The organism is Bradyrhizobium sp. dw_411, assembly GCF_018449695.1.
In the GTDB taxonomy this organism is placed as follows: Bacteria; Pseudomonadota; Alphaproteobacteria; order Rhizobiales; family Xanthobacteraceae; genus Bradyrhizobium.
Map to the genome: position 1 here is coordinate 1 of NZ_JAAVUY010000031.1, position 43,209 is coordinate 43,209.

At 62.0% G+C, this 43,209-nt stretch carries 41 protein-coding genes; 11 read left to right on the forward strand and 30 right to left on the reverse strand.

What is annotated here, in order from left to right; translation table 11 throughout:
• The first annotated feature begins 306 nt into the window (after positions 1 to 306).
• Positions 307 to 558: a hypothetical protein gene (locus HB676_RS32430; RefSeq protein WP_213742586.1), complete on the forward strand. Its 252-nt coding sequence runs from the start codon at positions 307 to 309 to the stop codon at positions 556 to 558.
• A 29-nt stretch (positions 559 to 587) separates the two neighbouring features.
• On the opposite strand, the gene HB676_RS32435 is transcribed toward HB676_RS32430, so the two are convergent.
• On the reverse strand, positions 588 to 1,286 hold the full coding sequence (locus tag HB676_RS32435; protein ID WP_213742587.1) for a GGDEF domain-containing protein: 699 nt from the start codon (positions 1,284 to 1,286) through the stop codon (positions 588 to 590).
• A 180-nt stretch (positions 1,287 to 1,466) separates the two neighbouring features.
• On the opposite strand from HB676_RS32435, the gene purE reads away from it, so the two are divergent.
• The 4 genes from purE (at position 1,467) to HB676_RS32455 (ending at position 4,767) form a co-directional block, all read left to right on the forward strand.
• Positions 1,467 to 1,955, forward strand: coding sequence for a 5-(carboxyamino)imidazole ribonucleotide mutase (gene purE / locus HB676_RS32440; RefSeq protein ID WP_213742588.1), 489 nt, complete (start codon positions 1,467 to 1,469; stop codon positions 1,953 to 1,955).
• The gene (locus HB676_RS32445; protein WP_213742589.1) at positions 1,952 to 3,064 is read left to right on the forward strand and encodes a 5-(carboxyamino)imidazole ribonucleotide synthase; all 1,113 of its coding nucleotides are present in this window, start codon (positions 1,952 to 1,954) and stop codon (positions 3,062 to 3,064) included. Before purE ends, HB676_RS32445 begins: the two co-directional genes overlap by 4 nt.
• A 210-nt stretch (positions 3,065 to 3,274) precedes the next feature.
• A complete protein-coding gene (gene rpsU, locus HB676_RS32450) occupies positions 3,275 to 3,586 on the forward strand; it encodes a 30S ribosomal protein S21 (protein WP_213742590.1) in 312 nt (103 codons plus the stop codon).
• A 287-nt stretch (positions 3,587 to 3,873) separates the two neighbouring features.
• Entirely contained in the window at positions 3,874 to 4,767 is an 894-nt protein-coding gene (locus HB676_RS32455; protein WP_213742591.1) for a tetratricopeptide repeat protein, read from the forward strand.
• A gap of 136 nt (positions 4,768 to 4,903) precedes the next feature.
• On the opposite strand, the gene HB676_RS32460 is transcribed toward HB676_RS32455, so the two are convergent.
• The 10 genes from HB676_RS32460 to HB676_RS32505 all read right to left on the reverse strand — a co-directional run bounded on the left by HB676_RS32460 (position 4,904) and on the right by HB676_RS32505 (position 13,994).
• Positions 4,904 to 5,827, reverse strand: a complete 924-nt coding sequence (locus HB676_RS32460; protein ID WP_213742592.1) for a hypothetical protein — start codon at positions 5,825 to 5,827, stop codon at positions 4,904 to 4,906.
• A 73-nt stretch (positions 5,828 to 5,900) separates the two neighbouring features.
• A complete protein-coding gene (locus tag HB676_RS32465; protein WP_213742593.1) occupies positions 5,901 to 6,185 on the reverse strand; it encodes a cupin domain-containing protein in 285 nt (94 codons plus the stop codon).
• A 36-nt stretch (positions 6,186 to 6,221) separates the two neighbouring features.
• A complete protein-coding gene (locus HB676_RS32470; protein WP_213742594.1) occupies positions 6,222 to 7,319 on the reverse strand; it encodes an ionic transporter y4hA in 1,098 nt (365 codons plus the stop codon).
• Between the two features lie 66 nt (positions 7,320 to 7,385).
• Positions 7,386 to 8,192: an alpha/beta hydrolase gene (locus tag HB676_RS32475; RefSeq protein ID WP_213742595.1), complete on the reverse strand. Its 807-nt coding sequence runs from the start codon at positions 8,190 to 8,192 to the stop codon at positions 7,386 to 7,388.
• Between the two features lie 29 nt (positions 8,193 to 8,221).
• Complete coding sequence (locus tag HB676_RS32480; RefSeq protein ID WP_213742596.1) at positions 8,222 to 9,622, reverse strand: NAD(P)(+) transhydrogenase (Re/Si-specific) subunit beta; 1,401 nt, start codon at positions 9,620 to 9,622, stop codon at positions 8,222 to 8,224.
• A 97-nt stretch (positions 9,623 to 9,719) separates the two neighbouring features.
• The gene (locus HB676_RS32485) at positions 9,720 to 10,037 is read right to left on the reverse strand and encodes a proton-translocating transhydrogenase family protein (RefSeq protein ID WP_213742597.1); all 318 of its coding nucleotides are present in this window, start codon (positions 10,035 to 10,037) and stop codon (positions 9,720 to 9,722) included.
• An 11-nt stretch (positions 10,038 to 10,048) separates the two neighbouring features.
• The gene (locus HB676_RS32490; protein ID WP_213742598.1) at positions 10,049 to 11,176 is read right to left on the reverse strand and encodes a Re/Si-specific NAD(P)(+) transhydrogenase subunit alpha; all 1,128 of its coding nucleotides are present in this window, start codon (positions 11,174 to 11,176) and stop codon (positions 10,049 to 10,051) included.
• Positions 11,177 to 11,313: 137 nt separating this feature from the next.
• Positions 11,314 to 11,466 carry an aa3-type cytochrome c oxidase subunit IV gene (locus tag HB676_RS32495; RefSeq protein ID WP_213742599.1) on the reverse strand — a complete coding sequence of 51 codons (153 nt, stop codon included), beginning with the start codon at positions 11,464 to 11,466 and terminating at the stop codon, positions 11,314 to 11,316.
• 151 nt (positions 11,467 to 11,617) lie between these two features.
• Positions 11,618 to 12,010 carry a hypothetical protein gene (locus HB676_RS32500; RefSeq protein ID WP_213742600.1) on the reverse strand — a complete coding sequence of 131 codons (393 nt, stop codon included), beginning with the start codon at positions 12,008 to 12,010 and terminating at the stop codon, positions 11,618 to 11,620.
• Positions 12,011 to 12,074: 64 nt separating this feature from the next.
• On the reverse strand, positions 12,075 to 13,994 hold the full coding sequence (locus tag HB676_RS32505) for a M3 family oligoendopeptidase (RefSeq protein WP_213742601.1): 1,920 nt from the start codon (positions 13,992 to 13,994) through the stop codon (positions 12,075 to 12,077).
• 146 nt (positions 13,995 to 14,140) lie between these two features.
• Here HB676_RS32505 and HB676_RS32510 point away from each other — a divergent pair, with 146 nt between their 5' ends.
• From HB676_RS32510 to HB676_RS32520, 3 genes are all read left to right on the forward strand, one after another.
• On the forward strand, positions 14,141 to 15,646 hold the full coding sequence (locus HB676_RS32510) for a sigma-54 dependent transcriptional regulator (RefSeq protein ID WP_213742602.1): 1,506 nt from the start codon (positions 14,141 to 14,143) through the stop codon (positions 15,644 to 15,646).
• Positions 15,647 to 16,001: 355 nt separating this feature from the next.
• Positions 16,002 to 18,134, forward strand: a complete 2,133-nt coding sequence (locus tag HB676_RS32515) for a L,D-transpeptidase family protein (protein WP_213742603.1) — start codon at positions 16,002 to 16,004, stop codon at positions 18,132 to 18,134.
• Between the two features lie 267 nt (positions 18,135 to 18,401).
• Positions 18,402 to 20,012 (forward strand): DUF882 domain-containing protein, encoded by a 1,611-nt coding sequence (locus HB676_RS32520; RefSeq protein WP_346347475.1) that lies wholly within the window; start codon positions 18,402 to 18,404, stop codon positions 20,010 to 20,012.
• A 165-nt stretch (positions 20,013 to 20,177) separates the two neighbouring features.
• On the opposite strand, the gene HB676_RS32525 is transcribed toward HB676_RS32520, so the two are convergent.
• The gene (locus tag HB676_RS32525; RefSeq protein ID WP_213742604.1) at positions 20,178 to 20,450 is read right to left on the reverse strand and encodes a DUF2312 domain-containing protein; all 273 of its coding nucleotides are present in this window, start codon (positions 20,448 to 20,450) and stop codon (positions 20,178 to 20,180) included.
• A gap of 217 nt (positions 20,451 to 20,667) precedes the next feature.
• A complete protein-coding gene (locus tag HB676_RS32530) occupies positions 20,668 to 20,964 on the reverse strand; it encodes a DUF1244 domain-containing protein (RefSeq protein WP_213742605.1) in 297 nt (98 codons plus the stop codon).
• Positions 20,965 to 21,205: 241 nt separating this feature from the next.
• Between HB676_RS32530 and HB676_RS32535 the strand changes: the two genes are divergently transcribed.
• Together HB676_RS32535 and pyk are read left to right on the forward strand one after the other, a co-directional pair.
• Positions 21,206 to 21,763, forward strand: coding sequence for a DUF1036 domain-containing protein (locus HB676_RS32535; protein WP_213742606.1), 558 nt, complete (start codon positions 21,206 to 21,208; stop codon positions 21,761 to 21,763).
• Entirely contained in the window at positions 21,760 to 23,196 is a 1,437-nt protein-coding gene (pyk, locus tag HB676_RS32540; protein ID WP_213742607.1) for a pyruvate kinase, read from the forward strand. Before HB676_RS32535 ends, pyk begins: the two co-directional genes overlap by 4 nt.
• Positions 23,197 to 23,294: 98 nt before the next feature.
• Here the strand turns inward: pyk and HB676_RS32545 are convergent, their stop codons facing one another.
• Positions 23,295 to 23,720, reverse strand: coding sequence for an OsmC family protein (locus HB676_RS32545; RefSeq protein ID WP_213742608.1), 426 nt, complete (start codon positions 23,718 to 23,720; stop codon positions 23,295 to 23,297).
• A 126-nt stretch (positions 23,721 to 23,846) separates the two neighbouring features.
• A complete protein-coding gene (locus HB676_RS32550) occupies positions 23,847 to 24,521 on the reverse strand; it encodes a TetR/AcrR family transcriptional regulator (protein ID WP_213742609.1) in 675 nt (224 codons plus the stop codon).
• Positions 24,522 to 24,827: 306 nt separating this feature from the next.
• Here HB676_RS32550 and HB676_RS32555 point away from each other — a divergent pair, with 306 nt between their 5' ends.
• Entirely contained in the window at positions 24,828 to 25,835 is a 1,008-nt protein-coding gene (locus HB676_RS32555; protein WP_213742610.1) for a TRAP transporter substrate-binding protein, read from the forward strand.
• Positions 25,836 to 25,893: 58 nt separating this feature from the next.
• On the opposite strand, the gene HB676_RS32560 is transcribed toward HB676_RS32555, so the two are convergent.
• The 15 genes from HB676_RS32560 to HB676_RS32630 form a co-directional block, all read right to left on the reverse strand.
• A complete protein-coding gene (locus HB676_RS32560; protein WP_213742611.1) occupies positions 25,894 to 27,372 on the reverse strand; it encodes an NCS1 family nucleobase:cation symporter-1 in 1,479 nt (492 codons plus the stop codon).
• A gap of 259 nt (positions 27,373 to 27,631) precedes the next feature.
• Positions 27,632 to 29,554, reverse strand: coding sequence for an ATP-dependent zinc metalloprotease FtsH (ftsH, locus tag HB676_RS32565; RefSeq protein ID WP_213742612.1), 1,923 nt, complete (start codon positions 29,552 to 29,554; stop codon positions 27,632 to 27,634).
• A 262-nt stretch (positions 29,555 to 29,816) separates the two neighbouring features.
• Complete coding sequence (gene tilS / locus HB676_RS32570; protein ID WP_213742613.1) at positions 29,817 to 30,908, reverse strand: tRNA lysidine(34) synthetase TilS; 1,092 nt, start codon at positions 30,906 to 30,908, stop codon at positions 29,817 to 29,819.
• A 97-nt stretch (positions 30,909 to 31,005) separates the two neighbouring features.
• Entirely contained in the window at positions 31,006 to 32,067 is a 1,062-nt protein-coding gene (gene ybgF / locus HB676_RS32575) for a tol-pal system protein YbgF (RefSeq protein ID WP_213742614.1), read from the reverse strand.
• A gap of 202 nt (positions 32,068 to 32,269) precedes the next feature.
• Entirely contained in the window at positions 32,270 to 32,761 is a 492-nt protein-coding gene (gene pal / locus HB676_RS32580) for a peptidoglycan-associated lipoprotein Pal (RefSeq protein WP_213742615.1), read from the reverse strand.
• A 313-nt stretch (positions 32,762 to 33,074) separates the two neighbouring features.
• The gene (locus tag HB676_RS32585; RefSeq protein ID WP_218625921.1) at positions 33,075 to 33,824 is read right to left on the reverse strand and encodes a hypothetical protein; all 750 of its coding nucleotides are present in this window, start codon (positions 33,822 to 33,824) and stop codon (positions 33,075 to 33,077) included.
• Positions 33,825 to 34,014: 190 nt separating this feature from the next.
• On the reverse strand, positions 34,015 to 36,345 hold the full coding sequence (locus tag HB676_RS32590; RefSeq protein WP_213742625.1) for an EAL domain-containing protein: 2,331 nt from the start codon (positions 36,343 to 36,345) through the stop codon (positions 34,015 to 34,017).
• 193 nt (positions 36,346 to 36,538) lie between these two features.
• On the reverse strand, positions 36,539 to 37,876 hold the full coding sequence (tolB, locus tag HB676_RS32595; RefSeq protein WP_213742616.1) for a Tol-Pal system beta propeller repeat protein TolB: 1,338 nt from the start codon (positions 37,874 to 37,876) through the stop codon (positions 36,539 to 36,541).
• Positions 37,877 to 37,960: 84 nt separating this feature from the next.
• Complete coding sequence (locus HB676_RS32600; RefSeq protein WP_213742626.1) at positions 37,961 to 38,893, reverse strand: protein TolA; 933 nt, start codon at positions 38,891 to 38,893, stop codon at positions 37,961 to 37,963.
• A 10-nt stretch (positions 38,894 to 38,903) separates the two neighbouring features.
• Positions 38,904 to 39,353 carry a protein TolR gene (tolR, locus tag HB676_RS32605; protein WP_213742617.1) on the reverse strand — a complete coding sequence of 150 codons (450 nt, stop codon included), beginning with the start codon at positions 39,351 to 39,353 and terminating at the stop codon, positions 38,904 to 38,906.
• 97 nt (positions 39,354 to 39,450) lie between these two features.
• The gene (tolQ, locus tag HB676_RS32610; protein WP_213742618.1) at positions 39,451 to 40,164 is read right to left on the reverse strand and encodes a protein TolQ; all 714 of its coding nucleotides are present in this window, start codon (positions 40,162 to 40,164) and stop codon (positions 39,451 to 39,453) included.
• 406 nt (positions 40,165 to 40,570) lie between these two features.
• Entirely contained in the window at positions 40,571 to 41,044 is a 474-nt protein-coding gene (locus HB676_RS32615; protein WP_213742619.1) for a DUF2852 domain-containing protein, read from the reverse strand.
• A gap of 105 nt (positions 41,045 to 41,149) precedes the next feature.
• Complete coding sequence (locus tag HB676_RS32620; RefSeq protein WP_213742620.1) at positions 41,150 to 41,902, reverse strand: TetR/AcrR family transcriptional regulator; 753 nt, start codon at positions 41,900 to 41,902, stop codon at positions 41,150 to 41,152.
• Between the two features lie 57 nt (positions 41,903 to 41,959).
• Complete coding sequence (locus HB676_RS32625) at positions 41,960 to 42,376, reverse strand: YciI family protein (protein ID WP_213742621.1); 417 nt, start codon at positions 42,374 to 42,376, stop codon at positions 41,960 to 41,962.
• 120 nt (positions 42,377 to 42,496) lie between these two features.
• Positions 42,497 to 42,913 (reverse strand): YciI family protein, encoded by a 417-nt coding sequence (locus tag HB676_RS32630; RefSeq protein WP_213742622.1) that lies wholly within the window; start codon positions 42,911 to 42,913, stop codon positions 42,497 to 42,499.
• Positions 42,914 to 43,209 lie beyond the last annotated feature (296 nt).

Below are 43,209 nucleotides of genomic sequence, written 5' to 3' on the forward strand. Positions count from 1 at the left end.
AATGTGCGACGGCAACATGCGCAGCACGATCAAGGCGCTGATCATGGCGAACGAATATCTGGAAGCCGAATTGGAGCAATTGCAGGCGGCCTCCACCCACCACAGGCCGGCAAAGCGGCTGCGGGCCAAGGATGACGCGGCCTGATCGAGACCACAGAGCCTTATCGATTCTGATTGAATCAGAACCGGGCTCCAGTCTTTTGTTTTGACGCGTTTTCTTCACGCGAACCGGCAGCCACGGAGCCTGTCATCGGGCGCGCATTCGCGCGACCCGTTGGCTCGAAAACGCTCTAAGGGAGCAAAACCATGGCCGATGTCACTTATTACGTCGCGCTGCCATTTCTGCAGGACGATGCCGGCTCGCCGGTCGCGGGAACCGGGGAAGAGTGCCAGAGTTCGTCGGCGGCCTTGCGGCGCGCGGAAATTCTGTCAAAGGCGGAAGGCAGTATCGGTGCGGTCGCCTTCAGCCGCACCGGAGATCCCATGATCGGCGAATTCAGCGACGCGCAATTGCTGAGAAAATTCGGCAACGTGCCGGACGATCTGAGCGGGCTGTAAGCTTCAATCACTGGCGATCGCAGATCCCGTCACGTTTCATGCCGGCGTTGCGCCTTGCGCACATACATGGCGCTGTCGGCCTGTTCCAGCGCCCGGCCGGCTTCGGCGTGCGGGCCGAGAACGGCAATGCCGGCGGAAGCGCCCGCGCTGACACTGCGGCCATTGAACACGAAGCCAAGCGCATCGATGGTTTGTTCCAGTGAGGCCGCTTTGGCGCGGGCATCGGTTTCGCTGAGATTCCACAACAGCAGCGCGAATTCGTCGCCGCCGAGCCGTCCGATCACGTCGGACGCGCGCACATGGCGCAAAAGCACGGCCACAACGGCCTTGAGAACCTCGTCGCCCGCCGCATGCCCGAAAGCGTCGTTGATCGGCTTGAGGCGATCGACGTCGAGCACAATGATCGCGCCGCTGGCATGATAGCGCTTGATGTAGGCGACCGCGCGATGGAGCTCGCGCTCGAAGCCGCGCCGGTTAAGGATCCCCAACAGGAAATCGGTATCCGCCGACGCTTCCAGTTGGCCGATACGCGCCTGCGCCTGCGCTAACTGGGCCCTAAGCTTGCGAATCGCTGTTTTGGCGTCATTGGGTGCGGCCGGCGGCTTATGTGCTGCCGCCAGCTTGAGGGCTGCCGCCGGCTTGGACGGGGCGCGTTGTGGCGCAGCTTTGCGTTTGGAAGCCGTCTTGGACGCCTTTTTGGACGCCCTCGCCTTGGTTTTCTTCTTCATCGGCATTTTTAATTAAGGGACTTTCTCAGGAAGACTTTTCGTCAAGAAGGCTTGCCGGTCTTCACCAAGACAGGATAGTCCATTCCGTACCCCTTGCCACGCCTAGCCGGAAACTTGCCGAACCCTGGGTCGATCTTATAATCCGGCTATGTTTTTGGATTCCCGAAAAGAATTGAACGCATGAGCGCCCCGATAGCCATCATCATGGGAAGCCAGTCGGACTGGGAAACCATGCGTCACGCCGCCGAAACCCTGACTGCGCTTGGCGTGGACAGCGAGAAGCGCATTGTCTCGGCCCACCGCACCCCGGACCGGCTGTTCGCCTTTGCCAAGGGCGCCAAGGCGGCTGGCTTCAAGATCATCATCGCCGGCGCCGGGGGCGCCGCACACCTGCCGGGTATGACCGCATCGCTGACGGAGCTTCCGGTGTTCGGCGTCCCGATTGAATCGAAGGCGCTGTCCGGCGTCGATTCGCTCTATTCCATCGTCCAGATGCCGGCCGGAATCCCGGTCGGAACGCTGGCGATCGGCAAGCCCGGCGCCATCAACGCCGCACTGCTCGCGGCCAGCGTATTGGCGCTGAACGATCCGGCGCTGTCGGCCAGGCTTGCCGCCTGGCGCAAGCAGCAGACCGATGCGGTCGCCGAGCGCCCGGAGGGATCTGCGTGACGGCGCCCACTCAGGTGAAACTGAAGCCCGGCGACACCATCGGAATTCTCGGCGGCGGACAATTGGGCCGGATGCTGGCGATGGCCGCATCGCGGCTCGGTTTGCGATGCCAGGTGTTTTCACCAGACCCGGATTCGCCGGCCTTCGATGTCGTGCTCAATGCGACCTGCGCGGAATATGCCGATGTCGAGGCGCTGGAACTGTTCGCCAACGACGTCGACGTCATCACCTACGAATTCGAAAATGTGCCGGCGGCCTCCGCGATGATCCTGGCGGCGCGCCGTCCGGTGTTGCCGGACCGCAAGATCCTGGAGACCACCCAGGATCGCCTGGTCGAAAAGGATTTTGTCACACGCCTGGGCATCGGCACGGCCGATTACGCCGAGGTGTCGTCCGGGGCCGGGCTGCGAGCGGCGATTGCCAGGATCGGCCTTCCCGCCGTGCTCAAAACCCGTCGCTTCGGCTACGATGGCAAGGGCCAGGCCATCATCCGCGCCGGCGACGACCCGGATCGAATCTGGAAGGAACTCGGCACCAAATCCGCGATCCTCGAGGCCTTCGTCCCCTTTGCCTGCGAGATCTCGGTGATCGCCGCGCGCTCGGCCGATGGCCAGGTCGAATGCTTCGACGTCACCGAAAACGAGCATAGCGACCACATCCTGAAAATTTCCCGTGCCCCGGCTGCGATTCCCGAAGCACTGGCGGAACAGGCCCGCGCCATCGCGCAGAAGATCGCCAACGCGCTGAATTATGTCGGCGTGCTCGCAGTCGAGATGTTTGTGGTGCCGCAGGCCGACGGCGAGGCCAAGGTTCTGGTCAACGAGATTGCGCCGCGCGTGCACAATTCCGGGCACTGGACGCTGGACGGCGCCTCGATCTCGCAGTTCGAGCAGCACATCCGCGCCATCGCGGGCTGGCCGCTCGGCAAGCCGGTTCGCCACGGCCCGGTTACCATGACCAACCTGATCGGGAACGAGGTCGACAGCTATGCGGAGTGGCTGACTGTCCCGGGCGCGACCGTTCATCTGTACGGCAAGGGTCCAGCGCGGCCGGGCCGCAAGATGGGGCATGTGACGCAGGTCGGCGCATTGCCGCCCAAAACGGCCTGATCGGGCCCCCGAAGACCCCTCGGAAGCGCCAAATCGGACCCCGAATAAGGACTCGATTTGGCCGATTCTGCCGCACCTATTTGCGGGCTCGCCGGTAGACATTGCCACCTTTGTCTGATACATCCGCGCGCTCAGGGTTAAGGGCATGGCGTTTTGCCGGCTCTTTGGCTCTACCAGAATCCAATCCGATCAATTGAAAGAGGATGCCGCGTGCAGGTTCTCGTTCGCGATAACAATGTCGATCAAGCCCTCAAGGCGCTGAAAAAGAAGATGCAGCGCGAGGGTATTTTCCGCGAGATGAAGCTCCGCGGTCACTACGAAAAGCCCTCCGAGAAGAAGGCCCGTGAAAAGGCCGAAGCCGTGCGCCGCGCGCGCAAGCTCGCCCGCAAGAAGCTGCAGCGCGAAGGCCTGCTGCCGATGAAGCCGAAGCCGGTGTTCGGCGCCGGTCCGGGTGCCGATCGCGGCGGTCCCGGTGGTGGCGGACGTGGCGGTCCGGGCGCTGGACCTCGCGGTCCCCGCTGATCGGAATTTTACAGATTTGATTTCGATGACGCGGGCCCTGTGCCCGCGTTGTTGTTTTGCGCGGTAAACTGTTTTGTGCGGGCGCATATTTTACGCAGCGTATTCTCCGGCTCTGCAAATCCGCGGACGTAATCCGGGCGCGCAAATCGTTTTGCAGCGCGAAATGTTATAGTTTGGTAATCTGGCTATTTTGATCGCAGATTTCCCTGCGTATACGACCGCAGATTTTGCGGAATGCGCGCCAGCGGGTTACCAATAACGGGTTAGCGGCGCGAGTATTCTGCGGTATGCCCATTCCGGTTCCCTATGATTTTTCCGGAGCTTCGCGCCTCGGGCGCTGCGCATGTGCGCCGATCGCGCTGGTTGCGGTCGCGCTGTGCGGCTGTTCGATCACGCTCGGATCGTTGTCGCCCTCGTCCGAGCCGCGGGAAGAGCCGCCGCAACTGACTTCTTCGAGCAACATCGCCTCGCTCAGCGAGACCATCAAGAACAATCCCAACGATCCCCAGGCCTACAATATGCGCGGCTCGGTGCTGGCGCAGGCCGGCAAGACCGAAGACGCGCTGGCCGATTTCAACAAGGCAATCGCACTCGATCCCAATTACGGCCAGGCGTTCGCCAATCGCGGCCTGATTTACCGCAAGACCAAGCGGCTCGATCAGGCGATGTCCGATTATGAACGCGCGCTCGCGCTCGATCCCGGCTACGCGCCGGCCTGGCTCGGCCGCGGCATGGTCTACAAGGCGCGAAACCAGGGGCCGCAAGCGCTTGAGGATTTCAACAAGGCGATCAGCCTTCGTCCCGATAACGCCGAGGCCTATTACAATCGTGGCCTGCTCTATCAGGGCGAAAAGCAGCACGAGTTCGCAATCGCCGATTTCACGACCGCGAACAGTCTCTCCCCGCAACTGGCCGAACCGCTCGTGGCCCGCGCGCTGAGCTACCTCGCTTCCGACAAGGCCAAGGAAGCCGCCGCCGATCTCGACGACGCCGTCCAATCCGACCCGCAGAATGTACAGGCTTGGATTACCCGCGGCCTCGCCTATGAACGCCTCGGCGACAAGACCAAGGCCGCCGGCTCCTACGGCCGCGCCATCAATTTGCGTCCCAAGGATGAAGCCGCGCGCACAGGCTTTGCCCGTGTCGGCGGCAAGGCCGGCCAGACTTATGAGACGTTTTGAAAGCCAGGTTTTGTTGAAAGCCAAGTTTTGTTGAAACCAAGTTTTGCCAAAACAAACCCCACAGAAAGCAAAAAGCCCCGATTCTGATCCGATCAGAACCGGGGCTCAAAGCTGTCTTGGTCAGATTGCTTGCAGATTACTTGGTTGAATTGTTCGGCAACACCGAGTGGAACATCGACTTCGCCGCCGATAGCACGTCTTCGGCGACGTTGGTGTGTTCGCGCGGCGGCTGATCGGGTACGGCGTCGGCGCGCAGATCGAGCGGCCGGGGATCGGGAATATCGGCCGGCGGCGTCGGTCGGCGCGGATCGTCACGCCCGGCAGAGGATTGTCGCGGCTGGGCTGATTCGAGCGACGGGGTCGAAACCAGAATCGGCGGCGGCAGTGGCTGAAGCGACTGCGGAGCGACGGGTACGGACGCAGTTGGCGCCGCGGGTGCTGTTGCAACACGCGGCGGGTCCGGGAGCCGAACGGAGGCAGAAGATTCTTGAGCGCGAGATTCCTGAGCGCGAGATTCCTGGGCGCGTGAACTGTCAGACGTGGCGCGCAGGCGCTCGATCGCCGCACGCGCCAGGTCGTTGGCATCGCGGTCCGGCGCGATCGCAGCCTCGACCGCCGGGGCGGTCGTCGGTGCGGCCACGACCGGCTCGACCACGGGAACGACGGGCTTCTCCGGAGCGGCCTTGTCAGGGTTGGCCTTGGCGGCGGTCTTTTCGCGCGAAGTAGGCGGATGACGGCGGGTATCCGGGGGAATGCTCGCGGTTTCCGCCGGCTTGTCGGCGGTCTTCTCGGCCGGCTTTTCCACCGGCTTTTCGAAGGTTGCCCGGTCGGTATTCGATTTATCGATCACCGACTTCTCGGAAATGCCCTTTGCCCTCACGCCCGGTTCGGGGACGTTGGCGACGTCGGCCTTTTTCGGAGTAGCGGGCGTGACCACGGCGGCGGTCGGCGCGTCCGTGGGCTTGGAGACGATATAATGATTGACGATATAGGCCCCGATGATGGTCGCAATCACCGACGGGATAATATCAATCGCAAATTTCGAGGCAATTTTCAGCATTCCGACCACTCCCGCGGGGGTTCTGATGGCGGATATTTGAGGCAGATCGGTGGCATTTCGGTAAACGGCGGAGTTATGGTTTCAACTCCACTTCCAGGAACACGATCTCGGTTGCACTTTCATTAAGCACATCATGCTCGACCCCGGCCTTGCGGAAATAGGACTTACCGGGCCCGAGCTGCGCCTTGGAGCGTTCCCCGTTGGGCGCCACGATGGTCATTTCGCCCGCGGTCACGGGAACAATGACATAATCCATCTCATGAATGTGATGCCCGGTCGCGCTGCCCGGCGCCAGCCGCCATTCGGTGACCCGCACCTCCGGGGTGTCGATCTGAACGTCTGATTTGGCGTTCATCATGGTTGGTCGTCTCCGCCGGATCGGGGCATGAAAGCGTCAGGGCACGAATACGAGAAACATGAATACAGCAAACACCACCAGATGGACCAGCCCGAACAGGATATTGGTGCGTCCGGTGCCGAGGGTGAGCATACCCAGTACGAAGGTCAACGCCAGCAGCACCACGTCCTGGGCCGGAAGACCAAGCACCAATTGCTTGTCCAGCGCGAAGGCCGCCACCGTGACCGCCGGGATCGTCAGCCCGATGGTCGCCAGCGATGAGCCAAGTGCGAGATTGATGCTCTTCTGCAGGTCGTTCTTGCGGGCGGCGCCGATGGCGGCGACGCTTTCCGGCAGCAGGATCAACAGCGCCACCAGAATGCCGGCAAAGGCCGGCGGCGCGCCGATCAGCGCCGCACCGGCGTCGACCACCAGCGAGAACTTCTTGGCCAGCAGCACCACGGCCAGCAATGAGACGAGCAGCAGGACCACGCTCAGGAGCAGCGTCCGGTTCGACGCATGCGCGCCCTCTCCCGCAGCCCCATTGGCGCCGCTGACGAAATAATCCCGGTGGCGGATGGTTTGCGTATAGAGAAACACGCCATACAGAAGAATAGTCACCACACTGACGAAACCAAGCTGGCCGCCCGAATAGATCGGCCCCGGCGTGGTCAGGGTGTAATTGGGCATGATCAGCGTGATGGTCGCCAGCACGATCAACACGCTGAGATAGAGATTGGATCCAGTGATCTGGACGTCCTGCTCGCGGTAACGCAGCCCGCCAATCAGAATGCAGATCCCGACCAGCCCGTTGCAGACGATCATGACAACCGCAAACACCGTATCCCGCGCCAGCGTGGGCACCGCCTTCTCGCCGAGCATGATGGTCGCGATCAGCGCGACCTCGATGATGGTGACCGCGAGCGTCAACAGCAACGTGCCGTAGGGCTCACCGATCCGCTCGGCGATCACCTCGGCATGATGCACGGCCGCGAAGACCGTGCCGAACAGGATCACCAGCAGCACCGCGGCAAACACAAAGCCCGCGGCCGACGGCGTGAAGTTGTAGCCGAGCGCGGTGACGCCAGCAAAAAGCAGGACCGCCAACAGTGGGAAAATCCATGCCGATCGCGGCATCGGGCCGTGTACGCTCATGTGACGATATCCCCGCAGGCTTGATTCTCGCAGGCTTGCGCTAAACCATCCGCCATATAGCTGCCGTCAGCCCTTCGAAGCATGGATGAAGTCTCGCACCGTTTCGATTGCACCATAATTGTCCAGATTGTCATGGCCCCCTTCCGGGAATTTCACAAACTGTTTCGGCTCATGCACAAGCGAGAACAGGCGCACGCCGAGCGTGATCGGCACGGTGCGATCGAGGCCCCCATGCATGATCAGAAGGGGCGCCGTGACCTGCGCGATCCGCTCGTCGGAACGAAACTGGTCCCGCATCAACCGGCGGATCGGCACCAGCGGAAAGCGCAAAGCGGCGACATCCGCGGTCGAGGTATACGGCGCTTCCAAAATCAGCTTCCCGACCGGCTGACCTGCCGCGAGCGCCACGCCGACCCCGGTCCCGAGCGAAAAGCCCCAAACCACGATTCGATCGGCGGTGTATCGCGCCGATGTGAAAGCATAGGCCGCGGCCCCGTCCAGCAGCAGGCCTTGTTCGCTCGGCTCGCCGCTTGAGCCGGCATAACCGCGGTAGGACAAGGCGACGAGGCCCGTACCGTCCGATGTCATGGCCTGAAAGCGACTGACGGCCCCAGCCAGAAAATCTCCATTGCCGGGAAAATACAGGATGACCGCATGGCCCGGTTTGGCCGGGACGTGCCAGACGATGACCTTCTCGCCATCCGCGGTGGTCAGAAAATGCTCTTCAGCCTCGGGGAGGCCGGCCGCATCGGGAGGCGTGCGTGTCTTTTGCGGGATCGGAAACAGGAACGAGCGCTGCATGAAAAACAACGCCGCCAGACCGACGAGATATCCGGTCAACAAGACAGCGATGAGCCATTTCAATACGGTCATGTCAGAACCGCTGGCTCACCGCAATCGCGTCACATCCCCTTGACGATATTCTCGGTCATCTTCTTGGCGTCGCCGAGCAGCATCATGGTGTTGTCGCGATAGAACAAGGGATTGTCGATGCCGGCATAGCCCGACGCCAGCGAGCGCTTGATGAACATCACGGTGCCGGCCTTCCAGACCTGCAGCACCGGCATACCGTAGATCGGCGAGGTCGGATCATCCTCTGCGGCGGGGTTGGTGACGTCGTTGGCGCCGATCACAAAGGCAACGTCGGCCTGCGCGAATTCCGAATTGATGTCCTCGAGTTCGAACACCTCGTCATAGGGCACATTGGCTTCGGCCAGCAGCACGTTCATGTGACCGGGCATACGCCCTGCGACCGGATGAATCGCGTATTTGACCTCGACGCCTTCCTTCTTGAGATTGTCAGCCATTTCACGCAGCGCGTGCTGGGCTTGCGCCACCGCCATGCCGTAGCCGGGCACGATGATGACCTTCTGCGCGTTCTTCATGATGAAGGCGGCATCGTCAGCCGAACCGAGCTTGACCGGCCGCACTTCGCCACCAGCACCTGCGCCCGCCGCCGCGGTCTCGCCGCCGAAACCGCCGAGGATGACCGAGATGAAGGAGCGGTTCATCGCGTGGCACATGATGTAGGACAGGATCGCGCCGGAGGAGCCGACCAGCGCGCCGGTGATGATCAGCGCCGAATTGCCAAGCGTGAAACCGATGCCGGCGGCAGCCCAGCCCGAATACGAATTCAGCATCGAGATCACGACCGGCATGTCGGCGCCGCCGATCGGAATGATCAGGAGCGCGCCAAGCGCCAGCGCGATGATGACGATGAGCCAGAAGTCGAACGCGCTGCCCGACAGCACGAGGCCGACAATGAACACTACCAGCGCAATACCGAGGCCGATATTGATGAGATGACGCGCAGGGAGAATGATCGGCGCGCCGCTCATACGGCCGGACAGTTTGGCGAAGGCGATCACCGAGCCGGTAAAGGTCAGCGCGCCGATGGCGACGCCGAGCGACATTTCGATCAGGCTTTGCGGATGGATGTTGCCGGGCGCGCCGATGTCGAACGCCTCAGGCGCGTAGAACGCCCCGGCCGCGACCAGCACCGCGGCCATGCCGACCAGCGAGTGGAAGGCGGCGACCAGTTCCGGCATCGACGTCATCGGCACCCGGCGCGCGATTACCGCACCGATGCCGCCGCCGATCGCGACACCGAGAATCACCAGCAGCCAGGCGAGGCCGTCGGCCGGCGGATGCGAGGCGAGCGTGGTCGCCACCGCAATGCCCATGCCGATCATGCCGAAGAAATTGCCCTGGCGCGATGACGCCGGGCTCGACAGTCCGCGCAGCGACATGATGAACAGCACGCCGGCGACGAGATATAAAACTGCGGCCAGATTGGCGTTCATGATCCGCGTACTCCGTCATGGGCGGGCTCGACCCGCGCATGCATCAGGGAAAAATGAATTGTGCGAAGTGAACTGACCGTCATCACCTTGACCATCATCACTTGGCTTTCTTCTTGTACATCGCCAGCATGCGCTGGGTGACCAGGAAGCCGCCAAAAATATTCACGCAGGCGAAAATCAGCGCGATGAAGCCGAAGCCCCGCGCCCACCCGCTGCCGCTGGAAATCATGCCGACGCCGACCGCGAGCAGCGCGCCGACCACGATCACCGAGGAGATCGCATTGGTCACCGACATCAGCGGCGTATGCAGCGCGGGGGTCACCGACCACACCACGAAATAGCCGACAAACACGGCGAGCACGAAAATCGAAAGCCGGAACACGAAGGGATCGACGGCCTGTGCGATATGATCCATGGCGGCGCTCCTTACGCTTTCTGCTGGAAGTTCGGATGAATCACGGCGCCGTCTTTGGTCAGCGCGGTGGCCTTGACCAGTTCGTCGTCCCACTTCACCGCCAGCGCCTTGGTCGACTTGTCGACCAGCGTCTCGATGAAGGAGAAAAGATTGCGCGCGTAGAGACTGGACGCCGAGGCCGCGACGCGGCCCGCCACATTGGTGAAGCCGACGATCTTGATGCCGCCGACATCGGCGATTTCGCCAGCCTTGGCGCCCTCGATATTGCCGCCGCGCTCGACGGCGAGATCGACCAGCACCGAACCCGGTTTCATCGATTGCACCATTTCTGCGGTGACGAGGCGCGGCGCGGGCCGGCCCGGGATCAGCGCGGTCGTGATGATGATGTCCTGCTTCTTGATATGCTCGGCGGTAAGCGCGGCCTGCTTGGCCTGGTACTCTTTCGACATTTCCTTGGCATAGCCGCCGGCGGTCTGGGCGTTCTTGAACTCCTCGTCCTCGACCGCGAGGAATTTGGCGCCGAGGCTCTCGACCTGCTCTTTGGTCGCGGGCCGCACGTCGGTCGCGGTAACGACGGCGCCTAGTCTTCGTGCGGTCGCGATCGCCTGCAGGCCGGCGACGCCGACACCCATCACAAATACTTTTGCGGCCGGGATCGTGCCGGCCGCGGTCATCATCATCGGGAAGGCGCGGCCGAAGGCTTCGGCAGCCTCGATCACCGCGCGGTAGCCGGCGAGATTGGCCTGGCTCGACAGCACGTCCATGACCTGGGCGCGGGTGATGCGCGGCATCAACTCCATCGCAAACGCCGAGACACCCGCGTCCGCCATGGTTTTAAGCGCCGCATCATTGCCGTAGGGGTCCATGATCGCGATCACCAGCGCACCGCGCTTGTAGTTCGCAAGCTCGGACGCTTCGGGCCGCTTCACCTTGATAACGATGTCGGCGTCCTTGACCGCATCGGCGCTGACAACAGCGCCGACCGCGGTGAATTCCGAATCCGGCAGCCCCGATTTGAGGCCCGCACCCGGCTCGATGGCGATATCGACACCCAGCGCCTTGTATTTTTTCACCGTATCGGGCGAAACGGCGACCCGCGGTTCGGACGGATCGATTTCCTTGGCAACGGCAATCTTCATGGAGCCTCCGGCGGCGCTTAGGCGCGCGCGCAAGCAAACTAGCGTTATTTCCGCTAAGTTGGATACCGGTTTCGCAACCGGACGACTGGCAATTTTTTAAAGTCGCACCGCTGCGCTGCAATGCGATGAGCGACGGATCAGGTCAGAAAGATCGCCATCATGGCGACGATGAAGATCACGGCGGCAGAGCCATACTTCACCAGCTTGATGAAGCCCTCATAGGTCTGCTCATGCGCCGGATAATCCATGCCGTCAGCGGTCGTATAGGCGACTTCGTTATGCTCTGCCATCGGTGTCCCCAGTCAGTGTTCGCGTTCGGCGTGGAAATACCGCAATCCCGGCGAGAGGGCAACGGCGGCGAGCGTTTGTACCGGCCGTATTGCCCTATTTGAGAAGCTTATCATGGAGGCCCGGGCGGCCAATTGTCCCTGATCCAGCGGGTCAGGATTTCGCGAGCGCTTCAAAGGTCTCGGAATACTTGTTCATCACTTCGTTGGCGATTTTCATCGTATGGCAATCGTCGTTCGGAGCCCACACGGCTCCGAGGGTGAAAACACCACCGGCCTTTGCTGAGCCTCTCGCATTGATGATTTCGTAGCCTTGCTCACGCATGACTTCACCGACGATTGATCCACAATATTGCTTTGCGTCTCGCCGATCGGACTCGGGGATATCTCGAAGAATCGGTGCCATATCCCAAGAAAGCGCAGTAACCGCTGGCATCCCGAGCCGGCTTAAGAGCGCGTACTCAATGAGGCGATGCGGCTGACGAGCCAATGCTTCAATCGTGCGGCCTCTTTCGGTCGTTCGATATGCTTCGAAACGCGGGTGCATGATGACCTCCGTCAAAGAGATCGAGAAATATCATGCATATTTTTTGATATCAATATTATTGATATCAACCCATCTGCTCCAACTCATCGATCATGCCCGCGATAACCGACAGACCACCGTCCCAGAACTTGGGATCGCGGGCGTCCAGACCAAACGGCTTGAGCAGTTCGGAGTAATGCTTGGTGCCACCGGCGGCCAGCATCGCCAGATAGCGCTCGGCGAAACCGTCCTGGGCGTGCTCGTAAACCGCATAGAGCGAATTCACCAGGCAATCGCCGAACGCATAGGCATAGACATAGAACGGCGAATGGATGAAGTGCGGGATGTACATCCAGAAGCTCTCATAGCCCGGCCTGATGTCGATCGCGGGACCAAGGCTCTCGCCCTGCACGCTGAGCCAGATTTCGCCGAGCCGCTCGGCGGTCAATTCACCGTTGCGCCGTTCGGTGTGGACCGCACGTTCGAACGAATAGAACGCGATCTGGCGCACCACGGTGTTGATCATGTCCTCGACCTTGCCGGCGAGCAGCGCCTGGCGCTGCTTGGCGCTGGTGGTTTGCGCCAATAGCCGCTTGAAAGTCAGCATCTCGCCGAACACGCTGGCCGTTTCCGCCAGGGTCAGCGGCGTCGGCGCCATCAGCGCGCCGTTCTTCGCGGCCAGCACCTGATGCACGCCGTGACCGAGTTCATGGGCGAGCGTCATCACGTCGCGCGGCTTGCCCTGATAATTCATCAGCACATAGGGATGCGCCGACGGCGTGGTCGGATGCGAGAAGGCGCCCGGCGACTTGCCCGGCCGCACCGGCGCATCGATCCAGCGATCGGTGAAGAAACGTTCGGCAATTCCTGCCATTTCCGGCGAGAAGCCGCGATAGGCCGTCAGCACCATATTCCTGGCGTCCGGCCAGGCGATGTTGCCGGTCGCGGCGAACGGCAGCGGCGCGTTGCGATCCCAGTGCGCGAGTTTCTTCTTTTTGAACCAGCTCGCCTTGAGCCGGTAATAGCGATGCGAGAGCCGCGGATAGGCTGCACGTACCGAGCCAACCAGCGCATCGACAACCTCGCGCTCGACCCGGTTGGCAAGATGGCGCGAATCCGCGACATCCTGGAAACCGCGCCAGCGATCGGAAATCTCCTTGTCCTTGGCCAGCGTATTGGTGATCAGCGCAAAGGTCCGCTCATTGGCCTTGAACGTCTTCGCCAGCGCCTGCCCCGCCGCCTTGCGCTTTTCGCCGGCGCGGTCCTGCAGCAGGCTTAATGTCGGCTCGATCGCGAGTTCCTGACCGCCGACCTTGAAACGCAAGGCCGAGATGGTTTGATCGAACAGCCGGTTCCAGGCGGAGTAGCTGCTCTGGGATTTCTCGTGGAACAGTTGCTCGACGCGATCTTCAAGCTGATACGGCTTGTCCTTGCGCAGATCCTCGATCCACGGGCGATAATGTCCGACTGCAGGCGTCTGCATCGCGCGGTCGATCACGGCGTCATCGATGCGGTTGAGTTCGAGCGCGAAGAACAACAGATGCACCGAGGCATTGGTCAGCCGTTCGGAAACATCGCCGTAGAATTTGGTGATCGCAGGATCGACGCTGTCGCCGGCATGCACCAGACCGGAATAAGACCCAAGACGTCCGGCGAGATCGTCGATCGCCTCATACCGCCTGATCGCTTCGGCCAGCCACTTGCCGCCATCCTCGGCGGCCGTCCGTTCGGCGAGCTTGCCTTTGTAGTCGGTCTCAAACGCGACGCATTCGCTGTCCATCCTTTGCAGGTCGCGCGTCACTTCCGGCGCGTCGATACCGGAATAAAGGTCGGCCAGGTTCCATTCCGGCAGCTTGCCGGCCTTGTTACCGGTCTTGCTCGCGGTCTTGTTACTGGCCTTGGACTTGGTAACGGATTTGTTGAGAACAGATTTCTTGGCCACGGACTTGACCGTGGATTTTTTGGCGGCCGATTTGCGAAGAGCGGATGAGGAGCGCGATGTCATCTGGTTCGAGCCTGTGTGTGCGTTTTCAACATGAACGGCCGAGACGCCGAGGCGATAGCCTGACGTCAACGTTTAAGAGTGCGTTAATCGGCATCGGCGAGAGTGCCCCGATTCGAGACAGATAGTTGTAACGCGCGGGGAAAGCCATGGCTGCCAGCATTTTGATCGCCGATGACGACGCGGTGGCGCGTCGCCTGGTCGAGAATATGGTACAGAAATGCGGCTATGAAACCATCGTCGTCGATTCCGGCGATGCCGCGATCGCGATGCTGACCGCCCCTGACGCCCCCGTGATCGACGCCATGGTGCTCGATCTCGTCATGCCCGGCCTCGACGGCATGGGCGTGCTGGCCAAAATCCGCGAGGCCGGTCTCAATATCCCCGTCGTGGTACAGACCGCCCATGGCGGCATCGACAATGTGGTGTCGGCGATGCGCGCGGGCGCGCAGGATTTCGTGGTCAAGCCGGTCGGCATGGAGCGGCTGCAGGTCAGCTTGCGCAATGCGCTCAATACCAGTGCGCTGAAGGGCGAATTGCAGCGCATCCGCCACAGCCGCGAAGGCCGCTTGACCTTTGCCGATATCATCACCCGCAGCGAGGCCATGGCCGGCGTGCTGCGGACCGCGCAGAAAGCCGCCAGTTCGACGATTCCGGTGCTGATCGAGGGCGAATCCGGCGTCGGCAAGGAATTGTTCGCCCGCGCCATCCACGGCAGCGGCGAACGAAAGACAAAACCGTTCGTCGCGGTCAATTGCGGCGCGATCCCAGACAATCTCGTCGAGTCGATCCTGTTCGGTCACGAGAAGGGCGCCTTCACCGGCGCCACCGAACGCCACACCGGCAAATTCGTCGAAGCCTCCGGCGGCACGCTGTTTCTCGACGAAGTCTCGGAACTGCCGCTGGCCGCCCAGGTGAAGTTGCTTCGCGCGTTGCAGGAAGGCGCGGTCGAAGCGGTCGGCGGGCGCAAGCCCGTGCGGGTCGATGTCCGGATCGTTTCGGCGACCAACCGCAAATTGCTCGACCACGTCAAAAGCGGACAATTCCGCGAAGACCTGTTCTATCGTCTTCACGTGCTGCCGCTGACCATTCCGTCGCTGCGCGCGCGCCGCGAGGATATCCCGCATCTGCTGCGGCATTTCCTGGCGCGCTTCTGCGCCGAAGAAAATCGCACCATCACCGGCATCAGCAGCGAGGCGATGGCGCTGTTGTCACAGCTCGACTGGCCCGGAAATATCCGCCAGTTGGAAAACGCGGTCTATCGCGCCGTGGTCATGAGCGAGAGCGACCAGCTTGGATCGGCGGATTTTCCGCAAGCCGTAGCGCACGCGCCGGTCTTGCCGGATACACATCATGGCGAACCATTGATCATCGATCCCGCGTCTCATCCGACGGCGCCGGCGATGATCTCGGGTAGCGAAATACCTATCGCGCCACTGCCGTCCACGGGCACCCTCGCGATGCTGACGCGATCCGGTGAGATGCGTCCGCTTGAGGAAATGGAGAACGAGATCATCCGCTTTGCGATCTCGCATTATCGCGGGCAGATGTCCGAAGTCGCGCGCCGGCTGAAAATCGGCCGCTCGACGCTCTACCGCAAGCTCGACGAAGCTGCTGCGAGCGATCCTTCGAACGAAGGAGATCCGGCGAATTGAAGGCCGGCATCTCCCCGAAGACGCTGAATAGATAGGCCATTCCGGAACATTTGAACCGTTGCTCGCCGGTGACAGACAAACCAGGGCGCACGTGGCAAAAGCAGACATCCGCTGCAGGCAACAACGCTTGGCGGTCAGTTTGTCGTGAGTTGCCCCGTGTGGCGCTGGCTGCCTGCGGGGCGCGCGTGTATCGTCAATTTGAATCGTGGCGTGCAGGCGTACCAAGCTTGGAGATTTGCAACACATTATTTGAATGTGCTGCAAAACCAGATCAGGCCGGCGCTTTCGCGAGAACTGTGATGGATCTAACCAGAACTGTTCCATGCTGGAGCAGTTTCACCCAAGGGGTGTGACGATGCGTGACTGCTTGAAGAACCGTGCCGGGTATGACCGCGTATTGATGGCTGTCGCGGCGACCTTCCTCACGGTGTCAGCAACTTCGGCAGTTGCGCAAAACGATCCACCTCGTAACAGCGCAGCGGAACTCGCGATCGATGCCGCGGTGCCGCGTCCCGAGCCCGCGAATGTCCCGCCTCCGACCGCCGCCGATTTCAAAGCAGATACCACCGGCGCGCTGACCACCGATACGAAGGTGACCGCGAAGACCACAGAGACCAATCCCGCTGAAACCAAACCGGCCGATGTCGCTACCGCACCCGTCGCAGAGCCTGCCAAGGCCGAGCCTGCCAGGAGCGATACCGCAACCGTGACGCCGGCGCAGCCGCCGGCCGCTGCGGCCCCTGCCGCTGAGCCGGTCAAGGCCGCGAGCAACGTTCCGGCCGCCGATCAGCCGGTTGCCGATAAACTGCGCGACATGTTCGGCGCAAAATCGGCGCGCTATTTCGACCGCAAGGCCGAGCGCGCTGCAGTCGAAAAGTTTTACACCGCTCATGATTTCGCGCCGCTGTGGACGCAGAGCGGTAGCCTGACCGCGAACGGCAAAGGCGTCGTCGCGCGCCTCCAGGACGCCGCTTCGGATGGCCTCAATCCCGCCGACTATCCGGTGCCGGATTTTGCCGCCGCGACCACGCCGGATGCGCTGGCCGAAGCCGATCTGAAGTTGACCGCCAGCATGCTCGACTATGCCCGGCACGCCCAGAGCGGCCGGATGCACTGGTCGCAGGTCAGCGGTGACATCCAGTATCCGGAACATCCGACCGATCCGACGGAAGTTCTGACCAACATCACCGCCGCCAAGGATGCGTCTGCAGCGCTCGACAGCTACAACCCGCCGCACAAGCTCTATCGCGAATTGAAGGCGAAGCTCGCCGAACTGCGCGGCCAGGGCGATGGACCGGTGATCCAGATTGCCGACGGTCCGGCGCTGAAATTCACCCCGGCCGGCGGCAAGCGCCCGGCGGTGGAGATGGAAGATCCGCGCGTGCCGCAACTGCGCGCCAAGCTCGGCATTACCGAAAACGCCGACGACACCCATTACGACGCCAGGGTTGCCGAGGCGGTGCGCAAATTCCAGTCCGGCGCCGAGCTTAAAGCCACCGGCGTGCTCGACGACAAGACCATCAAGGCGATCAACAGCCCGAAGCGTGACCGCCAGATCGACATCGTGCTCGTCAATATGGAACGCTGGCGCTGGCTGCCGCGCGACCTCGGCGCGCCCGCGATCGGCGACGCCTATGTCATTCTCAACATTCCCGACTACACGCTCAAGGTGATGCAGAACGGCGCGCAGGTCTGGACCACCAGGGTGGTGACCGGCCAGCCGGGTATCCACGCGACACCGCTTTTGACCGAAACGATGAAGTTCATCACGGTCAATCCGACCTGGAATGTGCCGCCGTCGATCATCTACAACGAATATCTGCCGGCGCTGAAGCAGGATCCGACGGTACTGGAACGCATGGGACTGAAGCTCGATCGCAATCGCGACGGCAGCATCCATATCTCGCAGCCGCCCGGTGAGCGTAACGCGCTCGGCCGTATCCGCTTCAATTTCCCGAACAAGTTCCTGGTCTATCAGCACGACACCCCGGACAAGAACCTGTTCGCCCGCGACGATCGTGCGTTCAGCCATGGCTGCATGCGCGTGCAGAATCCGGATCAATACGCCTCGGTCCTGCTCAATATCACCGAACCGAACGCCCACTACACGCCGGACAGAATCCGCAGCATGTATGGCCAGAGCGAGATCGACCTGAAATTCCCGACCCCGATCCCGGTCAACATCACCTACCAGACCGCGTTCGTGGATGACGCAGGCAAGCTGGAATTCCGCAAGGATGTCTACGGCCGCGACGCCAACATGCTGGCGCTGCTGCGCGCCGGCAAAAGCAGGGACCTGGAGAATGTGGTCGCGCACTCCCAGCCGAATTACGTTCGTCCGGCCGATGGCCTGCCGAACGGCGTCAAATTTGCCAGCGACACTTCGTCCGGCCCCTCGTTCTTTGAACGGTTGTTCGGCGGCGCACCGACACCGGCTCCAGCCCCTCAGGTTCGCCGGCCGCAACGCCGAACGGTCGACCGGCAGTAACCATTGCTCCCGCGCAACCCGCGGATAGCTAAGTTAAATCAATGGCCTCGTCCGAAAGGACGGGGCCATTCGCGTTAACCATTGTCCATCCGGAATTAATCGATGGGCTAGTTTTCGCCATACTCGGCAGGTTAGGTTGCAACCTGACTTTGGGGGACGGGTGTAAATTCCGGTTAACCCTCCCGCGTTAAGACTGCATTCACCCTCTTTCGCCACACGGGGTAGCGAAAGAGTTCCTCGATCGGTCGACCTTGGGTGGGCTCATACGTGCTGGCTGGTTTCGCACGCCAATTCAATTCGCTGTCGATGCAAAAGGCCGGATATCGATTCGGTCTGACATCCCTGTTGCTGCTGGCCGGCGCGGGATCCGTCCATGACGCGACCGCTCTGAACGAGACCCGCACCCTTTCATTCCACCACACCCATTCCGATGAAGACCTCACCGTCACCTTCAAGCGCGACGGGCGCTACGATGAAGAAGCGCTGAAGCAGCTCAATCACTATCTCCGCGACTGGCGCAGCCAGGACCAGACCACGATGGATCGTCATTTGTTCGACATCCTCTGGGAAGTCTACCGCGACGTCGACGGCAAGAAGCCGATCCAGATCATCTCCTCCTATCGCTCCCCCGCCACCAACGCGATGCTCCGCCGCCGCTCCTCGGGGGTGGCGCGTTTCAGCCAGCATATGCTGGGCCACGCGATGGACTTCTTCATTCCGGACGTGCCGCTTGAGCAGATCCGCTTCGCCGGCCTTCGGCTGCAGCGCGGCGGCGTCGGCTTCTATCCGACCTCGGGATCGCCGTTCGTTCATCTCGATACCGGCAGCATTCGTCACTGGCCGCGCATGACCCACGACCAACTGGCGCGGGTATTCCCCGATGGCCGCACCGTGCATGTGCCCTCCGATGGCAACCCGCTCAAGGGATATGAACTCGCCCGCGCCGACATCGAGAAACGCGGCGACGGCAGCGAGGAATCCCTGTCAAAGTCCAAGCCGGGCCTGTTCGCCTCGCTGTTCAAGCGCAAGTCGAACGACGAAGAGGATGAAGGCGCCAGCGCGCCCGCCGTGAGCGAGAAGCCGGCCCCTGCTGCGGCTCCGGTTAAATCCGCCGACAAGTCCGCCGAGCCCAAATCTTCCGAGTCCAAATCTTCCGAGCCAGTGCCGATGCCGCGCGCCAAGCCCGGTTCGACGCTTCAATTGGCTTCGGCCGACATGCAGATCGTCCAGGCCGGCAAATCCAGACCGGCGGCGCCTGCCGAAGCGAAACCGGAAAATCCGGCTGATATCATCAATGCCCGCGGCTTCTGGGACGATGCGGCGGCGACGCCGAAACAGGCCACCCCGGCGCAGATCGCCGCCATCAACGCGCGTCAGGCGCTCGCTTCCGCCGATCCGCAATCGACCGCCAGCCTCCAGGCGCTGGCCTACGCCCCGGCCGCTTCTTCACCGGTCGATCGCGCGAACGTCGTCGCAGCCAGTGCGCCCATTCCGCGCAGTGCCCGGGCGGTTCGCAGCGCAATAGCCGCCGCCACAATCGATCAAGTCGTTGCCAAGGGCCAGCAAGGCCAGAACCTGCCAGGCCAAGCCAGCGTGATTTCGACATCGGCGCGGATCTCTGCGGCTAATAATACCAACGACGTCTGGATGCGGGTCATGATGCTGGCGCCGAGTGCCAGCACGTCAATGTCGGCGACGGTACTCGGCGATGCCGATATGAGCCTGATGAGCGCGCATTTCCAAAAACCCGCGACCACGATCGCGATGGGCTTCTCGGACGATCCGCAGATGGGGCTGACCTGCGATCACTTCACCGGATCGGCCACCGCACCGCTGACGACACAGTCGTTCGTGCTGCGGACCGCGTCGCTGCGGTAAGGCGCTTTTTCAATACGCAACTGTTTCAACATTTTCGGTGTCGTCCCGGCGCAGGCCGGGACCCATACGCCGTGCCCTGTCGTTCGAGCACGGCGTCAAAGACCTTTAGCTATTATTTAGGCCGCGGCGTATGGGTCCCTGCTTGCGCAGGGACGACGGAGGCCTTCACAGCATCCCCAGCGCCTGCATATAGGTCTCCAGGATAGTTTCCTGCTCGGCGCGTTCATTCGCATCCTGCTTGCGCAGGCGAATGATGGTGCGCAGCGCCTTGACGTCATAGCCGTTGCCCTTGGCTTCGGCATAGACGTCGCGGATGTCGTCGGAGATGGTCTTCTTCTCTTCTTCAAGCCGCTCGATGCGCTCGATGATGGCCTTGAGCTGGTCCTTGGCGAATTTTGTCGCGGGCTCTTCCGTGACGGCGGCGGCAGCGGTAGCCATCGGGTACTCCTGAATCAACTGACGGTTGGGGATAGAATCAAATAACGCCGTACGCTTACCACGCACCGCATTTCAAAATGACCCTCAAGAGTGCGACGCCTTGCGTCAAGGCGGCATCGCGATCATCCACAGCGCGCCCACAGGAGAAAGGGTTTCTCGCGGCGAGGAATCAGCGGCGGGGCGCAGGTCGGATGATCGTAGGCCGTCTCGGTCCGGCTTAATGCCCGGTCTGGGCCTTCTTCATCGCAGCCAACTGTTCGGGACTGGCGGTGCCCTGATAGGTCGACTTCCAAGTCTCGTAGGGCATGCCATAGACGGCCTCGCGGCTCTCGTCCTTGGTCATCGCCGTGCCCTTGGCGTCGGCCTCTTCCTTGAGCCAGTTGGACAGGCAGTTGCGGCAGAAGCCGGCGAGATTCATCAGATCGATATTCTGGACATCGCTGCGGGTGCGCAGATGTTCGACCAGACGCCGAAAAACCGCTGCTTCCAGTTCCGTTCTGGTAGTGTCATCCATGAATTCGATCCCGCTATTTTGCTCAACAATACCCATCTTAGATGGGTAACTGTCACGATTTTTTCCATATCGCGGTGCAAACAGCGGCTGACGGGCGAGATTTGGGCAGCTCTTGGCCCGAAAACGCCGCTTCGGCCGTTGACAGTCCGGTTCCCCCACGCGAAATCGTCAATAAGTTGATATAGCTTCACCGGAAATGATCCCAGAAGACCTTCATCACCCCAAGCGATTCGCAGCGCGCATGACCGCCGGTTTGACGCCGGCGCTGGCATTCGCTGTGGTGTGCCTGTGGAACAGTTCGGCGGCCGCGGACTTTCGTCTTTGCAACAACACATCGAGCAGGGTGGGCATTGCGCTTGGCTACAAGGATGCCGAGGGCTGGACCACCGAGGGCTGGTGGAACGTTTCCTCGCGGAGTTGCGAAACCCTGCTGCGCGGCACGCTGGTCGCACGGTTCTATTATATCTATGCCCTCGATTACGACCGTGGTGGCGAATGGTCGGGACAGGCCTTCATGTGTTCGCGCGATAAGGAATTCACCATCAAGGGCACCGAGAATTGCCTGGCGCGCGGTTTCGACCGCACCGGCTTTTTCGAGGTCGATACCGGCGAGCAGCGCGCCTGGACCGTGCAGCTCACCGAATCGAACGAACAGCCCGCACAGCGGGTGCCGGGCGTGCCCGGCACCGTCGGTCCCGGCGGCACGCTTCCAGGTATCTCGAATTCGCCGGGCGGAACGCCGCCGTCATCCGGTCTGCCGCCACCCCCACCCGCGGCGGCGCCGGGAAGCAAGCCATGAGGCGTCTGCGCCGTATCAAGATTCTGGCCACGCTCGGCCCGGCCTCTTCCGACAGCGCGATGATCCGCCGCCTGTTCGAGGCAGGCGCCGACGTCTTCCGCATCAATATGAGCCATACGCCGCACGACAAGATGCGCGAACTGGTCAAGACCATTCGCAATGTCGAATCCAGCTATGGCCGGCCGATCGGCATCCTGGTCGATCTGCAGGGGCCGAAGCTGCGGCTGGGATCGTTCGCCGAAGGCGCGGTCCAGCTCAACAATGGCGAAAGCTTCGTGCTCGATTCCGATAAGGCGCCGGGCGACAAGACCCGCGTGCAGCTTCCGCATCCGGAAATCCTGGCAGCGCTAAGGCCGGGCCACGCGCTGTTGCTCGACGACGGCAAGGTGCGCCTGATCGTGGAGGAGGCGTCTCCCGATCGCGCCGTCACCCGGGTCGTGATCGGCGGCAAGATGTCGGATCGCAAGGGCGTCAGCCTGCCCGATACCGATCTGCCGGTGTCGGCAATGACGCCAAAGGACCGTGCCGACCTTGAAGCTGCGCTGGTGACCGGGGTCGACTGGATCGCTTTATCGTTCGTGCAGCGCGCCGAGGATGTGATCGAGGCGAAGAAACTGATTCGTGGACGCGCCGCTGTGATGTCCAAGATCGAAAAGCCGCAAGCGATCGACCGGCTCCCAGAAATCCTGGAGGCGTCAGACGCCTTGATGGTGGCGCGCGGCGATCTCGGCGTCGAATTGCCACTGGAGCGGGTGCCGAGCCTGCAGAAGCAGATGACGCGGCTGGCGCGGCGCGCCGGCAAGCCGGTGGTGGTCGCGACCCAGATGCTGGAATCGATGATCCAGTCGCCGGTGCCGACCCGCGCCGAAGTCTCCGACGTCGCCACCGCGGTCTATGAAGGCGCCGACGCGATCATGCTGTCGGCCGAATCTGCCGCTGGCAAATTTCCGGTCGAGGCGGTCTCGACCATGAATCGCATCGGCGAGGAAGTGGAGCGCGACCCGACCTATCGCGGCGTGCTCAATGCGCAGCGCGCCGAGCCGGAACCAACCGTCGGCGACGCCATTGCCGACGCCGCACGGCAGATCGCCGAAACGCTGGATCTGTCCGCGATCATCTGCTGGACCAGTTCGGGATCGACGGCGCTGCGGGTTGCGCGCGAGCGGCCGAAACCGCCTGTGGTGGCGATCACGCCGAACCTCGCCACCGGCCGCAAACTGTCCGCCGTGTGGGGCGTACATTGCGTCGTCGCGGAAGACGCGCAGGATCTGGACGACATGGTCAACCGCGCCGGCAGCATCGCTTTTCGCGACGGCTTTGCCAGAGCGGGCCAGCGCATCATCATCGTCGCCGGCGTGCCGCTTGGCGCGCCCGGCACCACCAACATGCTGCGTATCGCCTCGGTCGGCCCGAACGGCGACGCGGATATGTAAGCGCTGCACCGTCATTCCGGGGCGCATCGAAGACGCGAACCCGGAATCTCAAGATTCCGGGCTCGATGCTTCGCATCGCCCCGGAATGACGGCAACCGCTAAAGTAACGTCGCTTCCAGCGTGATCTTCGTATTCAGCAGCTTCGACACCGGACAACCTGCCTTGGCCATCCCGGCCAGTTCCTCGAACTTTGCCTTGTCGGCGCCGGGAATTTTCGCCGTCAGGTGAAGATGCACGGAGGTGATGGCAAAACCGTCGCCCTGCTTTTCCAGCGTGACGTCGGCCTTGGTCTCCATATGCTCGGCGGTGAGCTTGGCTTCGCCCAAGATCAGCGACAGCGCCATCGTGAAACAGGCGGAATGCGCGGCGCCGATTAGTTCTTCCGGATTCGAGCCCGGCTTACCCTCAAAGCGGCTGGCGAAGCCGTAGGGGTAATCGTTCAAGGCGCCGCTCTTGGTCGAGATCGCGCCTTTGCCGTCCTTGATACCGCCCTGCCATTTGGCGGATCCGAATGTCGTCGTCATGGGAATGCTCCTTCATCGTCGATTGGAAGTCCAATCTGGCGGAAGGATGCGTCAAAGGCATGTCCTTTGGACAAGTACCTGGGAAATGCCCTGTCCTGACGCGCTTGTGAAATCCTTGCGCCTTTGTTACGCGCCGACCAGCGCTTTGGCCGGCAGCACCGCCTGCACCACCAGGCCGCGGGCGCGGGCGTCCATCACACCGACCGCGCGCAGCGCGAGCAGTGTCACGGTTTGAACCGCGTCGCGCAGCCGCCCGGCATCATCCATATTGTCCGGCGCCAAGGGCCCGACCAGCGCTTCATGCAGCGCACCGAGCAGCGCAGTGGCCGCCAACGCCGTGTCCTGCGCGGGCAGATGACCGGCCCGGACCGCGGCATCGATGCGGGTAGCGATCTCGCCGGCAATTTCGCGGCGGCTCGCCAGCCGCGAGGTGGTGACATCGACATCGACCGGCTCCGCCAGGATGCCCCAGGCGAGCTTGCGCTGCGACAACACATGCACCGCGACCGTGGTGACGGCGGCGGCTAAAGCCGATGACGGCCCGGGAGCGGCATCCGCCGCGCGGCGAATCGCAGCCAATTCATCGCGCGAGACGTCGGCGATCAGTTCGGAAATCAGGTCCGCCTTGGAGGGGAAATAGCGGTAGACCGTGCCGGCGGCGACATTGGCGCGGATCGCGACCGGCGCGATTTGCACCGCGGCCATCCCGCCATCCGCCGCGGCGTCCCGCGCCGCCGCCAGGATCGCGCTGCGGCGGGCCGCAAGCCGCTTCACAACTTGATGGGTTCGCCGATAGACCATGGCGCGTTCTCGTCCCCTGCGCCTGCCCGGCCAAGCGGCCCGGTTCGACGCTTATTCAGTTTTTGGACGATTTGACATAAATCGCCTCGAAGAACTGAACAATAATTCAGACGGCCTGACAAGCTGCAAATATGGGGATGAGAGTTGCCGCCTACCGCGGTCTGCGCGTTTGTGCCGATCACCCAACGTTGTCACGCAGAATCAACCGCCACGTGGAATTTTCGTGGCGAAATGACGCGAGATCGACGACAGTCCCGCCGATAAAAGCATGCCGCCCGGGTGGGTGGACGGATGGAGACGATGACGATGAATTTGACACGACGGTCGGTATTATCTGGCGCCGCGGTGATGGGATCGACCCTGATCATCAGGCCTTTGCAGGCCGCCGAATACAAGTTTTCGCAATATCACAATCAGGCCGACACCGGTCCGCTGCACAAGAATCTCACCGCGATGTGGGCGGCCATCCGCGCCGAGACCAATGGCCGGGTCGAGGCCACGGTCTACGCCGAAAATAACAAACTGCCGGGCGGCGATCCCGAAGCGCTGAAAATGCTGATCGCGGGAGAAATCCAGTTCTTCACCTTGATGGGCGGCATCATCGGCACCGTGGTCCCGGTGGCCGAGTCACAGCAATTGCCATTCGCCTTCAGTTCGCCCGATGTGGCCCACAAGGCGGTCGATGGCCCGCTCGGAAAATATATCGGCGAGGAAATGGCGGCCAAGGGCATGCATCTGTTCCCGGTCGCCGGCTTCGACAATGGCATGCGGCAGGTCGCCATGATCTCGCGCGCGATCACCAGGCCGGAGGATTTCGCCGGCCAGAAAATGCGCGTTCCGCCGGGCCAGATGATGATCGACACCTTCAGCGCGTTCGGCGCCCAGACGGTGACGACGTCGGCCAACAAGATTTACGACGCGCTGAAAGTCGGCACCGTCGACGGGCAGGAAAATCCGCTGGGAATCCTGGAAGGATTCAAGCTCTATGAACTGGTGAAGTATGTCAGCATGACCAATCACATGTGGTCCGGCTTCAACGCGATGGCGCATCGCGGCACCTGGCAGGCGCTGCCCACCGACGTCAAGGAAGTGATCGAGCGCAACGTCAGCAAATATGTCCGCCAGCAACGTCTGGACCAGGCCAAACTCAACGCCGATCTGCGCGACGATTTCGTGCGGCGCGGCCTCGTATTCAACGACGTCGACCAAGCCGCCTTCCGCGCCAAGCTTCCGGCCGTCTATGCGACCTGGAAGGAAAAGCTCGGCACCAAGTGCTGGAATCTGGTCGAGGCAGAAGTCGGCAAGCTGGGATAATGCGTTATCATTCCGGGGCGGGTCGTAGACGCAGCCCCGGAATGATGAACTCGTATTATCACGCCGTGACGCGCGAGCGCGCCATGGCCGGTGCTTCGCGACCGCGCATCAGCGCCAAATAAAGCAACGCGCCCAGTGCCGAGCCGATCAGCCATCCCCAATCGCCGACGTTCGGAATGACGGAATAAGCGCCGAGCAGCGAAAGGCCGATCGACACAAAGCCCGAAAGCGCGAGCGAGATCAGCGCCATCCGGTTCCAGCCGCTCTTGAAATAGAGCGAACCGTTTGGCGACATCGAATAGAGGTCTTCAAGCACAATCTGTTGCCGCTTCACCAGGTAGTAATCGGCCACCATGATGCCGAACATCGGACCGAGCGCGGCACCGAAGATGCTGACAAAGATCGTGATCGCCTGCGGGCTCGAGACGAAGATCCACGGGCAGACCATCACCGAGAGGATCGAGGTGATCAGGCCGCCGCGGCGAAAGTCGATCTTGCCCGGATACATATTGGAAATATCGTAGGCCGGCGACACGAAATTGGCGACGATGTTGATGCCCATGGTCGCGACGATGAAGGTGATGGAGCCGAGCGCGACCACCCAGGGATTGCCGATACGCTCGACGATCGCGACCGGGTCCATGATCGCCTCGCCGAACACTTTGACGGTTCCGGCCGTGACGATCACGGTGATGATCGCAAACACGATGAAATTGACCGGCAGTCCGAGAAAATTACCGACCTTCATCGATCTCTCGTCGCGCGCAAAGCGGGAGAAATCGCCAAAATTCAGCAACAACGCCGCGAAATAGGCGACGATCAACATCGCCGCATTCGCCATGTGACCGATCGACGAGCCTTCGGCCCGCGGGCTGAGTTGCAGCGACAGGCTCGAGGTGCCGGTCTGCATCAGGATCCAGATCGCCAGCGCAAACATCACGAGGTAGACGACGGGCCCGCAGAAATCGATGAATTTGCGGATCGTCTCCATGCCGTTGAGGAAAATCAGAAGCTGAAAAACCCACATGAACAGGAAGGATATCCAACCAAGCGCGGACAGGCCGGCGAAACTCGAATGCGTCAGCGCTTCGGCGCCGGGATAGAACGCCAGGATCAACGCCTGAACCGCTTTCGACGCGAAGTAAGTCTGCACGCCGTACCACACGATCCCGACGATGCCGCGCAGGCCGGCCGCGACGTTGGCGCCCATCACGCCGAACGACATCCGCGCCACCACCGGAAACGGCGTACCGTATTTCAGGGAGGGACGTCCGATCAGGTTCATCAGAAAGTAGACGATGGTGATACCGACGACCATCGCGAGCAGCACCTCCCATCCGTTTAGCCCGAGAAAAAACAGGCTGGCCGCGAATGTATAGCCGCCGACCGAATGGACGTCCGACATCCACATCGCGAAGATGCTGAACACGCCCCAGGTCCGGCCTTCCGGGGCCACCGGCGCGAGATCGTGGTTGTAGAGCCGCGGATCCGAACCCGGAATGGCGAGTGCCGGCGGGGAGACATTCGAACCTGACATCGGCGGCTCCTGTATGAAATAACGGGAACGGGCTGAGGTAATTAAGCAAGTCCCGCGCCAGATGACGATGGCCATTCACGCGCCGGAGCACGTCGAGCACGCTTTCAACGGGGATAATGATGGTCGGATCGGCGGGCAATTCGCCCACGATGTCGCGACAGGCCGCGGATGCGTCGTCCATAAAATGCAAAAGCCCGGCTGGATGCCGGGCTTTTGGGTAACTGCTTTGCCGGAATTGCCGGCCATTTCAGTCGCGAGATCAGGCCTGCGGTTGCGGCTCCAGCCCGGCATCCGGATCGGGACGCGGGCGCGGCTTGCCGGCCGGCGGCACCGCGGATGTGCGCGGCGTCGAGGGCTCCAGCACTGACTCGCGGTTCGGCCGCTTGCCCTTGAGCAGGTCGACGATCTCATCGCCGCTCAGGGTTTCGAATTCCAGCAGGCCCTTGGCAAGTGCTTCGAGATCGGCGCGCTTCTCGGTGAGAATCCGCGTCGCTTCATTGTAGCCTTCTTCCACGAACCGGCGGATCTCGGTGTCGATCTTCTGGACCGTCGCTTCGGAAGCGTTCTGGGTGCGCGACACCGACATCCCCAGGAAAACCTCGTCCTGGTTTTCGCCGTAGGACACCGTGCCGAGCGCTTCGGACAGGCCCCAGCGCGTCACCATCATGCGTGCCAGGCGTGTCGCCTGCTCGATATCGGACGAAGCGCCGGAGGTGACTTTTTCACGGCCGAAAATCAGCTCTTCGGCGACGCGTCCGCCCATCATGATGGCCAGCCGCGATGTCATCTGCTCGAGCGACATCGACAATTTGTCGCGCTCGGGCAGCTGCATCACCATGCCCAGCGCACGGCCGCGCGGAATGATGGTCGCCTTGTGGATTGGATCGGTCGCGATCACGTTGAGGCCGACGATGGCGTGGCCGCCTTCGTGATAGGCGGTCAGCATCTTCTCTTCTTCGGTCATGACCAGCGACTTGCGTTCGGCGCCCATCATCACCTTGTCCTTGGCCTCTTCGAACTCCGACTGCGTCACCATGCGCTTGTTGCGCCGTGCCGCGGTCAACGCCGCCTCGTTGACAAGGTTCATCAGGTCGGCACCGGAGAAACCGGGCGTACCGCGGGCGATGGTCTTGAGGTTGATATCCGGCGCCAGCGGCACCTTGCGGACGTGAACTTTCAGGATCTGTTCGCGGCCGACGACATCCGGATTCGGCACCACCACCTGGCGGTCGAAACGGCCGGGACGCAGCAGCGCCGGATCGAGCACGTCGGGACGGTTGGTCGCCGCGATCAGGATCACGCCTTCATTGGCTTCGAAGCCGTCCATCTCGACCAGCAACTGGTTCAGGGTCTGCTCGCGCTCGTCATTGCCGCCGCCAAGACCGGCACCGCGATGACGGCCGACCGCATCGATCTCGTCGATGAAGATGATGCAGGGCGCATTCTTCTTGGCCTGTTCGAACATGTCCCTGACGCGGGAGGCGCCGACGCCGACGAACATTTCGACGAAGTCAGAACCCGAAATGGTGAAGAACGGCACGTTGGCTTCACCGGCGACCGCGCGCGCGATCAGCGTCTTGCCGGTACCGGGAGGGCCGACCAGCAGCACGCCGCGCGGAATCCGTCCGCCGAGCCGTTGATATTTTCCGGGATCGCGCAGGAATTCGACGATCTCCTGCAGATCCTGCTTGGCTTCGTCGACGCCGGCGACGTCCTCGAAGGTGACGCGGCCGTGCGCCTCGGTCAGCATCTTGGCGCGCGATTTGCCAAAGCCCATCGCCTTGCCGGCGCCGCCCTGCATCTGCCGCGACAGGAAAATCCACACCCCGATCAGCGCGATGAACGGCAACCACGAGACCAGCAGCGACACGAACCACGGCACATTGTCGCCGGGCGGTTTCGCGGTGATCGAGACCTTGCCGTTATACAGCCGCGAGACCAGCGTCGGATCGTTCGGCGCGTAGGTCTGGAAGCTCGACCCATTGGTGAAGGTGCCGTGAATCTCCGGCCCCTGGATCACGACGTCGCGGACGTGATTGGCATCGACTTCCGTCAATAGCTGCGAAAACGAGATGTCCTGCGAGGAGGCGCGCTGCCCAGGATTCTGGAAAAGCGTGAACAATGCCAACAACAGCAGGACAATAATTACCCAGAGGGCGAAGTTGCGCAGATTGGCGTTCATCGATCTTCCTTCGTGGTCGCGCGGATCGCGGCCTTTGTCCTTGGGTCGCATCCCTGGGTAGGCAGCAAAATCCCTTAGCGACTCTTTGGCGACTGCATCACAATCTAGGTGTCGCCCCGCTCGATGCCAAGGGAACCAGACCGGACTATTTAGCCTATCTTAGCGCGATTCCCGCTTAAATAATGGCGCTGGAACGGGCGATTTCCGGGGTGGTTAAGCCCTCCAGATGGATTACGGCTCATTTGAATGGACCACATCTACCTTAATCCGCCCGCCGGCGGCGCGGCGGGGCCGGCGCGATACGGATCCGGCCATCGGTCAGGCTGACCAGCGCCCCTGCCAAAGTCTGTTTGAAGCCCTGTTTCAGCGTTGCTTTTGGCTTTGAGCGGCCCGTGACTGTGCTTGCGGCGACGGCCTGGTCCAAAACCGACAACAGGGCTTCGACCTTGCCGAGTTCAGCCGGCCCCTCATGACCGATCTGATCGATCGCGCGCAGCAGCAGCCGCAGCCGGATTTCCTCCGGCATCGCCGCAAAATTTCGGGCGTCAAAGATTCTGGCGCCGCCTGCCTGAGGCGATGCGCCGCGCCCCCCCGGCGCGCTGTCTCGAAGCGCGAGATAGCGCTCGGCGCCATCGGCGAGGACTTCCACCGCGGCGTTGGCCCGGGCCAGCCGTGACGCCAGCCGCGCCAGATTGCGCGCGTCGCCCCCTTCGGCAGCGAGAAACGGCATCACGGCGCGAATGCGGGGCCGGGTAAAATGGGTGTCACGGTTGGTCGGATCGTCGGCGAAATCGAGCTTTGCCTGTTTGAGTGTCGCGACGAGCTGCGATTTCGAAACATTGAGAAACGGACGCGCCAGCCAGACGCCCTCGCGCGGGGTGACGCGCGCCATCGCCGCGAGCCCCGCAATGCCGCTACCGCGGACCAGGCGCATCAGCAGCGTTTCGGCCTGATCGTCGCGGGTATGCGCGGTGAGAACATGCGTGGCGCCACTTGCGCGCGCGGCATTCGCCAGCAACCGATAGCGCGCGCTGCGCGCGGCCGCGGGCAATCCGGTTTCCGGCTTGGGGCCGGTCCAGCGCAGCGTGCGATGGGGCAGATCGAGCGTGCGCGCCAGCCGCTTGACGTCGCGCGCTTCGCGCGCGGCCTCGGCACGCAAGCCATGATCGACGGTGACGGCGATCAGGCGCGGACCGCGCGAAAGCGAGCGGCGCCAGCGCGCGGCCAACCACATCAGCGCGATTGAATCGGGCCCGCCGGACACCGCCAGAACGATCGCAGGAGCGTCCTTCCAGTCCGCGAACAGACGTTTCGCATGCTGCGCCGAAATCGGGGTTTTGTCGTCGTCAGGCATGATCCCGTCGCCACGTCGCGCACCCAAAGAGGTATCTAGCGCGAAGATGCGCTTTTAGGCTAGCGCAGGCTCTGGCGGATATGTCGCAGATCTTGCGCTAGCACTTGACCCGTTTTTGCTCGCGATCGACAGCCGCTTTGACGCCAGCCGAAGCACGGGGATATTTCCGCGCCACCTCGCCGAACGCCGCGCAGGCGGCCTCGCGCTCTTTCAGCGCCGCCAAGGATTGTCCGAGCCGCAGCAGCGCATCCGGCGCCTTTGCCGATTTGTCGAATTTGGTGGTCACGCCAAGGAAGGCTTCCGCGGCGTCACGATAGAGCTGGCGCTGGAAGAAACTCTCGCCCAGCCAGTATTGCGATTCCGAGATCAGGGGATCGCTCGGGTATTTCTGCGCGAAATTGCGCATGGTCTCTTCGGCCAGCGCGTAATCCCGGCGCTGGATGTAGCCGATGCCAAGATCGAACTCGTCCTTTGACGTGGCCGACGGCGGCAAAGTGGTCAGCGCACCGGTCGCGTTGGTGTTGCGCGGCGGCGGTGGCGGCAAGGCGCCGGAAGGATTGGGGCCGCCGGTGTTCGCAAGGTCGAGCGGTTCGCCCGCGCCGCGCCCGCCGGGCGCGCCGACCGGGGCTTCCTGAATCGGGAGTTGACCGCCGCCCAGCGCGCGCGGCGCGCCGGGAGCATTCGGATTCTGGTTGGGATCGAAGGCGTCGCCACGGCGGCGGCCGCCCGGCTGCGGCGCGGCCGCAGGTTCCTGAACGATCGGCGCCGGCGCGGCAATCTGCGGATCGTAGCCGCCGCCTTGAGACTGGACTTGCGGCTGCCGATAGGCCGGGTTCGGCTGCGCCGGAGGCAGCGCGGCGACATTGGGCTGCGCGATATTGGGCTGGACGGCTTGGGGCGGTCCGCCGGGAGCACCCTGCGCGCTGCCCTGAAGCAATCTCAGCCGGTCCTCGAGCTGCCGGTTGCGATATTGCAGCTCTTCATTCTGGCCGGTGAGTTGCCGCAACTGATTCTCGAGCTGCTGAATCCGGGTTTCAGGATCGACATCGTCGGATTGGCCCATCACTTGAGCCATGACTTGCGACATCGCCGGCGAACACAGCATCAGCAGCGCGGTGATGGCCGCGGCGCGCGTAATTTCATGAAATCTGGATGACATTCTGGCCTGACCGACGAACTCGGCGTGAGATCGAACCCTGATCACATTGAAAGATTGAGTACGCCAAAAATGTGACTGAGACAAAGCACTATCTGAAGCAAACTATCTGAAGCAAATCACCTGAAGCGAACCTGAACGGAATCGCCCAAAACAAAACCGGCGCCCTCAGGCGCCGGCAAAATTTGATGCAGCCGAATGCGATTTAGGAACTGGCGTTCAACACCGTCACGGCGCGACGGTTCTGCGACCAGCACGAGATATCGTTACAAACCGCGACCGGGCGTTCCTTGCCGTAGGAGATCGTCCGCATCCGCGACGCGTCGATCCCGCGCGAGGCCAGGAAGGTACGCACCGACTGGGCGCGCCGCGCACCGAGCGCAATGTTGTATTCACGGGTGCCGCGCTCGTCCGCATGGCCTTCGATGGTGAAGCTGTAGCGGTTGTAGCTCTGCAGCCACTGCGCCTGCTTCTCAAGGGTCGCGATCGCCTGCGGCGACAATTCGGTCTGGTCGCTCTCGAAGAACACGCGATCACCGACATTGACCACGAAGTCCTGCTGGCTGCCCGGCGTAGCTGCGCTCGCCATCGCGCCATCCGTCAGCGGATTCTTGTTCGCGCACGCTCCCATCGAGAGCGCCAGCGCGAGCACCGCGGCCAGCTTCAGGCCCTGGACGATACGCTTCTGATGTTTCATTCCGGAGCCTCCACGCTCACGTTTTCCGACTATCATCCGGTCTACAGGCCGATGGTTAAGCGAACGTTCCGTCAACCTTGATGAGGTGTTGCCGAACCCGATCAAATGCCAGCAAGGGGCCAAAAGCCACCGCGATGGTTAATGGGTTGTAAATGTGGCGTGAGGGTGAAGGCAAGCGGAAGTGCGCGCGAAATCGCCCGTTTCCCGGGCCTTCTGCCGGCTTACAGGCGAAGCCCGGCCGGCGAAAGCGCCAAACAGGCCCCCGCCCAGCCTCGATGAACTACCCTATTCTCGTTCAGCCGGGGCTGACCGATCAGGACTGCGGGGCGATCGTGGCGCGCGCGAAAGGGAACCCCGGCAGGTCCAGCACCGGCAGATTGTCACCACTGCGGTCGAACAGCATGCGCCGCTCGGCAGGACTTGAGCGCATCAGCGGGAAGCGCTCGAACACTTTGTCCCGGATGCTCAGATAGTCGGCCGCCATCAGGCACAATGGTTTGGTCAGCGTCGGATAGGGACGCGGCTCGCACAGGGGTTTTTGCAGGAACAGGCGCTGATAAAATGCACGATGTTCGGCGCGAACGGTCGCAGTGCCAATATCTGCATTGAAGTAGCCGCAGGCGACGTAACCCAGGCGAACGGTCAGATAGGGAAGTTCCGGATATTTGGTTCGGCTCAACGGATCGGCGACGAAACGATTGGGATCGACGATGACCTTGCCCTCGGCGAGTTCGGGAGCGAGCAGATCGCGAAACGCATCAACCGCCGGCGTATCGTCATTGTCGCGCGTCGCCACGCTGATGCGGATGGAACTGGTCAATTCGCCATCGAGATGGATGCCGAACAGCCAGGAGTTTGGCAGGTTGTCGAAACGGTCGGTCAGTCGCTGGTCCGCGCGCGGCTCGATCGCGCCCTCATGCAGATAGGCCCGGTACCGCAAGCGATAGATGGCTTCTTTATCGGCTTCCGTTTCGGCCAGCCGATAATCGACTTCGTCGAGTAGTCCAATTTTACGCTTAAGAGGCCGGTCCGTGGTCTTTTGGGTTTCTTGAATGGGACTCATCGGACTTCCTAAGCAGCAACTCACGCGGGTCATCGGCAACCACAAGGTTAACTCTTTCTTAACGCAAGTCAAAGCCATCGAATGATTAGGGTTAATCGTAGAAGACAAATAATAATTGTTCCCGTCGATGGGACTGAATTATTCCGGAGCAATAATTTCCAGTGAGAGGCTGTCCGCCAGCAGACAAGTTTCACGCAATCGACCGGGAAGGAACTATCGAAAGTTCCTCCTCCGACCGGCGGCCATGAGATGCGTTCAACAACTGGCGAACGCGCAGTGCGGGAACCGGGCGGCTGAACAAATAACCCTGCGCTTCGGTCACCGTGCCATCGACATTGATCAGTTCCAGTTGTTCGTTGGTCTCGATGCCTTCGACCACGACCGACATGCCCAGATCCGCGCTGAGCCGCGCCACGCCACGCAACAGCGTCAGCGGCCGGTCGGTATCGATCCCTTCCAGGAACGAGCGATCGATCTTCACCTTCTGCAGCGGGAAGTTATGCAGATAGCTGAGGCTCGAATAGCCGGTGCCGAAATCGTCCAGCGATATGCGCACGCCGATCTCGCGCAATTGCGACAGCACGTCATGGGTCAGTTGCGTGTTGCGCAACAGCGAGGATTCGGTGATCTCGATTTCGAGGCGGTTGGCCGGCAGGCCGGAAACTTCAAGCGCGTAGCGAACTTCGCTCAGCACATCGCGCTGATGGAATTGCTGCGGCGAGAAATTGACCGCGACGCTGACGCCGTCGGGCCATTTCATGCATTCCATGCAGGCCTTGCGCAGAATCCAGCGGCCGAGATCGACGATCAGTCCCATGTCTTCGGCGACCGGGATGATATCGACCGGCGACACCGTGCCGCGGGCCGGATGATTCCAGCGCAGCAGCGCCTCGCAGGTCGATATCTTGCCCGATTTGAGATTGACGAGCGGCTGATAGAACAGCTCGAACTCCTCGTTGGCGAGCGCCTTGCGCAGGTCGAGTTCCAGAATCCGGCGCGCCTCGACGGTTTGCGCCATCTCGTCGCGGAAGAAGCAGAAGGTGCCGCGGCCGTCCGCCTTGGCGCGATAGAGCGCCATGTCCGCGTTCTTCAACAGCGTGTCGGCGCTGACGCCCGCCGGCGACGTCATGGCGATGCCGACGCTGGCGCCGATTTCGACCAGATGATTGTCGATCTTGTAGCGCTCGCTCAGATGATCGACGATGCGCCTGGCGAGAACGGCCGAATCCTCCGCCGATTTGATGTTCTGCTGGAACACCACGAATTCGTCGCCGCCGAACCGCGCCACGAAATCCTCCGGGCGCAGCATGGCGCGCAGCCGGTCGGCGACAGCGCACAACAGCTGGTCGCCGCAGGGATGGCCCAGCGTATCGTTGACCTGCTTGAATTGATCGAGATCGACAAACAGCAATGCCGACAATTGCGCGGCATCATGCGGAACCGCCAGCAGGCGCTCGATCTCGTCGCGGAAGTTGACCCGGTTGGGAAGCCCCGTCAGTTCGTCATAGCGCGCCAGATGCGTAATTCTGGCTTCCGCGGTGCGCCGTTCGGTAATGTCCTCGAGCAGCACGACGGCGCCGCCGCCGGCCATCGGCTGGAAGGTCCATGACAGCGACCGGCCCCGCGCGACGTCGGGATCGGTGGTGATGATGTCCTTTGCCTGCGAGTTCTCGATTTCCGAGAGGATCACCTTGCCGCTGACGGCCGAAATGGCGCCGGCGCTGACGCAGGCCGCGACGATATCGGCAGCACATGCGCCGCGATGCACGAGATCGTCAGGCAGATCCATCATCTCGCTGAAGCGATGGTTCATGACCGCCAGGTGGCCGTCGGCGGCGAACATGCACAGGCCGTGCGGCATGTTGTTCAGCGCGGTGTCGAATTGTCCCGCGATCGAGACCACGCGTTCGGTCGCCACCAGCGCCTTGACATAGACCTGGTGCAGGCTCAGCGAAATTCGCCGCAGGCCGATGAAAAACAATCCGTTGAGCAGCGCGAAGCCGAGATAGTAGCCGTCGCCATGCAGCAGCAGGCCGAGCGACATCGGTCCGCACGCCAGCAGCACCTGCAACTGCGCGATCCATGGCCGGCCATAGGTTCGCCCGGCGCCCGCCGCCGTGTAGGCGACCGTGACCGACGTACAGAGCATGTGAGCGACCGGGTCGTCGCTGCCGATCAGCACCACGAGACACCACAGGCCGAGCGATCCGGCATACAGCGATCCGCCGACCATGTAGCGCCATTCCCACCGCGAGACTTGCGCCGGTGTCAGCGTGGCCTTGTGCTTTTGATATCTGCCGACCTCGATGGCTCGCAACAGGCCGATCGCAACGATCACCAGCGCAATCGGCCACAGCAATTGATTGCCGGTCTTGACGGCCGTCATCAGCGCAGCCGCGCCGGCGCACACCGCCCCGGCCAGCAAGGGAACGGGATTCTCGAATAGCGAATCGACCAGCGCCGTATAGATCGACGGCGACATTTTCAGGTCGGGATCTTTGGTTTGGCCGGCAAGCTGCATCTGGGGGCGCGCGCGCATCCTGTTCAGGTCCGTTGTACCTGCCGCTGATGAAGCCTTTCTGAGGGAATATCGTTACCGGTAAGTTGTTTTTCGCTCCGCAAAGCGAAAATCTGCCCGCCAGATCAGCACGCTAGGCAAGCTTTGCCGATTAACCGGACACCCCCGGGCTCAGCTCCATCAGACGATGCCAGTCTTATGACAGCAGGGGCGACCATGCCGGGTCGGAGGCGAATCCGGGGGTCGGAACCCGCAGCTCGTTGCGCCCGGAAATATCCACCGTGAACAAGGAAGGCCCGCCATTGCCACCGGGGTCACGGAAGAACATCAGGACCCGCCCGTTCGGGGCGAAGGTCGGCCCTTCATTGTGGTAACCGGAGGTCAGAAGCCGCTCGCCCGACCCATCGGGCTTCATGATGCCGATGGAAAACTGCCCGCCACCCTGCTTGGTGAAGGCAATGTAGTCGCCGCGCGGCGACCAGACCGGCGTCGAATAGCTGCCGTCGCCGAAAGATATCCGCTGCGCCGGTCCGCCGTCCGCCGGCATCACATAGATTTGCGGCTTGCCGCCGCGATCGGATTCGAAACACAACCGGGCGCCATCGGGCGCATAGGACGGCGAGGTATCGATCGCCGGGGTATCGGTCAGGCGCGTGGTCGATTTCGAGCGCAGGTCCATCACGAACAGGTTTGAATTGCCGCCCTGCTGCAGGCTCATGATCACGCGCTGGCCGTCCGGCGAGAACCGCGGCGAGAACGACATGCCGGGAAAATTGCCGACAATCTCGCGCTGCCCGGTCTCGATGTTGAGCAGGTAGACCCGTGGGTCGCCCTGGCCGAACTCCATGTAGGTGATTTCCTGGGTCGAGGGCGAAAACCGCGGCGTCAGCACCAGATCGGTGCCGCGCGTCAGATAACGGACATTGGCGCCGTCCTGATCCATCAGCGCCAGCCGCTTGACGCGCCGCTCCTTGGGCCCGGATTCGTCGACGAACACCACACGGCTGTCGAAATAGCCTTTCTCACCGGTCAGGCGCTCATAGATCTGATCGGAAATGATGTGCGCGATCCGGCGCCAATATTCCGGCTGCGTGAAATATTGCTGGCCGGTCAGTTGCTGGCCGGTGGCGACATCCCAAAGCCGGAATTCGGCCTTCAGGCGGCCGTCGGGCTGACGGGTCATGCGGCCGGTCACCAGCGCCTGCGCATTGATGGTCTTCCAATTGGCGAATTGCGGCGCCGCATCGATGTTGATGACCTTCTCGATATAGGCCGCCTGATCGATCGGGTTGAACAGCCCGCTGCGCTTGAGGTTATTGGTGATGACCTGGGTCACGCCGACAGCGACTTCATTATCCGAGGGCGTGCCCGGGACGAAATTCGGAATCGCGATCGGCAGCGGCTGGAATTCGCCCCCGGGCAGAGGGACAACTTTCGGCCCTTGGGCAAACGCGGTTCGCGTGCCTCCGCTTGTCAGGGCACCAAGCGCGGCCATACCGGAAATAATCTGCCGACGGCTCGGGCGGAAAGTCATCTCACGCAATCCATTCTTGCCATTTTTGGAATTCACTGTCGGGACTCGTTTCACAAGTTTCGTGCGGTCGTTAATCGGCCGCGCTCAGGTTTTTGGCTCGGTAAACAACCCGCCGAAATATTTCCACTCGTCGAACATGGCCGGGGGCAGATGATAGGGCTGGCACTCGATGACCGCACGTAAAGCGCTCTCCTGATAGGCGCGAAGATAGGGCGTCGCAGGTGTCGCTTCCGGGAGCGGCGGCGCTTCCAGCGTACCGTCGCGCTTCAGCCTGATATCGATCACGACCTGCGGCTTCTGACTCTCTATTCCACCATAGGGCACTTTCCAGCAGCGATTGACCTGCTCCAGGAACATGGAAGACCACGTCGCGGAATTGTCGGCGGCCTTACCGTGGGCAAGGCCCAGCGCGGCATTGGAATTCATCGTCTCGCCTGTCGCGGCCTGCCGGGTCGGGTCGCGCTTGTCGAGCAGGGCGGCGATCTTGGTCTGATCGAAAGTCCGCTCCTTGGGCTTTTGCGGTTGCGGCGGCGGTGTCGCCGCCGCCTGGACCGGCGGCTTCGGTGGCGGCTTCTTCTCGTCTTTTTTCAAGGCTTCCGAGATCGGATCGACCTTGGGCGGATCCGGCTTCTTCTCGATCGGCTTCGGCTCTTCCTTTGGCTTCTCGGCAACCGGCTTCGGCGGATCGAGCTTTTTCTCGACCGGCTTTTCCACCGGCTTCGGCTGCGGTGGCGGCGCCGTTTCGGTTACGACCGGCGGCTTCTCGGCGATCTTGCCGACCGCGTCATCGGTCGGCTTGGCCTCGGCGACTTTTTCCACCAGCGGCTTCGGATTTTCCTTCTTGCCGGTTTTCATGCCGGCCGTAACTTTGGCCAGTTGGTCGGCGGAGATAATGTCGACTGGCAGGGATTCTTCCGGGATCACCTCGAACGCCTTGGACGAGAACGACACCAGTCCCCACCCGATCACGACAACGTGCAGGACCACAGACGCGACCAGTGTCTTGTCGACCTTCACGTTCACGTTGTTAGGACCCCTGCTCCACTTCGGTCACCAGTGCCAGCCGTTTGAATCCCGCGCCGGACAATTGGCCCATCACCCGCGCCACGGTTCCGTAATCCGCCTTCTTGTCCGCCCGCATGAATATACGCTCATCCATACCGCCGCGGGCGTCGGTAATCGCCTTTAATTTCGGTACCAGATCGTTCATCGCGACTTCGGTGTCGTTGATGAAAATCCGTCCCTTGACGTCCACAGATAGTTGCAGTGGCGTCTTGTCCTGCTCCAGGCTCTTGGCCTGGGTTTGCGGCAGGTCGAGCGGCACGCCGACCGTCAACAACGGCGCCGAAACCATAAAGATGATCAGCAACACCAGCATCACGTCGACCATCGGGGTGACGTTGATTTCCGCCATTACTGGGCGACGCCGGCCTCGGCGTCCGCCGCCGCCGGACGAGCCTGCCATGTTCATCGCCATGTTCTGGTGCTCACAATCCGCTCATAATATACTGCGTCTCACGCCGTTTGTCCGGGGAGCATGATCTTTTCCGAAAACCGGCTTCCGCTGTTCGGGGTCATGCCCGCTCGTCGATCTGGCGCGACAGGATCGCTGAAAATTCATCGGCGAACCCTTCCAGCCGCTGGGCCTGCCGGTTCACCTCGGAGGTGAACTTGTTATAGAAAATAGTCGCCGGAATGGCGGCGATAAGGCCGATTGCGGTCGCAAACAGCGCTTCGGCGATACCCGGAGCCACCACCGCCAGCGAGGTATTTTTCGAGGCCGCGATCGACTGAAAGCTCGACATGATGCCCCAGACGGTGCCGAACAGGCCGACAAACGGGCCGGCCGAGCCGACCGTCGCCAATACCAGCAGCCGGCGTTCCAGCCGCTCGACCTCCCGGGCGATGGAGACGTTCATGACCTTTTCGATCCGCATCTGAAGCCCGGCAAAGGATCGGGCCTGGCTCTCGAACGAGCGCTTCCATTCGCGCATCGCGGCTACGAAACACGCCGCCATCGATTGCGTCGGCTTGGCCGAGAGCGCGCGATAGAGTTCTTCGATCGATTCACCGGACCAGAACGCCTGCTCGAAACGATCCATCGCGCGCTTGGTGCGCGCATAGAGGAAGATCTTGTCGATCGCAATCGCCCAGACCCATACCGAGCAGGCGAGCAGCCCCAGCATGACCCCTTTCACGATCCAGTGCGCCTGCAGGAACAGGGCAATCAGCGATACGTCAGCGGATGCGAGCGGCAAGGCAGACTGCGTCACGTCGGCCGGATTCATAAGCGGTATCCTCTCAACGCGGGTATCCCCAATCTGCCGGAAGCGAATGGCTGCCGGTTCCACAGCCGCACGACAGGCGCGGCGGTAAGCGCCAGCGCGATAGCCTTGTTGTGTCGCATGGGGGGCCCGTCCGAAGCCGAGGCCTGCATCCCCTGCCAACGTGTCAAAACGAGGGCTATTCGCGCGTCCTTACCCCACTAACCAAACGCTAATCATGGTTAAGGTATAGTTACCAATGGGGATTTTGGCTGCGGCAAATTGGGGGCAGCGGGATCGCGAAACCTCGAAAAATGGGCACCCGGACACCGCTCAAAGCAAAACCGCCCATCTGCTGGCAGATGGGCGGTCATGTCGCCGTCAGGGTCGTGGGGGCACTACGCCTGGGGCGTTAGCCTTGCCTTCAGGTTCAGGGCTGCGGCTGGCCATCCGACGGCGGGGTCGGACGGGGGCGCTGCTGGGCCATGAACTGGTCGAACTCTTCCTTGTCCTTGGCGTGACGCAGGCGATCGAGGAAATCGCGGAATTCGGTCTGCTCTTCCTCAAGGCGCCGCAGCGTTTCCGCGCGGTATTCGTCGAACGCCCGGTTGCCGCTCGAGGGCGGACCGAAGCCGCCGAAACCGAAGCCGTGGCGCTCCATGCGGCCGCGCATCCGCTCCATCTTGTACTGCATGCGCTGCATCTTGTTTTCAAAACGGTCCTGGCTCCAGCAACCCATCGTCGTTCTCCTGAGTGTGAAAAAGAGGAAGGCAAGACCGACCGGCCACCAGAAAAGGAAGCCGAGAATGGTCCCGATGACCATGCCTGGATGAATACGCATATGCGGCCGGTAGGGCTCACTATCGGGACCGCGCCATCGATTGACATCTGCGGTGTAGGCCATTTCCCTCTCCATGACGGCGCCATGCCGTTGTGAATGTAAATAACATTCACATAAGTAAACCTTCCCGTATTTTTGTCAAGCCGGGCGCCCGCGGCGCCCCTCGATTTATTTTGGGGTGCCCCAAGGACCTGATGGAGGACCTGAGGGAGGGATCGGGGGAGGACTGGCCGGCTTTTGCGTCGCCTGATCTTTTTGCGGGTCTTTTGGCGCCGTCTGGCGATCGGTCAAAAAGCCGAGACCGCGCAGATAAATCAGCACCTCGGCCTCCAGCAGTTCTTCGGCCGACATCGGCAGCTTGCGGCGCGCCGCATCACCCCGCGCAAACAGCGACGCCACGCCGTGCGACATCGACCAGATATGCAGCGCCATCATCATCGCCGGCGGACGCGGCGTGCCCGGCGGCGCCAGCGCCGCAAGACGCTCGGCTGCAGCCCTGATAACGGCAAAAGCGCGCTCACTGGCCGCCAGCAAGGCAGGATTAACGTCGACCGGAAGAGCGGATTCGAACATTGCCGAATAGAATGCCGGCTCGCTGCGGGCGAACGCCAGATAGGCCTTGCCGACCCGCTCAAACGCCGTGACGGTGTCGGGACGTCCATCATCCCAGGCCTGGGTCAGCGCCGATTCGAATTGCTCGAAGCCGCGTTGGGCGATGCTCGACAGCAGTTCATCGCGATCACGAAAATGCCGGTACGGTGCGGCGGGACTGACCCCGGCCATCCGCGCGGCATCGGCAAAGGTGAAACCGGCCGCGCCCTTTTCCGCAATCAGCCCGAGGGCTGCCTGAAGCAGCGCCTCTTTCAGATTGCCGTGATGATAGCCGCGCTCGGTGCGGCTCTGTTCCTTGCGCCAACTCATGTGAAAGGCTTTTACATGAGCCGGCCGCAAAGGTCACTAGCGGTGAAAGTAAGCCGGTTAACGCCCCGATTTGTCCTTCAAGCCGTCAAATCCGGCTGCCGCCGCCTGCACGTCCGCCGGAAAATCCGACATTTCGAACACCTGACGAATTTCAATGGTCTCGTTGCTGGAAGCCGGGCAGCGGCGGGCCCAGGCGATCGCCTCGTCCCTGGATTTCACGTCGATCATCCAATAGCCGCCGATCACTTCCTTGGCCTCGATGAAGGGACCGTCGGTCACCAAGGGTTTGCCGCCGGCGAACGAAACCCGCGCCCCCACGGAGGGCGGGAGCAGCCCGTCGAGCGCGATCAGCACGCCGGCTGCTTTCAGTTCCTGATTATATTTCATCATCGCCGAGACCGCCTCGGCGGAAGGCACCGCGTCGGGCGCCGCCGCTTCATAGCCCTTCGGAATCATCAGCATCATAAATCGCATGGAATGGTCCTCATCTGTCGCGCGCCGCCGATGTGCGGGGCATACTGGGGAATCTCGCGCTGCAATTTCGGGATTCCGGGCCTGCGCCTGACGGCGCATCCCGGAATGACGTCGGTTGTTCTACTTGCTGGCGACCTCGGCGCGAAGCCGAGTTTCCTGCTCGCGCAATTCTGATGTCAGCACCTCGCCGAAATCTTCGGTATCGAAAACCTGCCGGAGTTCGACTTCAGCGCCGCCGTCGAACGGCGCGCGCTTCATCCATTCGATCGCCTCGTCGCGCGACTTCACCTGGATCAGCCAGAAACCGGCCACCAGATCGCCGGTCGCGCTGAAGGGACCCGGCGTCACAGTACGTTCCTTGCCGGAATATTTGATGCGCGCGCCCTTTGAACTCGGATGCAGGCCCTCGCCCGCGAGTAAGACGCCGGCCTTCACCATTTCCTCGTTGAACTTGCCCATTGCCGTCAGCAATTCCGTGCTCGGCATCACGCCGGCTTCGCTGTTGCTGTCGGCCTTCACTATCACCATGAATCGCATTGCATGCTCCGTTTGGCGTTCATCTCAGCCGGCGGGCGGTTTTGGCCACCGAATTCCGGCTCCCTGGATATGACGAATGGGATTTTGCGGCCCCGACATTCCCCGTGAAATTATTTGTGAGGTAATGGCGGCCGGCTCGATTATGGACCGGAACACGACAAGTCCGGGCGCACCACACAGAAGGAAACCGCGCGAACTCCTCTTCTCTTCCTTCTCCTCTCCTCCTGCGCGCGAAGCGCGTGGCGGGGAGGGGTCAGGGGTGTCTCCGCACACTCGATGCCAACAGTGAGCGAGTT

Bases quoted from the DNA above. Each gene is read 5' to 3' on its own strand.
- pyk (WP_213742607.1), top strand. From the start codon at position 21,760: ATGAGGCGTCTGCGCCGTATCAAGATTCTGGCCACGCTCGGCCCGGCC.
- HB676_RS32525 (WP_213742604.1), bottom strand. From the start codon at position 20,450: ATGGCTACCGCTGCCGCCGCCGTCACGGAAGAGCCCGCGACAAAATTC.
- HB676_RS32585 (WP_218625921.1), bottom strand. From the start codon at position 33,824: ATGAGTCCCATTCAAGAAACCCAAAAGACCACGGACCGGCCTCTTAAG.
- HB676_RS32455 (WP_213742591.1), top strand. From the start codon at position 3,874: ATGCCCATTCCGGTTCCCTATGATTTTTCCGGAGCTTCGCGCCTCGGG.
- HB676_RS32510 (WP_213742602.1), top strand. From the start codon at position 14,141: ATGGCTGCCAGCATTTTGATCGCCGATGACGACGCGGTGGCGCGTCGC.
- HB676_RS32590 (WP_213742625.1), bottom strand. From the start codon at position 36,345: ATGCAGCTTGCCGGCCAAACCAAAGATCCCGACCTGAAAATGTCGCCG.
- ftsH (WP_213742612.1), bottom strand. From the start codon at position 29,554: ATGAACGCCAATCTGCGCAACTTCGCCCTCTGGGTAATTATTGTCCTG.
- HB676_RS32495 (WP_213742599.1), bottom strand. From the start codon at position 11,466: ATGGCAGAGCATAACGAAGTCGCCTATACGACCGCTGACGGCATGGAT.
- tilS (WP_213742613.1), bottom strand. From the start codon at position 30,908: ATGCCTGACGACGACAAAACCCCGATTTCGGCGCAGCATGCGAAACGT.
- ybgF (WP_213742614.1), bottom strand. From the start codon at position 32,067: ATGTCATCCAGATTTCATGAAATTACGCGCGCCGCGGCCATCACCGCG.
- tolB (WP_213742616.1), bottom strand. From the start codon at position 37,876: ATGACTTTCCGCCCGAGCCGTCGGCAGATTATTTCCGGTATGGCCGCG.
- tolQ (WP_213742618.1), bottom strand. From the start codon at position 40,164: ATGAATCCGGCCGACGTGACGCAGTCTGCCTTGCCGCTCGCATCCGCT.
- HB676_RS32490 (WP_213742598.1), bottom strand. From the start codon at position 11,176: ATGAAGATTGCCGTTGCCAAGGAAATCGATCCGTCCGAACCGCGGGTC.
- HB676_RS32530 (WP_213742605.1), bottom strand. From the start codon at position 20,964: ATGGATGACACTACCAGAACGGAACTGGAAGCAGCGGTTTTTCGGCGT.
- HB676_RS32620 (WP_213742620.1), bottom strand. From the start codon at position 41,902: ATGAGTTGGCGCAAGGAACAGAGCCGCACCGAGCGCGGCTATCATCAC.
- HB676_RS32500 (WP_213742600.1), bottom strand. From the start codon at position 12,010: ATGCACCCGCGTTTCGAAGCATATCGAACGACCGAAAGAGGCCGCACG.
- HB676_RS32485 (WP_213742597.1), bottom strand. From the start codon at position 10,037: ATGGATCATATCGCACAGGCCGTCGATCCCTTCGTGTTCCGGCTTTCG.
- HB676_RS32475 (WP_213742595.1), bottom strand. From the start codon at position 8,192: ATGACCGTATTGAAATGGCTCATCGCTGTCTTGTTGACCGGATATCTC.
- HB676_RS32625 (WP_213742621.1), bottom strand. From the start codon at position 42,376: ATGCGATTTATGATGCTGATGATTCCGAAGGGCTATGAAGCGGCGGCG.
- pal (WP_213742615.1), bottom strand. From the start codon at position 32,761: ATGAAACATCAGAAGCGTATCGTCCAGGGCCTGAAGCTGGCCGCGGTG.
- purE (WP_213742588.1), top strand. From the start codon at position 1,467: ATGAGCGCCCCGATAGCCATCATCATGGGAAGCCAGTCGGACTGGGAA.
- HB676_RS32615 (WP_213742619.1), bottom strand. From the start codon at position 41,044: ATGGCCTACACCGCAGATGTCAATCGATGGCGCGGTCCCGATAGTGAG.
- HB676_RS32545 (WP_213742608.1), bottom strand. From the start codon at position 23,720: ATGACGACGACATTCGGATCCGCCAAATGGCAGGGCGGTATCAAGGAC.
- HB676_RS32470 (WP_213742594.1), bottom strand. From the start codon at position 7,319: ATGAGCGTACACGGCCCGATGCCGCGATCGGCATGGATTTTCCCACTG.
- HB676_RS32535 (WP_213742606.1), top strand. From the start codon at position 21,206: ATGACCGCCGGTTTGACGCCGGCGCTGGCATTCGCTGTGGTGTGCCTG.
- HB676_RS32505 (WP_213742601.1), bottom strand. From the start codon at position 13,994: ATGACATCGCGCTCCTCATCCGCTCTTCGCAAATCGGCCGCCAAAAAA.
- HB676_RS32430 (WP_213742586.1), top strand. From the start codon at position 307: ATGGCCGATGTCACTTATTACGTCGCGCTGCCATTTCTGCAGGACGAT.
- HB676_RS32550 (WP_213742609.1), bottom strand. From the start codon at position 24,521: ATGGTCTATCGGCGAACCCATCAAGTTGTGAAGCGGCTTGCGGCCCGC.
- HB676_RS32435 (WP_213742587.1), bottom strand. From the start codon at position 1,286: ATGAAGAAGAAAACCAAGGCGAGGGCGTCCAAAAAGGCGTCCAAGACG.
- HB676_RS32465 (WP_213742593.1), bottom strand. From the start codon at position 6,185: ATGATGAACGCCAAATCAGACGTTCAGATCGACACCCCGGAGGTGCGG.
- HB676_RS32555 (WP_213742610.1), top strand. From the start codon at position 24,828: ATGAATTTGACACGACGGTCGGTATTATCTGGCGCCGCGGTGATGGGA.
- HB676_RS32560 (WP_213742611.1), bottom strand. From the start codon at position 27,372: ATGTCAGGTTCGAATGTCTCCCCGCCGGCACTCGCCATTCCGGGTTCG.
- HB676_RS32630 (WP_213742622.1), bottom strand. From the start codon at position 42,913: ATGCGATTCATGGTGATAGTGAAGGCCGACAGCAACAGCGAAGCCGGC.
- HB676_RS32515 (WP_213742603.1), top strand. From the start codon at position 16,002: ATGCGTGACTGCTTGAAGAACCGTGCCGGGTATGACCGCGTATTGATG.
- HB676_RS32460 (WP_213742592.1), bottom strand. From the start codon at position 5,827: ATGCTGAAAATTGCCTCGAAATTTGCGATTGATATTATCCCGTCGGTG.
- HB676_RS32480 (WP_213742596.1), bottom strand. From the start codon at position 9,622: ATGAACGCCAATCTGGCCGCAGTTTTATATCTCGTCGCCGGCGTGCTG.
- tolR (WP_213742617.1), bottom strand. From the start codon at position 39,353: ATGGCGATGAACATGGCAGGCTCGTCCGGCGGCGGCGGACGCCGAGGC.